The organism is Pseudoduganella rhizocola (assembly GCF_045984285.3).
In the GTDB taxonomy this organism is placed as follows: domain Bacteria; phylum Pseudomonadota; class Gammaproteobacteria; order Burkholderiales; family Burkholderiaceae_D; genus Rugamonas.
This window is the reverse complement of record NZ_JBJQIK030000002.1, coordinates 1-55,371: the sequence shown is the minus strand read 5'-3', so window position 1 is coordinate 55,371 and position 55,371 is coordinate 1. Positions and strand designations below refer to the sequence as shown.

Here is a 55,371-nt window from a genome sequence, read left to right as displayed (position 1 = left end):
CAGCTGATTGACGTTCTTCTCCAGCTCCTTCACGCGGGCTGCGGCTTCCGCTGCCTGCTGGTCGCTGGCGATCTTGTCTTCCACGCTGGCGGTCTTGCCCGCCTTGCCGGAAGTCTCTCCGGCCTTGGACAGCTTGAGCTGGTCCTTCGCTTCGTTGACCGCGTTCGGCTTCTCCTGCACTTTCGCGGTGATCTTGCCTGCCGCGCTCTGCGCCGGTTCGGCTGCCTTGGCCGGCGTGCTGGCCTCCACCTGGCCGGCCAGCTTGGCGCGGTAGGCATTGAAGTCGGCAGCATGCGCCACCACCACGCCGCGCGCTTCGCCGCGGCTGGCGCCGCCGCGCACGTCCTCGGCGGTCGGCACGGTCAGGATGGTGCCGGACTTCAGGCGGTTCATGTTATTGCCGGAGAAGGCTTCGGGATTGGCGCGGTACAGCGCCACCAGCATCATGTCCAGCGACACGTCCGCCGGCTTGTATTCGGATGCGATCCGGCTCAGCGTATCGCCGGACTTCACGCGGTATTCGCTGTCGGCGGCTGCGTTCTCGCGCGGCGCCGGTGCGGGACGCTGCTCAGGCTCAGGGCGCGGCTTGCGGGCAGGCGGGGCTGGCGGCGCGGAAGGCGCGGGCGCTGCCGCAGCCGGTGCAGGGGCTGGCGCCGCGCGCACCGGAGCGCCGGCCTGCGCCACATTGCGGCCCACGTCCACCGGCGCGGCCACTTGCGGCGCCTGGGTGGCGCGCATGTCCGCCGGGTCGAGCAGGAAGGTGTACTCACGTACCAGGCGGCCATTGGCCCAGCTCAGTTCCAGCAGCATGTCGACGAAGGGCTCGTTGATCGGCGCGGAGGAGGAAACGCTGATGACCTGGCGGCCGTTGCGCTGTTCGACGGTAAAGCGCAGTCCCAGCAGGGCGGGATTGAAGTCGATGTTGGCGGCGCGGAAGGCTTCGGCCGGCGCCAGCTTCGCCTGCAGGTCGGTAGCCTCTTCCGGCGTGACGGCGGTCAGTTCGATCTCGGCGCGCAGCGGCTGGCCCAGCGAGGACAGCACAGTGAGCTTGCCAAGGCCGGCAGCGTTTGCTGAGGTGAGCACCGCGCTGAGGACCGCGCCGGTGAGTGTTTTCAAAGCGAACGAAACGGCCCTGGAGCGTTTTTGTACTGGCATAGTTGGTGTTATGTGAGTTATTCAGGGGAGTAAGGACGGTCTCCCAGACGTCTCAACATAACATCATGCCCTGAGGCATGCAAGCCTTCGGCCTCCTCCGGGAGCCCGTTCTGGCGTTAAAGATACAAAAAAGGCTGATTTCTCAACGAAATCAGCCCTTTAAAGCCGGAACCGCAAGTAATTGATTACTTGTCCAGCACGATCCGCAGCATGCGGCGCAGCGGCTCGGCGGCGCCCCACAGCAGCTGGTCGCCCACCGTGAAGGCGGAGATGTAATCGCCGCCCATTTCCAGCTTGCGCACGCGGCCGACCGGGATGGTCAGGCTGCCGGTGACGGCGGCCGGGGTCAGGTCCTTAACGGAGGCTTCGCGCGTGTTCGGCACGAACTTCACCCACTGGTTGTCCTTGGCGATGATGTCGTTGATCTCGTCCAGCGGCACATCCTTTTTCAGCTTGATGGTCAGCGCCTGCGAGTGGCAGCGCATGGCGCCGATGCGCACGCACAGGCCATCGACAGGAATTGGCTTGCTGCCGAAGTCCAGGCCGCGGCCCAGGATCTTGTTGGTCTCGGCGCCGCCCTTCCACTCCTCCTTGGACTGGCCGTTGCCCAGGTCCTTGTCGATCCATGGAATCAGGTTGCCGGCCAGCGGCACGCCGAACTGCTTGGTCTCTTCAGCCGTCAGGCCGTGCTGGGTGGACAGCACCTGGCGGTCGATCTCCAGGATCGCGGAGGCCGGGTTATCCAGCAGCGACTTCACGGAGCTGTTGATGGTGCCGAACTGGGTCAGCAGCTCGCGCATATGCTGGGCGCCGCCGCCGGATGCCGCCTGGTAGGTCATGGAGGTCATCCACTCCACCAGGTCCTGCTTGAACAGGCCGCCCAGGCCCATCAGCATGCAGGACACGGTGCAGTTACCGCCGATGAAGTTCTTCACGCCCCTGGACATGGCGTCCTTGATGACGTTCAGGTTCACCGGATCCAGCACGATGACGGCGTCTTTTTCCATACGCAGCGTGGAGGCCGCGTCGATCCAGTAGCCGTTCCAGCCAGCCGCGCGCAGCTTCGGGAACACGGCGCCGGTGTAGTCGCCGCCCTGGCAGGAGATGATGATCTCGCAGCGCTTCAGTTCATCGATATCGTTCGCGTCTTTCAGCGTGGTTTCGTTCTTCGCCATGGACGGCGCTGCGCCGCCCGTGTTCGAGGTGGAGAAGAACACCGGTTCGATGTGGGCGAAGTCGCCCTCTTCCTGCATGCGCTGCATCAGGACCGAACCGACCATGCCGCGCCAACCTACCAGACCTACGAGTTTCATTTTAATTTCCTTAAAGTGTTATGCGAGGGCCGCGACAACCGCGTCGCCCATTTGTTCCGTACCGACCTTGTTCGTGCCTTCTTCGTAAATATCCGGCGTGCGCAGGCCCTGCGCCAGCACCTTCTTCACGGCGGCTTCGATGCGGTCGGCCTGTTCGGCCTTGTTCAGCGAGTAGCGCAGCATCATCGCGGCCGACAGGATGGTGGCCAGCGGATTCGCCACGCCCTTGCCTGCGATATCCGGCGCCGAGCCGTGCGAGGGCTCGTACAGGCCCTTGTTGTCCGCGTCCAGCGATGCCGATGGCAGCATGCCGATGGAGCCGGTCAGCATCGCGGCCGCGTCGGACAGGATGTCGCCGAACATATTGCCGGTCACGATGACGTCGAACTTCTTCGGCGCGCGCACCAGCTGCATCGCCGCGTTGTCCACGTACATATGGTCCAGCGCCACGTCGGGATATTCCTTGTGCACATCGGTCACGATGTCCTTCCAGAACTGGAAGGTTTCGAGCACATTGGCCTTGTCCACGCTGGTCAGGCGCTTGCCGCGTTTCTGCGCCGCCTGGAAGGCCACGTGCGCGATGCGGCGGATTTCGCCTTCCGCATAGCGCATGGTGTCGAAGCCTTCGCGCTGGCCCTTGAAGGGGCCGTCAGGGCACTCGCGCACGCCGCGCGGCTGGCCGAAGTAGATGTCGCCGGTCAGTTCGCGCACGATCAGGATGTCGAGGCCCGACACCACTTCCGGCTTCAGCGTCGAAGCGCCGGCCAGTTCGGGGTAGAGGATGGCCGGACGCAGGTTGCCGAACAGGCCCAGGTTCTTGCGCAGGCCGAGAATGGCCTGCTCCGGACGCAGGGCGCGTTCCAGCGTGTCGTACTTCCAGTCGCCCACGGCGCCGAACAACACGGCGTCGGCGGCTTTCGCCAGCGCCAGCGTGCCTTCCGGCAGCGGGTGGCCGTGCGCTTCGTAGCCTGCGCCGCCGACCGGCGCGGTTTCCATCTCAAACTGTTCGCCCAGCGCGTTCAGCACTTTCACGGCCTGGGTAACGATCTCGGGGCCGATGCCGTCGCCCGGCAGGATTGCGATTTTCATGTTTTTTCTCTGAGCTTAAATGACGTTGGCCAGCCAGGGCTGGTTCGCCAGATGACGCTCTTCGAAGGCGCGGATGCTGTCTGCGTGGCGCAGGGTCAGGCCGATATCGTCGAGTCCATTCATCAGGCAGTATTTGCGGAAGGCGTCGATCTCGAAGGGATAGGAGACGCTGCCAGTGCTCGTGCTAATGCGCTGGTTTTCAAGGTCCACCACCAGGCGGTAACCGGGGAAGGCCTTGACTTCATTGAACAGATGATCGATCTGCGCTTCAGTCAACACAACGGGCAGCAGCCCGTTCTTGAAGCAGTTATTGAAAAAGATGTCGGCGAAGCTGGGCGCCAGGATGGCGCGGAAGCCATACTGCTCCAGCGCCCACGGCGCGTGTTCGCGCGAGGAGCCGCAGCCGAAATTCTTGCGGGTCAGCAGGATGCTGGCGCCCTGGTAGCGCGGCTGGTTCAGCACGAAGTCCGGGTTCAGCGGACGCTTGCTGTTGTCCATGCCGGGCTCGCCGTGGTCGGTGTAGCGCCACTCGTCGAACAGGTTGGGACCGAAGCCGGTGCGGCGGATCGACTTCAGGAACTGCTTCGGAATGATGGCATCGGTATCGACATTGGCGCGGTCGAGCGGTGCAACGAGTCCGTCAAGAACGGTAAATTTTTCCATGATACTCAGCGGGTTGGTGCGACGGCGGGACCGTCGCGGCCCGCCGTACTGCGGTGTTATTTTTTGCCGGCGCCTTCCACTACCTGGCCGACCTTCTGCACATCTTTTCCGATGCCGGAAATGGTGTTGCAACCAGTTAGAACGATGGTAGTGAGTGCGATAGCGATAATGGTTTTCATGTTTGGACTCTTGAACTGGTTGTTATAGGTCAGCGCAGGGCGCGCACATCGACAAAATGGCCGGCGATACCGGCGGCGGCCGCCATGGCAGGCGATACCAGGTGGGTACGCCCGCCCTGGCCCTGACGGCCTTCAAAATTACGGTTGGAAGTGGAGGCGCAGCGCTCGCCCGGCTCGAGGCGGTCGGCGTTCATCGCGAGGCACATCGAGCAGCCCGGCTCGCGCCATTCGAAGCCTGCGGCCTTGAAGATGGTGTCCAGCCCCTCGCGCTCGGCCTGCTCTTTCACCAGGCCGGAACCCGGCACCACCAGCGCCAGCTTCACGTTCGAGGCCCGCTGCTTGCCGCGCACCACGGCGGCTGCCGCGCGCAGGTCTTCGATGCGCGAGTTGGTGCAGGAGCCGATAAAGACTTTATCGATGCGGATGTCCGAGATCGCGGTATTCGGCGTAAGGCCCATGTAGACCAGGGCTTTTTCCATGGCGTCGCGCTTGACCGGGTCCTTTTCCTGGTCGGGATCCGGCACGCGCGCGTCGATCGCCGTTACCTGCTCCGGCGAGGTGCCCCAGGTGACTTGCGGACGGATCTCGGCGGCGTTCAGCGTCACCACCATGTCGAACTTCGCACCCGGATCGGAATGCAGGGTGCGCCAGTAGGCCACGGCGTGGTCCCAGTGCGGGCCGGCGGGCGAGAAGGGACGGCCTTTCACATAATTGATCGTGGTGTCGTCCACCGCCACCATGCCGGCGCGAGCGCCCGCTTCGATGGCCATATTGCAGACGGTCATGCGGCCTTCCATCGACAGCGCGCGGATGGTGGAGCCGCCGAATTCGATGGCGTAGCCGGTGCCGCCCGCCGTGCCGATCTTGCCGATCACGGCCAGCACGATGTCCTTGGCGGTAACGCCGGCCGGCAGCGCGCCATCCACCTGCACCAGCATGGATTTCGATTTCTTGGCCAGCAGCGTCTGCGTCGCCAGCACATGTTCCACTTCGGAAGTGCCGATGCCGTGCGCCAGGCAGCCGAAGGCGCCGTGGGTGGAGGTATGCGAGTCGCCGCACACCACCGTCATGCCGGGCAGGGTCGCGCCCTGCTCCGGGCCGATGACGTGCACGATGCCCTGGCGCTTGTCGTTCATATTGAAATACGTGACGCCGTATTCCTTGGTGTTGGCGTCCAGCGTTTCCACCTGCAGGCGCGAGATCGGGTCTTCGATGCCGTGCGTGCGGTCGGTAGTCGGAACATTGTGGTCGGCCACGGCCAGGGTGGCGGACAGGCGCCATGGCTGGCGGTTCGCCGCGCGCAGGCCGTCGAAAGCCTGCGGGCTGGTCACTTCGTGGACGAGGTGGCGGTCGATATACAGGATGGCGGTGCCGTCTTCCTCGGTACGCACCACATGGGATTCCCAGAGTTTGTCGTAAAGCGTCTTCATGATTGCTGCTTACTGCCTGTGTGAGAGAGTTCCATTTTGATTATGCCACAGTTTGTGCGCTGCAAAACAAGCCCGGATTCCGCCTCGTGAGCCGATACGCCTTGATGCCCAGCGCGCCGTGAGGCGCCCTTGTTAATAAAAAAGCCTGCTGACTTTTGAGGTCGCAGGCTTTTGGTACTTCGTGGATCTTGGCTTTTTCTTATGCCGCCATCCGTACATTGCTCCTGCAACCGTCCATCAGGAAGGATAGGCCGACAACTAGCACCAGCTCACCTTCCGCGGAACGCGCAGTGCCGGTAATGCCTTCGACCGCAATCGCGGTCATCGGTTTAATCACCAGGTCGGCGGTGCCGTCAACGGCTTCCACGGCCAGGATGTATGGCTGCGGTGCGTTGATGACGATGCCCACGCGCTCGGAGCACAGCTCGTAACCCAGCGCACCGGCCAGCGTGCGCACCGGCAGCGGACGGCCCTGGTCTTTCAGCACCGGGGCGCCGCCTACTTCCATGAAGGTTTCCGGCAGTTCCACCACGCGCTGCACCACGGCCATCGGCAGCGCCAGCAGCGCGCCCGAGGTCGAGACCAGCATGGTCGGCACGATCGACAGCTCGATCGGCAGGCGGATCGCAAACTTGGTGCCCTTGCCCAGCGCGGATTCGATATGGATCGCGCCGCGGTTCTTTTCCACGGCGGTCTTCACCACGTCCATGCCCACGCCGCGGCCCGACACCGAGGAAGCCACTTCCTTGGTCGAGAAGCCCGGCAGGAACACCAGCTGGTAGGATTCGTCGTCGCTCAGGTTGGCGCTTGGCGAGATCAGGCCCTTCTCTGCAGCCTTGCGGCGCAGGCCGGCCGGGTCCATGCCCTTGCCGTCGTCCTGCAGCACGATCATGACGCTGTTCGCTTCCTGCCATGCCTTCAGCGAGATATAGGCCTTGGCCGGCTTGCCTGCCGCCACGCGCACGTCCGGCGATTCCACGCCGTGGTCCAGCGCGTTGCGCAGCATGTGCACCAGCGGGTCGTACAGGCTGTCCACCACCACGCGGTCCACTTCGGTTTCCGCGCCTTCGATGGTCAGCTCGACTTCCTTGCCCAGGTCTTTCGCCAGTTCGCGCACCAGGCGCGGGAACTTCTGGAACAGGCGGCCCACCGGCTGCATGCGGGTCGCCAGCGTGGCGCGCTGCAGTTCGGTGGAATAGCGCGAGGCGCGTTCCAGCGTTTCGGTCAGGGCCGACATCAGCGTGGCGGCCTGGCCTTCGAACTTGAACTGCTGCAGGCGTTCCAGCAGCACGGCGGCCTGGTTGGCGGCCTGCACCGATTCGCCGGCCACTTCCAGCAGCGCGTCCAGCTTGACCGCGTCGATACGGATCGATTCTTCCTTGGCCGGAGCGGTGGTCGGCGCGCGTTCCTCGCGGCGTTCCACGCCATCCCATTTCCGGCCGCCAGCCTCGGCGGCAGGCGCGGCGGGGGCCGCTTCAGCAGCAGCGGGCGCTTCGCTGGCAGCTGGACGGGTGTAGCTACCCGGCGGCATCACCGCCTCGTACATGCCTTCCCAGTCCAGCCCTTCGCCCGATGGCGCGGCGGCAGCAGCCGGCGCAGCGGCGGCGGGCGCCGCAGCGGCAGGCGCCGGGGCGGCCGCCGGTTTCGCCGCCGGCTTGGCGCTGGTGGCCTTGCCTTCGATGGCATCCTTCAGGATCGCTTCCAGATCCTTGGGCATGGCCGGCAGGCTTTCCGGCGCGGCGCCGTTATTCAGTTCCGCCAGCTGGTCGGCCACGAAGCCCGAAGCCTGCAGCGCCGCCTCGATGGAGAGCGGCGTGACCGGCGCGGCGCCGGTGCGCAGCGCGTCGAACAGGTTTTCAGTCAGGTGGCAGGCTGTCACCAGCGCCCCCAGGTTCATGAAGCCCGCCCCGCCCTTGATCGTGTGGAAGGAGCGGAACACCGCATTCAGCGTTTCTTTGTTGTCTGGGTCGCGTTCGAGGCGCAGCAGGTGCTCCTCGACGTTGACTGCCAGGTCCATCGCCTCAACGACGAACTCCTTGAGCATATCGTCCATCAGAACCCCAGATCGGCAAGAAGATCGTCAACACTATCCTGGTTCAGTGCAACATTCGGCGTCGAAGGACCAGACATCAGCGACACCTCTTTCTGCGCAATCTTCTCGCGCACATCAGCCGGCGCGTTGTCGCGCAGCAGCTGGGCCAGTTCGTTTTCCACCGTCTTCGTGATCACCACCACTTTCTTGATCAGCTGGCCGGTAATGTCCTGGAAGTCCTGCGCCATCATGATTTCCAGCAGGCGCGCTTTTTCCGCCTCGGTGGCTTCGGAGACGGCCTGGGCGAAGGCGCGCGAGTCGCCTGCCAGGACCTTGAACTCTTCAATACTCAGCTTGCCCTCGAACAGGGCCGCCCAGCGGTCTTCCATTTCCTTGGATTTCTTGGACAGCACATCCTGGGCCGGCATGCCGTCGTCCAGGGTGTTCAGCACCTTGTTGGCGGCCTGCTCAGTCAGCGAGGCCACATATTCGAGGCGGTCCTGCGCGTCCACAATCTGGGTCGACGCTTCGGTCAGGGCCTTGTCGTAGCCCAGTTCGCGCAGGGAGTCGTGCAGCAGGCGCACGATGCCGCCCAGGCGTTCGAACATGCTGCCGTCGTGCGGCTCGCCGTCGGCGGCTGCAGGCGCAGGCGCGGCGGCGGCGGCGGCCGGAGCGGCGACGGCATCGGCCGGACGTGCGGACGAGATTTCGTCGAACAGGCTTTCCAGATCATCTTCTGCTGCGGCGGCTGCCGGAGCGGGGGCCGGGGCCGGAGCCGGGGCGCTGGCGCGCTGCGCGGACACTTCCTCGAATAATGCGTCGAAATCATCTGCGGCGTCGGTCATAATCCCTGCTTCTCCATAATCAAAAAATTGCTGCCGTCCTTGCCCCAGCCGCGCTTGCGATGACGCTGGGCAATATTAACGCACTTCCGCGAGTGTAGCAGGGGCCAGCCCCCTTGTTCAATCGCCGCAACGCCAAAGGGAATGCAAAGTGCCAGCCCGTGCCCAAAAGTGACAGGGAGTGTTGTATTTGAGTGCCCCCGGTGTTATAGACAAATCCACATTTCGCAGCCCCTTTGCGCCTGCTGCGGGTGTTTATTGATCGATATCAAGTCTTTCCAAGCTGGCAAGGCTTGCAAATGCGGCTACAATGAAAGCGGGCACCTGACTCTTTTAGACTTAAAGGAGGCTGTCATGTACCGTAAGATCCTCGTTACCACCGATGGTTCCGCCGTATCCCGTATGACGGCCTGCGCCGGCGTGGCTTTCGCCCAGCAGATGGGCGCCGAAGTGCTGGCCCTGTTCGTTGCGCCGGAATACCAGTACCCCATTTATGTGGAGATCATTCCGCCCAGCTACCCCAGCGAGGAGGAATACCGCGCCGCGATGGCGCGCGCCGGGGCCGAGCATACCCAGTCCATCGTCGATTCCTGCGCGAAGAAGGGCGTGCGCTGCGAGGCGATGACGGCCTTCTCGGAAAGCGCCGCCACGAAAATTGTGGAAGTGGCGCAAAGCCATGGCTGCGACCTCATTTTCATCGGCTCGCACGGGCGCAGCGGTTTCGGCCAGCTGCTGCTGGGCAGCGTAACCAATAAGGTACTGTCGCATACCCGGATTCCCGTTCTGGTGCACCGCTTGCTTAAAGAACCGCTGCCTGATTAGACAGGTAAACGATTTTCCTCGGTGCTGTGCCGCAAAACAGGCATCACCCAGCTATCTTTTGAATAATAGTTGGTGCAATAATGTAATCCACAGTTACTGATCACCGGGCCCATAAGAATGATAAGAATTGTTATTGCCGATGACCATACGATCATGCGCGAAGGGCTCAAGCGCATTCTCGACGGTGCGCAGGACATCGACATCGTCGGCGAAGCGACCGATGGCTTCGAAGTCTTGCGCCATGTGCGCCAGGGCGGCTTCGACCTGCTGCTGCTCGACCTCTCGATGCCCGGCCGCAGCGGGGTGGACCTGATCCGCCAGATCCGCGGCGAAGCGCCCAAGCTGGCCGTGCTCATCCTCACCATGCACGAGGAAGAACAATACGCCGTGCGCGCCATACGCGCCGGAGCCCAGGGCTATCTCACCAAGGAATCGGCCGGCACCCAGCTGGTGGGCGCGATCCGCAAAGTGGCGTCCGGACGCCCTTACATCAGCACCGAGGTGGCCGAACAACTGGCCCTCAACATCATGACGCCCAACGAGAGCCTGCTGCACAAGCAGCTGTCGGACCGCGAGTTCGAAGTGTTCTCGCTGCTGGTGTCGGGCAAGACCATCACCGAAATCGCCAACGGCCTGCACCTGAGCGTGAAAACGGTGAGCACGCACAAGACGCGCATCATGCAGAAAATGGGCATGAGCTCGCTCTCTGAAATGGTTCAATACGCAGTCGCGCACAAGCTGCTATCGCCGTTCAAAACTTAGCCCGCAAGGAGCTTTGCGTCGGACTATTCCTACAAATGCCCGCGGGCTCCTACGGGCATATTCAGCGCATACCGATATCATTCCTACCCCCTAGTTGGCATACTGAAACCATCCCAAGCACGTTGCCTCCAGGCTAGATCGATATACCGGCGGCATCGGCATAAGAAACCCAAACCGGATGACCTGAACAGGAGAACAGCATGCCCCCCATGCATACCAGCGACCTGCGTGCCGTCAGCCCTTCGACCGTGATGGAGGCCGGCCGCCAGCGCCAAGGCCGGCTCTGGTCCAACCTGAAAGAAGTCTGCGACCTGCTTCGCATTCCCGCCTGCAATATCCACACCGACGAGCTGCTGTTCCAGCACGTGCAATTCAAAACAGGCCAGCGCATCCACACCATCGGCCAGGCCTTCGACACCCTGTACATCGTCAATTCGGGCTTCCTGAAAACGGTGCTGATCGACGAATTCGGCAACGAGCAGGTGCTGAGCTTCCCGATGAAGGGCGACATGCTGGGCGTGGACGGCATCCACACCCGCCACTACGCTTCCGAGGCGGTGGCCCTGTCCGATTGCGACCTGATCCTGCTGCCCTTCAAGAAGCTGACGGCGCTGGGCCGCGTGCACCTGGAGCTGGAAAACATGATGTACGGCGTGATGAGCCGCGAGCTGGTGCGCGAGCAGGCCATGATCGGCATGCTGGGCGCCCTCAGCGCCGAGGCGCGCGTGGCGCGCTTCCTGATCTCGCTGGCGGACCGCTTCGCGCAAATGGGTTATTCGAGCAAGCTGTTCAACCTGCGCATGACGCGCCACGAAATCGGCAGCTATCTCGGCCTCACGCTGGAAACGGTGAGCCGCACCCTGTCGGCCTTCAACGAGATCGGCCTGATCACCGTGGACCAGCGCACCATCGGCATCAAGGACCCGGAGGCGCTGAAGACCCTGCGCCGCCTGCCGCCCTCGCGCTCGCGCGGCAAAGGGGCCGCGGCCCTGCCGCGCAAGGAAGCCGAAGCCCTGGCCGCTCCCGTGCAGCTGGTGGCGGCAGTGTAAAGATTTACCCCGGCTTTACCCAGCTTGGCCCGCTTCGGCGGGCCTTTTTTATTTTCTCGTCTGCGCAGAAATCGCTTGCGTTTCCGGCACGCCTGCCCAATAATTCAAATGCGAATGATTCTTATTTAGAGGAATACCTTATGACCACCACGACCGCTCCGACCCCCGCTGCCGCGGCGCTGGCGACACCGGCCAGCCCGGCCGCTCCAGCGGCTGCCGCGCCCGTGCGCCGTTTCACCACCGCCAGCCTCATGCAGGACCAGCGGGAAGTCGAAATCGAGCACGGCGGCCGTATCTACCGCCTGCGCATCACCCAGCTGAACAAGCTGATCCTGACCGCCTGATCCCCGTTTCATTCCCCAAGCCAGCCATCCGCTTCCCCGCGGTAGCCAGCGACCACTCCCCAGGAGAGTCCCTATGGCTATCGAGCACACCGATCCGATTTTTGCCGCCCCTGTCCAGCACGGCCACCAGCCCGAGCTGATGCTGAGCGCCGTCCTGCACCTGATGTCGCACTACACCGCCAGCGCCGACCGTGGCGCCTGCGTCAAGCTGGCCTCGGTCATCGAGCGCCACCTGAAGGCCCTGGCCAGCCTGCCCGATCTGGCGCCGGTGCTGAGCGCCACCTGCCAGCAACTGTCCGAACAGTGGGCCGCCGTGGTGGAGCGTTCGCTGCCGCCGCCGAAGGACGATAGCGGCTTTTTGAGCCGCATCATGACCCGCAACCGCCCTGCCCCGCAGGCCGCGTAAAGCCCCGGGGCTATCCATCATGTGCGATCGACACGACACGCCCGCGAATGCGGGCGATGGCGGCACTTCGCGCCGCCGCCGCATCTGGGAACTGGGCCATACCTGCCACTGCCCCCTGATCGGTGTGGGCCTGCCGCTGGCCAGCCTGCGCAAGCTGGTGGGCAAGGTAACCGGCGGCACCGTGGTGGCCGACGACTATGAAGTCCATGTGGGCGTGGTCAGCGAATGCGGCGCCCGCAACCGGCTGTCGGAAGCGGTGCAGAAGGAGCTGGAGCGCCGCTACGCCACCGTGCTGCTGCGCTTCCGCGCTGCCCGCAGCACGGAGCAGCTGGAGGCGCTGTGGCGTGCCGCTGTCGCCGGCGGCGACGTGTCCGGCGCCTTCTGGGCCGGCCTCACGCATGCCCGCTGCACGCCGCAGCTGGAAGAGAAAATGTGCCGCGACCTGCACATGATCCAGCACCAGGCGGGCGCCTGTGCACGGGCCGACATCAAACATTTCAATGCGGTGGTCGAAGAAAAGGCGCAGCTGGAGCAGGAACTGGCGCGCCTGCAGCAGCGCAGCGCGGCCATGCAGCTGGAACGCACGGCGGAACAGGAGCGCCATGCCACGCAGGCCATGCAGCTGCGCGCCCAGCTGGTCGGGCGCGACAGCATGATCGATTCGCTGCGCCAGGAACTGGAACAGCTGCGCAACTCGATACCGGGTCTGGCGAACCGCCAACGGCTGCAGCAGCAGGCGGCACTGAGCGCGGAACGCGAGCAGCAGGCGCGCCAGCAGATGCAGGAGCTCAAACGCGAGCTGGCGGAGGCGCATGCGGCCCGCGCGGCTGCCGGGGAAGCGGCACGCGTTACGGCGCAGGCGGCGCACGGCGGCGGCGACCCGGCGCATATTGCGCGCGCTTCGGCACTGGCCGCCCTGGACGAAGAACTACCGCCGGAAGGCGCACCGCTGCTGCCGCAGCTGGCCGAACGCAGCGTGCTCTGTGTGGGCGGGCGCAACGGCAGCGTGGCCAGCTACCGCATGCTGGTGGAACGCAGCGGCGCCCAGTTTGCGCACCACGACGGCGGGCTGGAAGACAATGTGGGCAAGCTGGAATCCAGCTTGGCGGCGGCCGATCTCGTGATCTGCCAGACCGGCTGTATAAGCCACAGCGCCTATTGGCGCGTGAAGGACTTCTGCAAGCGCACCGGCAAACGCTGCGTGTTCGTGGAAAACCCCAGCATCTCCAGCCTGCAACGCGGGCTGGAAGAACTGGCGCCCTGAGCCGCAAGGGCCGCGGCGTGTTTCAGTACACGTCGCGCCGGTAGCGCCCCTCTTCCGCCAGCGCATTCAGCGCAGCATCACCCAGCACTTCACGCAGCGCCGCATCCACTCCTGCCGCCATGCCATCCAGGCTGCCGCAGACGTAGATGGCCGCGCCATCGGCAAGCCATGCGCGCAGGGGTGCCGCGTTCAGCGGCAGCAGGTCCTGCACATAGCGCGCCGTTGCGCCTGCGTCGCGCGACCAGGCAAAATCGCTGCGTTCCAGCAGGCCGGCATTGCGCCAGGACTGCAGCTCATCGCCGTAGTGAGCGTCGTGCGCGGCATTGCGTTCGCCGAACAGCAGCCAGTTGCGGCCCAGGCCTGCGCGCACGCGCGCCTTCAGGTGGCCGCGCAGGCCCGCCATGCCGCTGCCATTGCCGATCAGGACCAGCGGACGGGCCGCATTCTCTTCGAGGCGGAAACGGCGGTGCTGGCGCAGGCGCAGCGGCACAATGGTGCCCAGCGCGGCCTGGTGCAGCCAGCCGGATGCCGCGCCGTGCGAGCCGTCCGCATGCGTGTGCAGGCGCACCAGCAGGTGCACGCGGCCATCGGCCGGAATGGAAGCGATGGAATAGTCGCGCGCATGTTCGGGATCCGACGGCGGCGCAAGCTGCGCCAGGTCGCCGGACTGCCAGTCCGGCAGCGCGGCGTCGGCCGGTTCCAGTTCCAGGTGCGCGAGCGGCGCACCGGCGCTGCCCGGATTGACGATGCGGCGCGCGGCCAGGCGCCAGCCGGCGAAGGCCGGGGCGCCCCAGTCCGGCGCATCGCTGGTGCCGGCCAGGTGGCTCAGCTGCTGGCGCCAGTGGCTGATCGATACGGCGCTGCTGCGGTCCACCTCGATGCGCCCGAACAGCGGCTGCGCGCCCTGTGCCGCCAGCCAGCCGTCCAGCGCACGGCCGAAGCCGCAGAAGTGGCTGTAGCTGCTGTCGCCCAGCGCCAGCACGGCGTAGTGCAGGTTCGGCAGCGCCAGTTCGCGCGTCATCAGCCGGCTGGCGAAACCGGCTCCCGCATCGGGCGCATCGCCTTCGCCATAGGTGCTCACGATGAACAGTGCGCGTTCAGCGCCCAGCAGGGCCGCGGCATCGACAGCGGATAATTCGATGGTGCGCACGGCGATGCCGGCAAGGCGCAGCGCGGCCGCAGTCTGCTGCGCGAGTTCTTCGGCATTGCCGGTCTGGCTGGCGTAGGCCACCAGCCAGCCGCCCCGCTCCGCTTCGGCACGCGCGGCAGCGCGTTTGCGCCGTTGGCGCAGGTAAGGCAGCAGGCACACCAGGCCGTAGCCTGCAAAGCAGGCGGCCGTCAGCGCCAGCCGCGTTGTATCGTTGGTCAGGATCATTCTTGTTCCAGCATGCCGCGGAAGCGGCTGCTCATATACTCGCGCAGGCCTTCGCCTTCGCGCACCACGAAGTGCGCGGCAAGGCCCTTGCGTTCAGCCAGCAGCAGGCCTTCGCGCACACCCAGTACAGTGAGCGCGGTAGACCAGGCATCGGCTGCCATGCATTCTTCGTGGATCACTGTTACCGATGCGACGCCGTTAGCCACCGGCATGCCATTGCGCGGATCGATCGTGTGGGCGACGCGCCGCCCTTCGTGCGTGAAGTAGCGCCGATAGTCGCCCGAGGTGGCAACCGCCAGGCCATGCAATGCGGCGACGATTTCCTCTGCGCCGGAGCCCTCCACCTGCTCCAGCGCTACCCACCATGGCAGGCCGTCCTGCTTGACGCCGGCGCCGCGCAGTTCGCCGCCTACTTCCACCAGGTAGTCGCGCACGCCCTGCCCTTCGAGGTAGCGCGCGAGGCAATCCACGCCATAGCCTTTGGCCACGGCGGAGAGGTCGAGCTGCATGCCGCCGGGCTGGAAAGCGCGGCGGCGCGGCGGATCCAGTTCGAGGCTGGTGCGCGCATGCTGGGCCGCCAGCGACTGCGCTTCCTGGCGCGAGGGCGGCACGAAATCCGGCTGGCCGAAACGCCCGCCCGGACCGAAGCCCCACAGGTTCACCAGCACGCCCGCCGTGGGATCGCAGGCGCGGCCCGTCACGTTCGCCACCGCGGCGGCGAAGGACAGCACCTTGAAGAATTCTTCTGGAAGCACCTGCCAGGTACCGGCAGGCGCGCGGTTGAAGCGGCCCAGGTCGGAACCTGCCTCCCAATGGCTCATCTGCGCCACCACACGGTCAAGCTCCGCTTGCAGGCCGGCCTGGAAATCCGCGCTGGATCCGCCCGCCACCAGCCGTACGGACCAGCTGGTGCCCATGCTCTCGCCGCGGAATTCGCGCAGCACGCCGCCGGCAGGCGGCGGGTCTTGCGAGATCTGCAGCGGCAGCAGTACCCGGCGCGTGGCGGCTGGCGGCATCGTTACCTTTACTGCGGCAGCACTTCAACCGTGGCCGCGTACGTCACGCGGCGCGGCGGCATCTGCGGCGCCTGGCCAGGCGCCGGCTGCGCGGGACGTGCCACTGCGGGCCAGCTGGAACTCACCAGGTACATGCCGGCGGCCGGAATGGTGAAGGTGATTTCGCCTTTCGTATCGGTAGCATGGCGGATTTCGCCCAGCGTGCCGCGATAGCGCACGCCGCCCGGAATCAGGCTGAAGGCCTGGTTCGCGGCCGGTTTGCCGTCCAGCAGGAAGCGCCAGGTGGCCTGCTCGCCGGCACGCATATCGTTCGGGTGCGTCACCGGCACCAGCTCCAGGCCCTTGCCGGTCGGCTTGAACACGGCGTCGTCGGTCTTGTTGGCGCTGACGAAGGATTCCAGGCGGCTGCTGGTGCGCGTCACTTTCAGCTCCTCCGCGTTGGCGGGAACGTCAGTGGCGAACTTCTCTTCGGTGCCGCGGAAGCGCTTCACTTCGCCGTTCGCCTTCCAGCTGGCCATCACGCTTTCCTGCACCAGCTGCACCTTGTAGGTGCCCGGCTTGTCCATCCTGATATCGAAGGTGCTGCGCAGGCGGCCGGTCTGGGCGTTCTGCAGCGGCACGGCGGAACCGTCCGGACCGATCGCGGTCAAGGCATCCAGCTTCAGCGGCTGGTGGTCGATGTCGAACAGGTCTTCCGAAATGGCGGCATCGAAAGTCACCCATGGCTCCTTGCTCTCCACCATGGTGGACGACGGCAGCAGCCACGGCTTGTGCGCCTGCGCGCCGAAGGCGGCGCCGGCCAGTGCCAGCGCGATGAGGGTCTTGGTCAGTTTCATGCGCGGCTCCTTACGGTTTCAGTTGAACGACGACGTTGCCCAGTTCTTCCTTGCCCTTCACCGGCACTTCCTGCGCCGATTTCGGCGGCCACGCGAACGGCACTTTCACCACTTCGCGGCCGCCCGCCTCGCGCGAGGCTTCCACCAGCAGCGTGTACTGGCCGGCCGGCAGCTTGGCCAGCGCATCCTTCGCGCCGGGGAAGGTCAGCGTGTGTTCGCCCGGCGCGCGGGTGGCGCCGCTCACGCCGTCTACCGGCATCGTCATGTCGCGGCCCGCCTTGCGCCACCACTGGCGCATGTCCTTCAGCCACTTGGTGCCCGCGTTGTCGCGCTTCTTGGTGTCGTACAGCACGGCCAGGTTGGCGACGACCTTCTGCTCGCCGTTTTCCACCCACGCCGCGATATACGGGCGGTGGTATTCGGCGACGTTCAGTTGCGGGATATCGACTTTGAGGGCCAGGTCGGCCGCCATCGCGGTAGTGCTGAGCAGGGGAAGGCTGAGCGCGACGGTGTAGCGTGGTTTCATGGTGTGCCTGTGGTTGAGGATTAGTGAATAAACAGCAGAGCAATGACAAAGGGAATCAGCACGCCCAGGCCAACCATGGGCCAGGTGAAGGGACGGTTAGCGGCGTGGAACTTCAGGATCAGCAGGCCGGTGATGCAGAACACGAGGCAGGCCGCGGCGAAAATATCGATGAACCAGTTCCAGGCCGCGCCGGTATTGCGGCCCTTGTGGACGTCGTTCAGCCAGGAGATCCAGCCGCGGTCCGTATTCTCGAATTCGGCGGCGCCGTCTTCCAGGCCGATGCGCACCCAGGCATCGCCGCCCGCTTTCGGCATCGGCAGGTAGACCTCGTCCGCCGCCCATTCGGCGCTGCGGCCGCCGGCCTTGAGCTTCCAGGTGTCCTTCAGCCATTGCTCGGCATTTGCCGGCAGCGGCGCCTTGTCGCCGTCGTGTTCTTCGGCGAACGCCTTCAGTTCCTTCAGCAGCGGCGCCGGCGCCGTGGCCTGCTGGCGCACCACGGTGGGCGTGGCCTCGATCTGGGCGGCATGGTTGAGGGTGATGCCCGTGATGCTGAACAGGAACATGCCGAGCAGGCAGAGTGCGGAACTGATCCAGTGCCACTGGTGCAGGTTCTTCAGCCACACCGCCTTAGTCGCGGCTTTTGCTTGGGTTGGGGAGGGACCGCTCAATTTCTGCTTTCGAATAGACATGCCTGGACCAGCACACCGCTGGCAACTCGCAAATGATAATGATTATCATTAACGGCGTCAACGAAGCTTTCGTATCGTAATGTAAAGCTTGCAAATGCAATTGAGAACGATTATCATTTCGCGAATCTTAAACATCTGCCAGCCAGTTCTCCACTTCGTGAACCAGCCAGCCTTTCACGAACCACTGGAGAAATCACTTTGTCCCCTATCCGTAGCCGCAAGCACGCGCTTGCTACCCAGCCTCTGCTGAACCAGTCCCTGTTTGCTCTCGCTGCCATCGGCCTGCCGCTCGCGGCATCCGCCCAAGTGGCCGAGAAGACCATGTCCGAAGTGAAAGTGGAGGCCAGCGCCGACGTGCCGTACAAGGCGGACAAAGTTTCCTCCCCTAAACTGACCCAGCCGCTGGTCGATACGCCGCAAACCATTTCCATGATCAAGAAAGAAGTGATCCAGGAACAGGGCGCGAGCTCCGTCATCGAAGCTCTGCGCAACACACCGGGCATCACCATGCAGCTGGGCGAAAACGGCAACACCAGCGCCGGCGACACCTTCCAGATGCGCGGCTTCTCGACCCAGTCCTCGGTGTTCATCGACGGCATCCGCGACCTGGGCGCCGTGACCCGCGACACCTTCAATATCGAGCAGATCGAAATCTCGAAAGGCCCGGCCGGCGCCGATATCGGCCGCGGCGCCGCCTCCGGCTACATCAACCTGGTGAGCAAACTGCCGAACCGCGAGAACGCAACCAGCGCCACCGTCAGCTACAACAGCGGCGAAACCAAGCGCGTAACGGGCGACCTGAACCGCACCATCGGCGACAACGCCGCCTTCCGCATCAATGTGATGGCGCAGAACGGCGGCCAGATGGGCCGCAAGGTCATCGACAACGAAAGCAAGGGCATCGCGCCGTCGATCGCTTTCGGCCTGGGCACGCCAACCCGCGTCTACCTGTTCTCGCAGCACGTGCGCCAGGACAACACCCCGGACGGCGGCATCCCGAGCGTGGGCGTGCCGGGCTTCTACAACGCCAGCGCCGCGCTGCGCACCGCGCCGCGCGTAGACCGCGAGAACTTCTACGGCCTGGCCAGCGACTATGAAAAGGTCGATGCCGACATGGGCACCGTGAAGATCGAGCATGAGCTGGGTCCAAAAACCACGCTGACCAACACCACCCGCTACGGCAAGTCCAAGATGGACCGCATCCTGACCGGCATCAACACGCTGACGGCAGCGGGCGCGCAAAACACCTGGACCGTGAGCCGCTCGCGCCAGAGCTTGCTGCAGGAAAATGAAATCCTGGGCAACACCACCAATGTGGTGACGGAAGTGCAGGCAGGCGGCGTGAAGCACACCATCTCGACCGGCCTGGAAGTGCTGTCGGAAGAACAGTTCACGCCGACCCGTGGCGGCCTGGGCACCGTCGCTGCCGCCAACCTGTACGCACCGAACCCGAACGACACGCTGACCGCCTTCGCGCCAGTGCTGACCGGCGTCTATACGCAAGGCAAGACCCGCACCGCTGCAGCCTACTTCTTCGATACCATCGAACTGAGCCCGCAGTGGCAAGTGAACGGTGGCGTGCGCTATGAGCACTACAACACCACCACCAATTCGGTCAGCGCCTCGACCGCCACCAGCCACCCAACGCTGCCGGTCGGCACCCTGGTGCCGGGCCGCGTTGAAGCGTCGGACGAACTGGCCAGCTTCAAGGCCGGCGTGCTGTACAAGCCGGTCAGCACCGCCAGCATCTATGCCGCCTTCTCGAATTCGCAGACGCCGCCGGGCAGCGCGAACTTCTCGCTGAGCGCCACCGCGGGCAATATCAACAATCCGAACATGGATCCGCAGAAAACCACCAATATCGAGATCGGCACCAAGTGGGACATCCTGCGCGAGAAACTGTCGCTGACCGCTGCCCTGTACCGCACCGACAACAAGAACGAGATCTCGCTGCTGGACACCGCGTCCAACACCTACTCGCAGCTGGGCAAGCGCCGCGTGGAAGGGATTGAGCTCGGCGCAGTGGGCCAGATCACCGACAAGTGGAACATCACGGCCGGCATAGCCACCATGGACGCGACGATCAAGGAAGGCACCACGGGCAACAACGCGGCCGGCGCCGCCACCCGCTGGTCGCCTGACCTGAGCGCCACGCTGTGGACCACCTACAAGTTCAACGACGCCCTCACCGTGGGCGGCGGCGCACGCTATATGTCCAAGCAGAAGCGCGTGATCGACCCGAGCGTGGACGTGTCGTTGCAGAACGTGCCGTCGATTCCTTCCTACGCCGTGGCCGATGCCATGCTGAGCTACCGTGTGAACAAGAACGTGAGCCTGCAGCTGAACGTGTACAACCTGTTCGGCAAGTTCTACATCAATACGCTGAACAACAGCGGCGCCCGCCTGGGTCTCGGTGTTGAACGTTCCGCCCAGCTGAGCGCGAACATCCTGTTCTAAGGTTCGTTCGCGTACAGAGTGCCGTGCCGCTTCTGCTTACCCTGTCCTTTGTTCTGGACAAACAAGGAGAAACAGCATGGCACTCTTCACTAAAGACGAGCTCGACGACCTGCGCGAGAAGGTCAAGGATGTGAAATTCGGCATGTTCACCACCGCTGACGCTTCGCGCAGCATGAGCAGCCGCCCCCTCACCAACCAGCAGCTCGATGATGAAGGCAATATGTGGTTCTTCATCTCCGACGAGCAGGCTTTCACGCGCGAGCTGGTCGACAATCCCTCCGTCAACATCACCTTCACCGACGTCGATGACCACCTGTATGTGTCGGTCTCCGGCCGCGCCGAAATGCTGCGCGACCGGCAGAAGGCGCAGGAGCTGTGGAATCCGATGGTGAAGGCCTGGTTCCCCGACGGTGTGGACGACCCGCACCTGGCACTGCTGAAGGTGCATGCGCAGTCGGCGGAATATTGGGATACCGGCAACAGCAAGATGGTGACGCTGTTTGCGATGGCCAAAGCCGCCATCACCGGCCAGCCGCCGAAGCATGTCGGCGAGCACAAGACGATGGGTGTTCAATAAGGATGGGCATTCAATAATGCGAAACCCCGGCTCATGGCCGGGGTTTTGTTTTTCAGACGCCGGAACTGGCTTCCGGGCCCGGTGCACCGCCTTCGGTGCCGGGAGGTTCCTCTCCTTGCCGGGAACCTTTTTCAACCGCGCTCTGCCGGTTGCCGGGAATTGGCTTGTCCGCGCGCCGCACTTCCGTTTCCGGGAGATCGGCATTGCCGATGCCGGGGTGATCGGTATCGACCAGTACGAAATTCTGCTCGCTGTTTTTCTTCTTACGGGATTTGTCCGATGGAGTCGTCATGCTGTTCTCCTCGCCGCATTCCGTGTCGAGCGCTCAGCCCTGTCGATTGTCGTTGCGGACTTCGGCCTGGTCCTGCTGGCTGTCCTGCTTATTGCCGCGCGAGGCGCTCTGGCGGTTGCCGTTCTTGTGGCTCATGGCGCCGGCACGGCGGGCTTCCTCGGAAGTGAATTCGTGTGCGGTGCCTTTGGCGTGGGCGGCGCGGCCGCCCTGCGATGCAATCTCGCGCTGGCGCTGCGGATCCATCGATGCAAAGCCACGGTTGCGCGTGGAGCTTTGTTTGTTGCCTTGCGATTCGCCTTGTCGGCTACCTCGGTTGTCCTGATTCGATGATGCCATGGTGGTTTCTCCTGAAGTGGGTCATAAGGGATAGGTGTTATGGCGGGAGGTGTACTTTGGGGGGATCCCGCAGCCCGATCGCTCTCACCGACCAGCGACGATCTTGTTTGTAACGATCGGGCTTCAGGAGTCCTCATAGTAGGGCAAGCACCGTAGAGGCAATATAGGACACGCGCAGGTATCAATGTAGGATATCGCCTACCGAATTTCAATTGGGAAAATTAATTCCTCTGCAGTCACAAAAATTCTCTCGCCGGGCAGCGGCGCGATGGGGTGGCCGCCGGTAAAAGCGCCGAACGATGGCAGGATCGCGCGCCGTGCGCCGAACACAAAACAGGGCAGGCGCAGCGACTCCCATCCCGAACGCAAGCGATAAACCGGATGCACATGCCCCGCCAGCACAAAGCCCGGCGCCTGCAGGTCGGGGTGATGGCAGAAGCTGAAAGGCGCGATGGTGAAAGGCTCGTCCACCATGTCGATGCGCAGTTGTTCGGAGGGATCGCCGGCATGGCGGTCGTGGTTGCCGCGCACCAGCGTCAGCCGCAGCTGCGGGTGGCGCGCGCGCCAGGCCAGCATGGCGCGCAGCGTGGAGGATGCGTGGGCGGCTTTCGCATGCAGGAAGTCGCCGAGGAACAAGATGTGCTGCACCCCGTAAGCATCGATCAGCGCGTCGAGCCTGGCGAGATTTTCCGTCGTGGTGCCACGCGGCACGGGAATGCCCAGCGCGCGGAAGGACGCGGCCTTGCCGAAGTGGATATCGGCAACCAGCAGCATCTTCTCGCGCGGCCAGAACAGTGCCTTCTGCGGCAGCAGCAGCACGCGCTCGCCCGCCACTTCGATATCGAGCGCACTCATGGTCCCGCCGCTTTCTCCAGCTCGCGCAGCACGCGGGCCACGCGGTCGGACAGTTTTTCCGTCGTCAGCTTTTCGCGGAAGCGCTCCACCATCAGCGCGAAGCCGAAAGGCGTAGCGCGCCCCGTTTCATGATAGCTGACGCGGCGCGACTGAAGTTCCGTGAGCGTGGCACGCAGGCGATTCAGCTCCAGTTCCTGCTCCAGCACTTCGCGCTGGGCCTGCGTCAGCAGCAGGTTGCCCGCATCGTGCTTGCGGAAGACTTCAAAGAACAGCGAAGACGATGCCTGCAACTGGCGGTTGCTTTTCGGTTGGCCGGGGTAGCCCTGGAAAATCAGCCCGGCAATGCGTGCAATCTCGCGGAAGCGCCGCTGCGACAGCTCGGTCGCGTTCAGGCTGGCCAGCACGTCTTCCAGCAGGTGTTCGGTGGAGAACAGGCCGACGTCCCTGCCCTCCAGCGCGCTGAACACATCGGGCCAGTCGACGTTCTCCGGCGCCAGCAGTTCGAAGCCATAGTCGTTCACCGCTATCGAAAAGGTGGTGGGCCGGGCACGGCCAACGCGGTAGGCGAACAGCGAGGCAAGGCCGATGTGCACGGCGCGGCCGGCGAAGGGATAGAGGAACAGGTGGTGGCCTTCGCGGCTGTGCAGGCTTTCCACCACCGTGCTGACGGGCGTGGGCAGCGCGGACCAGCGCTGCTGCACTTCCAGCAGCGGGCGGATGGCGCGCATCTCCGGGCCTTTGTAGATGCCTTCGGTGGCAAGGCGCATCTGCTCCAGCGCCGCGTGGGCGAGTTCCGATGACAAGGGCATCTTGCCGCCCTGCCAGCGCGGCACCGCGCCCCTGGCGCCTGTGGCGCGCCGCACATAGGCCGTCATCTCATGCACGCGCACGAATTCCAGAATCCGGCCGCCGAACAGGAAGTGGTCGCCCTTGTTGAGGCGCGAGATAAAGCCCTCCTCGACCGTGCCAAGGCGGCCGCCGCTCATATACTTCACCTGGATCATGGCCTCCGACACGATGGTGCCGATGCCCATGCGGTGGCGGCGGCCGATGGCGGCATCCGGCACACGGTACACGCCCTCCTCGTCCGGCAGCACACGCCGGTATTCGGGATAGACGGTGAGGCTCTGGCCGCCGCGCGCCACGAAGTCCAGCGCCCATTGCCATTCATCTTCCGTCAGGTTGCGGTAAGACCAGGCGGTGCGCACTTCGGCCAGCAGCGCTTCGGAACGGAAGCCGCCCCCCAGCGCCATGGTGACGAGGTGCTGCACCAGCACGTCCAGCGGCTTCTCGGCCACCGGTCGCGCTTCAATGTCGCGGTCCTTCACGGCCTGGATGGCGCCGGCCGCCTCCAGCAGTTCCAGCGTGTGCGTGGGCACCAGCGTTACGCGCGATACGCGGCCCGGCGCGTGGCCGGAACGGCCCGCACGCTGCAGCAGGCGGGCAATGCCCTTCGCGCTGCCGATCTGCAGCACGCGCTCCACGGGCAGGAAATCGACGCCGAGGTCGAGGCTCGATGTGCAGACCACGGCTTTCAGCTGGCCCTTCTTCAGCCCCAGCTCCACCCAGTCGCGCACTTCCTTGTCCAGCGAGCCGTGATGCAGGGCGATGATGCCGGCCCAGTCGGGCCGCGCATCCAGCAGGTGCTGGTACCACAGCTCCGCCTGCGAGCGCGTGTTGCAGAACACCAGCGTGGTCGCATGCTGCTCGATCTCCTCGATCACCGGCTGCAGCATCTGGATGCCGAGATGGCCGGCCCATGGAAAGCGCGAGGGGTTGTCCGGGATCAGCGTATCCACCAGCAGCGACTTGCGGATGGCGCCCTCCACGATCACGCCGCCGGCTTCCGCACCGAGCAGCACATGCTTCGCGCGTTCCAGATTGCCCAGGGTGGCGGACAGTCCCCACACCACCAGCGCGGGATTCCATTGCCGCAGCCGCGCCAGCGCCAGCTGCGTCTGCACGCCGCGCTTGTTCCCCATCAGCTCATGCCATTCGTCGATGATGACCATGTCGAGCATATCGAACTGCCCGCGCGCGTCGGCCTTGCTCAGCATGAGGGTGAGGCTTTCCGGCGTCGTGATCAGCGTGTCCGGCAGGTGCCGCGCCTGCCGGGCGCGGGCTGCGGACGAGGTGTCGCCGGTGCGGGCATCGATGGTCCAGCCGGGCATCAGCTCCGACGCGGATTCCTGCAGCGCGCGCAGCGTATCGGCAGCCAGGGCGCGCATCGGCGTAATCCAGAGCACCCGCAGGCCTGCCTTGCGGCGGCCTTTCTGCGCGCGCATGGAGCGCAGCAGGGCGGCGAACCAGACGGCAAAGGTCTTGCCCGAGCCGGTGGTGGCGTGCAGCAGGCCCGATTCGCCCGCCATGGCGGCCTTCCACACGGCGCGCTGAAAGGGAAACACTTTCCAGCCACGGCGGGCGAACCAGTCGTCAACCTGCTGCGCGGCAGCGGCCTTGCTCATGAACCTGCCTGGGCCAGCAGCCCTTTCAGGATATCGAGCGTGTCCGCATCCTCCACCGTCTTGTCGTCGCGCTTGCGCAGGATGCGCGGGAAGCGCACGGCAATGCCGGATTTGTGGCGCGGCGACAGCGCAATGCCTTCGAAGCCGATCTCGAACACCATGGTCGGCCGCACGCTGCGCACCGGCCCGAATTTTTCTATCGTGGTGCGGCGGATGGCGTTATCGACCTGCGCGATCTCCGCATCCGTCAGGCCGGAATAGGCTTTTGCAAAGGGCACCAGCTTGCGCTCGCCCTCGCCGTCGCTGTCCCAGACCGCGAAGGTGTAGTCGGTGTACAGCGAGGCGCGGCGGCCGTGGCCCGCCTGGGCGTAGATCAGCACTGCATCCACGCTGTAGGGATCGATCTTCCACTTCCACCAGGTGCCCACGTCCTTGGTGCGGCCCACGCCATACTGCGCCGGCTTCGCCTTCAGCATCATGCCTTCCACGCCCCGCATGCGCGATTCTTCGCGGATCTCCGCCAGCTGTTCCCAGCTTTCGGCATGCACCAGCGGGGAGATGCGCAGCTGCGGCACGCTCACTTCCGCCACCAGCTGTTCCAGCAGGGTGCGGCGCTCGCATTGCGGCAGCTGGCGCAGATCCACGCCGTCGCGTTCCAGCAGGTCGTAGGCCACCAGGGCGGCAGGCAATTCGGCCAGCAGCTTTGCCGACAGGGTTTTGCGCCCGATGCGTTTCTGCAGGTCGGCGAACGGCGACGGCGCGTCGCCCGCTTGCCAGATCAGGATTTCACCATCCACCACCGTGCCGTCGGGCAGGCGGATGGCCGCAAGTTCGGGGAAGCGTTCGGTAATCAGGTCTTCGCCGCGCGACCACAGCCAGTTGCCGCCGTTGCGGCACACCAGTTGCGCGCGCATGCCGTCGTATTTCCACTCCACCTGCCAGTCCGTGAGCTCGCCCAGCGTTTCCGGCGCCGCCTGCAGCTGGTGCGCGAGGAAAAAGGGATAGGGCTGGCCGCCGCGCATCGCATGCTCCTGGTCCGATTGCGCGGCGATCAGCTGCAGGAAGCCTTTCGCGGTGGGGCTCACGCTGCCGTCGGTCCAGCCCATCAGGCGCTGCGCAATCAGCTTGCTGTCCACGGCGGCGATGGCGCTCAGCGCACGTGTTACCAGCAGCTTCGAGACGCCGACACGGAAGCCGCCGCCGATCAACTTGACCAGCAGGAAGCGCTCGCGCGTTTCGAGCTGGTCCCAGTAGCTGAACAGGGCTTCGCGGATCACTTCAGGCTGCGCGCCGCGCAGCGGCGCAATCCGCTGCTCCACCCATTCTGCGAGGCCGATGTCGCTGCGATGTTTCGGTTCAGGCAAGATGTGGGCGATGGTTTCGGCCAGGTCGCCCACGGCGTCATAGCACTCGTCGAACAGCCAGTCGTCCAGGCCTGCATATTCGGTCGCATACTGGCGCAACAGCTTGACGGGCACTGCCTGGCGCGGCTTGCCGCCCGCAAGGAAATACACGGCCCACGCCGCATTCTCCGGCGCGGCGCTGCTGAAATAGGTCTTCAGCGCATCGAGCTTGCGGTTGGTGGCGGTGGTTTCGTCCAGTTCGGCGAACAGGCGGGCGAATTCACGCATTGCCGCCCTCCCCGCCTGCATCGGCCTTGCCTGCCGCGCGGGCAGCATCCGCCGCTTCGGTGACGGCCCAGCGCGCCGCTATCGGATCCGGCTCCGCCGTCACGCCTTCGGCAGCGGCGCCCGCAGCAGCGGCATCCTGCGCTTCGTCGTCGCCGTATTCGGTTTCGAAACCTTTGGCATCGAGGCCGTTCTGGCACAGCCAGCGCACCATGGTGGGAATCGAGCCGTGCGTGACGATGACCTGCTGCGCGCCGGTGGCCTTGATGGCCTGCATCAGGCCAGGCCAGTCTGCGTGGTCGGACAGTACGAAGCCACGGTCCACACCGCGGCGCCGGCGCGCGCCGCGCAGCAGCATCCAGCCGCTGGCGAAGGCGTCGCTGAAATCGCCGAAGCGGCGCACCCATGGCGAGCCCGCCGCCGATGGCGGTGCAATCACGATGGAGCGGCGGATATCGGCCTTGTCGACTTCCGTCACCAGCTGCGTCATCGGCAGCGGCACGCCCGCTTCGCGGTAGACGCGGTTCAGCGGCTCCACCGATCCGTGCGCGAGGATGGGGCCTATCGATGGATCGAGCCCGCTCAGGATGCGCTGCGCCTTGCCGAAGGAGTAGCACAGCATCAGGCTGGCGCGGCCTTCGGCTGCGTTCTTGCGCCACCAGGCATTCATATCGTCGAAGACCTGCTGCTGCGGCTCCCAGCGGTAGATCGGCAGGCCGAAAGTGGACTCGGTGATGAAGGTGTGGCAGCGTACCGGCTCGAAAGGAGTGCAGGTGGCATCCGCCTCCACCTTGTAGTCGCCGGATGCGACCCAGATCTCACCGCCGCATTCCATGCGGATCTGCGCGGAACCCAGCACATGGCCGGCCGGATGCAGCGAGATGCGCACGCCGTTGTGGACTATCTGCTCGCCGTATTCGAGTCCCTGCACGGTGATGTCGCCCAGCCGTGATTTGAGGATGCCGACGCCGGGCGCCGCCGCCAGGTAGTGGCCATGGCCGTAGCGGGCATGATCACCGTGGCCGTGGGTGATGATGGCGCGCTCCACCGGGCGCCAGGGATCGATGTAGAAATCCCCCGGCACGCAGTACAGGCCTTCTCGGCGGACAACAACCATATCGGACATTGGCGGGCTCTCAGCAAGGTTTGCCACCATTGTAGCCAAGCCGCCGGGCTGCCTCTGTCCGCCAGCGCACTCAGGCCGGCTGCACGAATTCCGCCATAAAGGTTTTCGTGATGTGCTCAGGGAACTCGATGGTGATCTGGTCTCCCGCCACGGAGAGCACGGTGCCGATGTCGAACCTGGGCACCTTGACCTTGCTGCCGACCGCGAAGCCTGCAGGCTCCGGTTCCGCAGCGGGCAGCGGCGGCAGCACGATATCGGCCGCCACATCTTCCGCCAGCACCGGCGGCGACAGGCAGTTGTCGCAGCATCCGCAGTGCTCCATGTCGACCGAGTCGTTGCCAAAGTAATCGAGCAGCACCTTCCAGCGGCAATAGCCGCTTTGCGCATAGGCCACCATCTGCTCCAGCGCTTCCTTGTCGCGCTCCTGCTTTTGCTCGTAGATGGCGGAGAGTTGGTCGAAATGCTTCGCCTTCGCCTCCTGCGCTGTCACCAGGTAATCCAGCTTGCGGTTCTGCCGCAGCAGCTTGCCGTCCTTGAGCAGCTTGAGGCAGACCTTGAGCTTACTGTCCGGCATATCGTCCAGCTGCGCCTTCAGGTCGGCATAGCGGAAGGGTGCGATGCCGGCAGCCGCTTCGTAGACCGCGCGCAGCTCCTCCGCCCCGGGATAGTGCTTCACGAGGAAGAACTGCTGCACGCGTTTGTCGTCCTGGAAGTAGAGCAGCGTGCATTCAGCGTCCCCGCCATCGCGGCCTGCGCGGCCCGACTCCTGGTAGTAGGCTTCGAGGTTGGCCGGCACCTGCAGGTGGATGACGAAGCGCGTATCCGGCTTGTCGATGCCCATGCCGAAAGCATTGGTGGCGACCATCACGCGGCGCTCGCCGTTCATGAAGAGGTCCTGGTTCTCCTTGCGCTCCTTCGCACCGAGCTTGCCGTGATACAGGGCCACGCTCTCCCCGGCTTCTTCCAGCAGGGCATGCAGTTCTTCGGCCGCCTTCACCGTCGCCGTGTAGATGATGCCCACGCCCTGCGTCTCGCGCACCAGGCGCAGCGCCTGCTCCGTTTTCTCCTGCGGATTCGTGACCTGCTGCACGCGGTAGTGCAGGTTGGGCCGGTAGATGCCGGTGTTGATCACCTTGATGCGCGGGGCGCCCAGCTGGCGTGCGATATCCTCGACCACGTCCTCGGTGGCGGTGGCCGTCAGCGCCAGCACGGGCGGCTTGCCCAGCGCGGCGATGGCGGCGCCGATTTCCAGGTAGGCCGGGCGGAAGTCGTGGCCCCACTGCGAAATGCAGTGGGCCTCGTCCACCACCAGCAGCGAGATCTCGGTGGCCTTGAGCACATCGAGGAATTCCGCGGTTGCCAGCCGTTCGGGCGTGCAGAACACGATGCGGCTGTGGCTGGAGCGGATGCTGCCGAGCGCCTCCAGCTCCTCCTCGCGCGACAGGCTGCTGTTGAGCTGGGCCGCGCCGATGCCGATTTCCTCCAGACTCTCCAGCTGGTCTTTCATCAGCGATATCAGCGGCGATACCACGACCGTGGCGCCCGGCAGGAGGGAAGCGGGTATCTGGTAGCACAGGGACTTGCCGCTGCCGGTCGGCATGATGGCCAGTGTGTCGCGGCCTTCGAGCACGCTGTCGATCACGGCCTGCTGGCCGGCGCGCAGCTTGTCCACCCCGAACACATTGCGCAGAAGGCTGCGGATCAGGCGCGCCCGCGCAGCGCCGCTGCGCTGCACGCCACGCTGCTCGCGCGTATTGAGTTTCCTTGTCACCATGGCCGTTCGTTCCGAGTCATCACTGCTCCACTGTAGGCGTGGCTAGCCGGTGATGCCATAGGACGGGACCTACTCAGCCCGTAGGAGCTCAGGAAAGCGCGCTGTCCAGCGCGGCCTGCAGCTCCAGCAGGTCGTAGGGCTTGCGCAGCAGGCGCGCCTTGAATTCCAGGCTGTCCAGCGCTTCCTTGCCGTAGCCGGTGGAGAAGATGATACGCACCGGTTTCACTTTCAGTGCCTTGCGCGCGAGTTCGATGCCCGACATGCCGGGCAGGCTGACATCGGTGAACAGGATATCGAAGTCCTGCGACTGCATCAGCTCCCATGCCGCTTCGCCGTCCGACACGCCGCTGACGGTATGCCCCAGCATGCCAACCAGTTCGCACACCATCTGCTGCGAGTCCAGGTTATCCTCCACCACCAGCACCCGCAGCGAGGTATTCTGTTCGATGGACGGCATGGGCGGAAGCAGGCCGTTGGCCCCCGCGCTGCGCCGCTGGCGGGCCTGCATGGCCTGCTGGCGGTTATTCAGCACATGGCGCAGCTTGCGCGCCAGTTCTTCGCGCCGATAGGGCTTGCTCAGCAGTTCCAGGCCCGGGTCGAGGCGTCCTCCGTGCACGATGCCGCCCTGCGGGTATCCGGAGGTGAACAGCACCACCAGGTCCGGCACCATCTGCTGCGCGATACGCGCCAGTTCGGGGCTGCGCAGGGAACCGGGCATCACCACGTCGGTGAACAGCAGGTCGGGCTTCGCGCCGCCTTCAATCATGCGCAGCGCCTTCTCCCCGTTTTCCGCCGACAGCACCGTGTAGCCCAGTGCGGACAGCATGTCGAGCACCACCTGACGCACGCCGTCGTCGTCTTCCACCACCAGGATGGTTTCATCGCCGCCGCGGATCGGCCCCGTTTCCGGCGCCTGCTCCGCGGCTTCGGCCTGCATGGAGCGCGGCAGGTAGATCTTGACGCTGGTGCCCTGCCCCACTTCGCTGTAGATCTTGATATGGCCCCGGCTCTGCTTGACGAAGCCGTAGGCCATCGACAGGCCGAGGCCCGTGCCCTCGCCTTCCGGCTTGGTGGTGAAGAAGGGTTCGAAGGCGCGCTGCAGCACTTCCTGCGGCATGCCGCAGCCGGTGTCGGTGACGGACAGCATGACGTACTGGCCGGAGGGCACGTCGATCAGGTTATTGACGTAGTACTCATCCAGCACTGCGTTACCGAGTTCGATGGTGAGGCGCCCTTCGCCCTTCATCGCGTCGCGCGCATTGATGGCCAGGTTCAGGATCACGTTTTCGATCTGGCCCGGGTCGACCAGCGTGTTCCACAGGCCGCTGCCGATCACCGTGATGAGTTCCACCGCTTCGCCCAGCGCGCGGCGCAGCAGCTCGTCCATATTGCCCACCAGGCGGCCCAGGTCGGACACCACCGGCTGTAAGGGCTGGCGGCGCGCGAAGGCCAGCAGCTGCGAGGACAGCTTGGCGCCGCGCTCCACGGCGCCAATCGCCATGTCGAGCCGCCTGCGCGCCGTTTCATCGCCGTTCAGGTGCTGGTTCAGCAGGTGCAGGTTGCCGGAAATGATCTGCAGCACATTGTTGAAGTCATGCGCCACTCCGCCCGTGAGCTGGCCCACGGCTTCCATTTTCTGCGACTGGCGCAGCGCTTCCTCGGCCTTGTCGCGCTCCGCGATCTCGCGGCCCACGCGCTGCTCCAGCGTGTCGTTCAGGTCGCGCAGCGCCACCTCGATGCGGCGCCGTTCCGTGATGTCGGTCTTCACCGCGATCAGGGCCACCGGATGGCCCATTTCATCATCGAGGCGGCTCATGCTGCCCGATATCCAGACCCAGGAACCGTCCGGTTTCTGGTAGCGTTTTTCCAGCGTGAAGGGCTGGCCGGAAGCTTTCAGCCGCTCCACCAGCGCCGTGTTTTCCGCCTTGTCGTCCGGGTGGATCAGGTCGTCCATATGGAGGCTGAGCAGCTGCTGCTGGCTGCGGCCCAGCATCGAGCACAGCGCGCCGTTCACCCGCTGGAAGCGCCCGTCCAGGCTGAGCTCCGACAGCCCCACCGAGGCCTGGCCGAAAATGGCGGCAAGCCGGTCCTGGCTGGTGCGCAGCGCCTGTTCGATCTGCTTGCGCTCGGTAACGTCGAAGGACACGCCGACATAGCGCCGCTGCGCAGGCGTGGCGCCTTCCACCACTTCGCCCTGCCGCGCCACCCAGCGCACCTGCCCGTTGTCCGGGCGCAGGATGCGGTACTCGGTGTATTCGAGGGGATTCAGGCCGTCTTTCAGGCGCGCCGGGCCGAGACGGCCGCGGTCGCGCTGGTCGATCATTGAAATCAGCAGGTCGGCCGTCACTTCAACGTGTTCGTCCAGGCCCCAGATCTGGCGGTAGGTCTGCGACACCACCATCTTGCCGGTGGACGGGAACCACTCGAAGCTGCCGATGCCGCCCGCCTGCTGCGCCATGCGCAGCCGCTCCTCGGTGATGATCAGGTCCGTCACGTCCGAGCCCTCGACGAAAACGCCGCTCACCGTGCCGTCGTCGGCGCGCAGCGGCTGGTAGACGAAGTCGAGATAGCGCGGATGGACGCTGCCGTCCGCATCCACCAGGTCCACCTTCATCTGCTTGCCGACAAAGGGCTTGCCGCTGCTGTAGACCTGGTCCAGCAGTTCGACGAAGCCCTGCTCCCGCACCTCGGGCAAGGCCTCCGCCACCGTGCGGCCGATCAGGTCGCGCTGGCGCACCAGCCGCATATAGGGGTCGTTGGCCAGTTCGAATACATGCTGCGGGCCGCGCAGCACCGCCATGAAGCCCGGCGCCTGTTCGAACAGCTGCCGCAGCAGCCTGGTTTCCTCCTGCAGCCGCGTATTCTGCTGGTCCAGCGCGCGTTCGTGATGCAGGCGCTTCGTCACATCGACCACGGTGCACAGTACGCCGCCCACATCCCCGCAGCTGTCGTAGACCGGCGTGTAGAACAGGTCGAACCACACGTCCTCCGGCGTGCCGTTGCGCAGCAGGCGCATGTGCATGCCCAGGTGCTGCCGCACTTCGCCGCGGAAGCCGCTTTCCAGGATGTCGCGGTTCCAGTCCCAGATCTCGGGCCAGATGCCCGGCACCGTGCCGCCGAGTGCCTCGGGATGGCGCTTGCCCGCAATCTCGGCATAGCCGTCGTTGTAAATCATGACGTGGTCTGCTCCCCACATCAGCACCATGGCGATGGGCGAATTGAGGACGATATCGACCGAGGTGCGCAGCGCGGGTGTCCAGCTGCCGATGGCGCCGAGGCTGGTGCGCGACCAGTCCAGCGCGCGCACCAGATCACCGGCCGCCCCCCCGCCGTGGGGCATATAGCAATCGCTTGCGTCGCGAAGCGGAAGGTCGACTGCGGTCATGCGGCCCGGGCCTCCACTGCGCGCCGTGGCAGCAGGACGCTGAACACGGTGGTGTCCAGCGCTTCATCCGAGGCTACGTCCACCTGGCCGCCGTGGGCCTTGACGAACATGCTGGCCGTATACAGGCCAAGGCCCAGGCCCTGCCCGGATTTGCGCGCTTCGCTGCCATGCTGGAAGGGTTCGAACAGCCCTGCCAGCTGCGCCTGCGGGATCACGCCGCGGTTGCTCACGCCGAGCACGATATGGTCCGGCGCACTGCCATCGATCCGGAGCATGACCGCGTGGTCCGGCGCGCCGTGCTGCAAGGCGTTGGACAGCAGGTTGGAGAGCACCTGCGACAGGATGCCCGCATCCACATGGGCCACGGTATTGCCCTCGGCCTCCACGGCCACGCGCTGAGGCTTGTCGCCGCCATGGAATTCATCGGCGATGGCGCGGCAGATCGCTTCCAGGTCCTGGTCGGCAAGGCGCAGCTGCAGTTCGCCACTGCGGATGCGCGCCAGGTCCAGCAGCTGGTCCACCATCTGCGCCATGCGCCGCGCGCTGCTCTGGATGCGCTGCGCCGTCACCGCCACTTTCGGGTGGTCCGTCATCATCGGCAGCAGCATGGCGCCATTCATCACCACCGACAGCGGCGTGCGCAGGTCATGCCCCAGCACGGCGGTAAACATCTCGTTCAGGCGCAGGGCGCGCTTCAGCTCTTCCAGCTGCTGCGACATCTGCTTCTTCTGCTGGTAGAGCTCAACGAAGACATTGACCTTGCTGACCAGCGCCTTGGCGTCCAATGGCTTGTAGAGAAAATCGACGGCGCCCGCCTCGTAGCCGCGGAAGCTGTAGCTCGCTTCGCGCGCGGCGGCGGTCAGGAAGATCAGGGGAATGGTGCGGGTGCGCTCGCTGCCGCGTATCAGCTCGGCCAGCTCGAAGCCGTCCATATTCGGCATCTGCACATCGATCAGGGCCAGCGCCACCTCATGCTCCAGCAGCAGTTCCAGCGCCTCCGCGCCGGACGAAGCCTTGAGCAGCGCGACGCCGGGCCGGGCCAGCAAGGCCTCCACGGCGATCAGGTTCTGCTGAATGTCATCGACGACGAGAATATTGATAGGGGCAGTCACGGCAGGCTTCGAAGGAGGCATTTCTTAAGGCAACAATATGCTATCAGCTTTTGCCAGAACGACAGCATGTGTTTCAATCGTGCGCGTTAGCAATAAAACAAGTTCACGCGAGCGGTCAAATCCCGGTAAACTTCGCGCTTTCCGCTTTTCCTGCGCAGGACGATCATGACCTTCACCATCAGCGACACCAGCTACTCCACCGACACTCCCGAAGCCAAGCAGGCCATGTACGCCGACCTGCGCTCGCAGCTGCAAGGCCTGGTGCACGGCGAAAGCGACTGGATCGCCAACACCGCCAATTTCAGCTCGCTGGTATTCAATACGATGCCGGGCCTGAACTGGGCGGGCTTCTATTTCCTGAAAACGGAAGACGAGCTGGTGCTCGGCCCCTTCCAGGGCAAACCGGCCTGCATCCGCATCAAACGCGGCCGCGGCGTTTGCGGTTCGACCGTGGAGAAAGGCGCGCCCATCGTGGTGGCGGACGTGCATGCCTTCCCTGGCCATATCGCCTGCGACGTGAATTCGCGTTCCGAGCTGGTGGTGCCGGTATTCGGCAAGGATGGCGCCATCATCGGCGTGTTCGATCTCGACAGCCCGCTGCCGAACCGCTTCGACGAAACGGACTCCGAAGGCATCCAGTCCCTCGTGCGCATCCTGGAACAGACGCTCGCCTGATCCTCCTCAGCACCTGCCACGCCTCAGCTGGACATCGCCGCGCGCGGTGCTAAGTTGAAGCTTGGAGGTGCGCCATGACACTCGCTGACATATCCGAAGCAGTCCCCCGCTATGAGGACGATTTCGTCCTCTGGGCTGAAACGCAGGCCGCCTTGCTGCGACGGCGGCAATTTAACGCTCTGGACATTGCCAATCTCACCGAGGAGATCGCGAGCATGGTCAGACACGAACGGCGTGCCCTGAAGCACCGCCTGGAAATCTTGCTCGCTCACCTGCTGAAATGCGAGCACCAGCCAGAACGCCATACGCGCAGCTGGGACAGCACAATCATCGAGCAGCGTGAACGGATCGCTGACATCCTCACAGACAGCCCTAGCCTGCGCACGCATTTGAGCGAAGTGCTTCCAAGAGCTTATCAGCATGCCGCAAACATGGCTGCGGCCCAGACCGGCATTCCGCGGGGCAATTTCGCCAAAGATTGCCCATATTCACTTGCAGAAATTCTGGAACCGACGTGAGCGCGCATAATGCCTCTGCCCTGCATTAGCCAGCTGGTATTCGCAGGGAGCGGTGAGAAATAGCCATGCTGCTCAACAGAGCCCGAGCTTGCGCCGCACACTACCGGAGGTGGTGGTCTATGCCTACCCGCATGCGGTGATCGAAGCAGCGGACCAGTTTCCGGCCGAATGTCCATGGACGGTGGAAGAGATCCTGGGCGAGGCCTAGACCAGCAGCGCCGTGCTCATGGACTTGGCGTCTTCCGCCGCATCGTCCAGGCAGGCCAGGATTTCGGGGTGTTCGTCGAGGTAGCGGGCCAGCGTGCCGGTCTGGGTGAGGTAGGCGTCTTCGCGGCGCGGCAGCGGGCATTCAACGGGGCTGAGGTAGCGCGCCAGCAGCAGCGTATCGCGCAGGCCCACGGGCGGAATGCTGACGGCGGCGCCGCGCAGCGACACCACGGCATTGGCCACCGGCTCCGGCACCTTCAGCTTCTTCATCAGCTCGCGCGCAATGATCTCCTGCGCTGCGCCCATCCACTCCTCCGGATCTTCCAGCAGGCCGGGCATGGCGTCGGCCCGCCCCAGCAAGTAGAAGCCGCCCACCTCGTGCATGATGCCCGCGAACAGCGCGGTATCGGCATCCACCCGCGTAATGCGGCTGCCGATGAGGTAAGCAAGGGAGGCCACATGGGCCGAATAGCGCCACAGCTGCTCCGCCTGAGCGCGCAGGCCTGCATCGCTGATGCGTGCACCAAACTGGCGCACGACCATTGCTGCCGCCAGGGTATAAAGATTGCGGTAGCCAAGACGCATGACGGCGCCCCGCACACTGGTGACAAGTGCCGCCCCGTTGGAACGGAACACCGCCGAATTGGCCAGCGCCACTGCGCGGGCCGCCAGGATAGGCTCGGCCAGCACCTTGCGGATCACATCTTCATCATGACAATCCGGGTCGGCAAGGCAGAGCTGCAGCGCAAGCGCTGCATTCACACTGGTGGGGAACACCAGTTCCCCACGCTGTGCCTCGGCGACGACGGCCGCAAAGTCTCGAAGTTTTTCCATAACAACATAATACTAGTTCGCCTGCCATTTTCCGGCGCGCACGAATGGGTTCTACACAATTCCGACAAAAATTGTCGGCATCCGCCCGGCGAACGGGACGCCGAAGCGTCCCATTATGCTGTTACAGGGCTTCCAGCGCCTTGTTGAAGGTGGCGCTTGGACGCATCACGGCGCTGGTCTTGGCCGGATCAGGGTAGTAGTAGCCGCCGATATCCATCGGGGCGCCCTGCACCTTGATCAGCTCTTCGACGATCTTCGACTCGTTCTCCGCCAGCGACTTGGCCAGCGGCGTGAAGTGCGCCTTCAGTTCCGCGTCTTCGGTCTGGGCCGCCAGCGCCTGGGCCCAGTACAGGGCAAGGTAGAAGTGGCTGCCGCGGTTGTCCAGCTCACCGGTGCGGGCCGACGGCGACTTGTTATTGTCCAGCAGCTTGCCGGTGGCTTCGTCCAGGGTCTTGGCCAGCAGCTTCGCCTTGGCGTTGCCGGACTTGATGCCCAGGTCTTCCAGCGACACCGCCAGCGCCAGGAACTCGCCCAGCGAATCCCAGCGCAGGTGGTTTTCTTCCACCAGCTGCTTCACGTGCTTCGGCGCGGAACCGCCGGCGCCCGTTTCGTACATGCCGCCACCGGCCATCAGCGGCACGATGGACAGCATCTTGGCGCTGGTGCCCAGTTCCAGAATCGGGAACAGGTCGGTCAGGTAGTCGCGCAGGATGTTGCCGGTCACCGAGATGGTGTCCAGGCCGCGCGACACGCGCTCCAGGGTGTAGCGCATTGCGCGCACCTGGGACATGATCTGGATATCCAGGCCGCTGGTATCGTGGTCCTTCAGGTAGGTCTGCACCTTCTTGATCACTTCCGCTTCGTGCGGACGGTATGGGTCCAGCCAGAACACGGCAGGCATGCCGGAGTTGCGGGCACGGGTAACGGCCAGCTTGACCCAGTCGCGGATCGGCGCGTCCTTCACCTGGCACATGCGCCAGATATCGCCCTCTTCCACGTTCTGCGTCAGCAGCACTTCGCCGGTGGCGAGGTCGGTGATGTTGGCCACGCCGGCTTCCGGCACTTCAAAGGTCTTGTCGTGCGAGCCGTATTCCTCGGCCTGCTGGGCCATCAGGCCCACGTTCGGCACGGTGCCCATGGTGCGCGGGTCGAAGTTGCCATGCCATTTGCAGAAGTTGATCATCTCCTGGTAGATACGGGCGAAGGTCGATTCCGGCATCACGGCCTTCACGTCCTTCGGACGGCCGTCGGCGCCCCACATCTTGCCGCCGATACGGATCATGGCCGGCATCGATGCGTCCACGATGATGTCGTTGGGCGAGTGGAAATTGGTGATGCCCTTGGCCGAATCCACCATCGCCAGTTCCGGACGGTGTTCGTGGCAGGCGTGCAGGTCCTTCATGATCTCGTCGCGCTGCGAAGCAGGCAGCTTCTCGATCTTCTCGTACAGGTTGGCCATGCCGTTGTTCACGTTCACGCCCAGCTCATCGAAGGTCTTGCCGTGCTTCTCGAAGGCGTCCTTGTAGAACACGCGCACGCAGTGGCCGAACACGATCGGGTGCGACACCTTCATCATGGTCGCCTTCACGTGCAGCGAGAACATCACGCCGGTCTTGTGCGCGTCGTCGATCTGCTGTTCGTAGAACTCCAGCAGGGCCTTTTTGCTCATGAACATGCTGTCGATGATCTCGCCGGCCTGCAGTGCGACCTTCGGCTTCAGCACTACGGTCTTGCCGGACTTGGTGATCAGCTCCATCTTCACTTCGCGGGCCTTGTCCAGGGTCATGGACTTTTCGCCGTGGTAGAAGTCGCCGTGGTGCATGTGCGAGACGTGGGTGCGGGAGGCCGGGCTCCATTCGCCCATCGAGTGCGGGTTCTTGCGTGCGTATTCCTTCACGGCCTTCGGCGCGCGGCGGTCCGAGTTACCTTCGCGCAGGACCGGGTTCACGGCGCTGCCGATGCACTTGCCGTAGCGGGCCTTCAGTGCCTTTTCTTCTTCGGTTTTCGCGTCTTCCGGATAGTCCGGCAGCTTGTAGCCGCGGCTTTGCAGCTCGCGTACGCAGGCGATCAGCTGTGCCACGGAGGCGGAAATGTTCGGCAGCTTGATGATATTGGTGTCCGGCTTCTGGGTCAGCGCGCCCAGCTCGGCCAGGTTGTTCGGGACTTTCTGGTCGTCGCTCAGGTACTCCGGGAATTCGCCGAGCACGCGGGCGGCGACGGAAATGTCGCTCGACACCACTTCAACGCCGGCCGGGGCCGTGAATTTTTCAACAATCGGCAGCAGCGAATAGGTCGCCAGCAGCGGTGCTTCGTCGGTCAGCGTGTAGATAATCTTGTCTGCCATGGTCATTCCAATCTGTGCAGCTTGTGGCCGCGAGTTAACTAGGTCAAAGATGTAAAGTGTACAGCATGTGCAGCATTGAGCTCAATCAAGCCTCTGCCGGCGCCCGGCGCAAACTGCTTAAGTTACAATGGAAATCACCGCATTTATGCTGAAATATTGATTGCGAGGTCAATATGAGCCGGAAATCAGCCCAAACCCTCCACAAGCTTCGCTTTGTGACCGGGTGCGCATTGATTGGCTCGGTGCTGACCGGCGCTTTCCTCGCTTGGGTGCCTGTGCCGTTCGACTTGAGGGTTGTTGGCGCAGGTATTGGCGCTCTCGCAGGCGCGTTCACCCTGTTTCACGCCGCCTGAACCGCCGTGCTGCCCGATATCGCCATTGACGGCAATTGGGTGGATATCGGCTCCGTTCTTACCGGTGGCCTGTACATGCTTTACCGCCACTTCACTTCACCGATGACCGACAGACGGTTTCTCAGCAAGCAAACTGGCATGTACTTTGCCAACGGTTCTGCGCTATTCCCTTTGATCCTCATGGTGTGCTCAGTCGCATCCTCGTCCATTGTCAGGAGTTTGCTGGACGCCAGCAGAATAAGCCTTGCTGTTGCAGGATGCTTCGCATTGTTCGCTATCCTTGAGAAGTAAGCCTCCATCACAGACTTACCCCACCCGGAAATGGTAAAGTGTTGGCCTGCCCGGCGGCGCGCTGGCGGCTCTTTATCGTTGCACAATCGAAGAACAGAATGAATATCGTTTCAAATCAAGAAGTTAACCTCGGAAAAGACAGCAAAGTCACGCCCATGATGCAGCAGTACCTGCGCATCAAGAGCGAGCATCCGACGATGCTGGTGTTCTACCGTATGGGCGACTTCTATGAATTGTTCTACGACGACGCGGAGAAGGCTTCGCGCATCCTGGGCATTACGCTGACGGCACGCGGCAGCAACAATGGCGTGCCGATCAAGATGGCCGGCGTGCCCTTCCACTCGCTGGACGGCTACCTGGCCAAGCTGGTCAAACTGGGCGAATCCTGCGCGATCTGTGAACAGATCGGCGACCCGGCACTGAGCAAGGGCCCGGTGGAGCGCAAGGTGGTGCGCATCGTCACCCCGGGCACGCTGACCGATGCCGACCTGCTGCCGGAGAAATCGGAACGTCCCCTGCTGGCGATGTACCTGATGAACCAGCGCAAGCACACAACGGCCGGCCTGGCCTGGCTGTCGCTGGCCAGCGGCGCGTTGCGCCTGATGGAGTTCTCGGGCGACCAGCGTTCGGTGCAGACGCGCCTGATGCAGGAGCTGGAGCGCATTGCGCCGGCCGAAATCCTGCGCCCCGATGCGGGCGAGCTGTTTGAAGAGATCACCATCTGCCACGTGAACAACGTGCCGGAGTGGCATTTCGATGTGGTGCATGGCCATAAGTCGCTGCTGGACCAGCTGGCGGTGGCCACGCTGACCGGCTTTGGCGCCGATGGCCTTGGCCCGGCATTCGGCGCCGCAGGCGCCCTGCTGCGCTATGCGCATTCCACGCAAGGCCGCGGCCTGCAGCACGTGCGCAGCCTCACCTGCGAAACGGAATCCGAATTCATCGGCCTCGATTCGGCCACGCGCCGCAACCTGGAGCTGACGGAGACCATCCGCGGCCAGGAATCGCCGACGCTGTTCTCGCTGCTTGACCACTGCCGCACGCCGATGGGTTCGCGCCTGCTGCGCTACTGGCTGCACCATGCGCGGCGCGACCAGAAGGTGGCGCGCGCGCGGCATGACGCCATCTCGGCGCTGATGCAGAACGATACCACCGGATCGCTGGCCTATCACCTGGGCCATGTGCCGGATATCGAGCGCATTACCACCCGCGTGGCGCTGCTGACGGCGCGTCCGCGCGACCTGGCCAGCCTGCGCGATGGCCTGCAGCAGCTGCCCAAGCTGCAGCATGCGCTGGCGCGCAGCCTGCAGCACGATAATGCGGGCAGCCTGCTGCACAACATCCATGATGCGCTGGCCACGCCGGATTCCTGCGTGGACCTGCTGGTGCGCGCCGTGATGCCGGAACCGGCGAACATGGTGCGCGATGGCGGCGTGATTGCGCGCGGCTTCGATGCGGAGCTGGACGAATTGCGCGGCCTTTCGGAGAACGCAGGCCAGTACCTGGTCGATCTCGAAACGCGCGAACGTGCGCGCACCGGCATCGCCAACCTGCGCGTTGAATACAACAAGGTGCATGGCTTCTATATCGAAGTCACCAACGGCCAGGCAGACAAGGTGCCTGACGATTACCGCCGCCGCCAGACGCTGAAGAACTGCGAGCGCTATATCACGCCGGAGCTGAAGGCTTTCGAGGACAAGGCGCTGTCGGCGCAGGACAAGGCGCTGGCGCGCGAAAAGGAGCTGTACGAGCAGTTGCTGGCCGACCTGGCGCCGCATATCGGCACGCTGCAGTCGATCGCGCAAGCCGTGTCGCAGCTGGACACCCTGACCGCGCTGGCCGAACACGCGCTGCGCCACAACTGGTGCGCGCCGCAGCTGGTGGCCGAGCCCTGCATCGATATCACGGAAGGCCGCCACCCGGTGGTGGAAGGCCAGATCGAGCGCTTCATCGCCAACGACTGCAAGCTGCAGAACGAACGCCGCCTGCTGCTGATCACTGGCCCGAACATGGGCGGTAAGTCGACCTTCATGCGCCAGGTTGCGCTGATCACGCTGCTGGCCTATATCGGCAGCTATGTGCCGGCCACCAGCGCCACCATCGGCCCGATCGACCGCATCTTCACCCGCATCGGCGCCACCGACGACCTGGCCGGCGGCCGCTCCACCTTCATGGTGGAGATGACGGAGGCCGCCACCATCCTGAACGGCGCCACCGAGCACTCGCTGGTGCTGATGGACGAAATCGGGCGCGGCACCTCCACCTTCGACGGCCTGGCGCTGGCGTGGGCGATTGCGCGCCACCTGATCGATACGAGCCGCAGCTTCACGCTGTTCGCCACCCACTACTTCGAACTGACGCAGCTGCCGGAGAGCCATCCGACGGCGGCCAATGTGCACCTGTCGGCGGTGGAGCACAAGGACAGCATCGTGTTCCTGCACGCCGTGCAGGCCGGTCCCGCCTCGCAGAGCTACGGCCTGCAGGTGGCGCAGCTGGCCGGCGTGCCGCAGGGCGTGATCAAGGCCGCGCGCAAGCACCTGGCGCGGCTGGAATCGCAGGCGCTGGACGCCACGCCGCAGCTGGACCTGTTCGCCGCACCGCGCGCCGACGACGAGGAGATCGAAGCGCCGGCCGCGCAGGCGGAAGAGAATCCGGCGTTGGCAGCGCTGCTGGCGGCGATGGACGACATCGATCCCGATGCGCTCACGCCGCGCGAAGCGCTGGAACGCCTGTATCAGCTCAAGCGCCTGGCGCAGCCTGCCCTGGGATGACGAAGCGGCTGGCGTCTTATGTGCTGCTGTGCGCCCTGCTGGGCGCTGTGCCGCTGCACGCGGCGCCGGCGCAGAAACCCTTTCACTTCAGCGTGATCGGGCACACCTTCCCTTCCGAACAGGGCGATGCGGACCTGAAGCGCGCCATCGCCAAAGCCAACGAATCGAAACCCGCCTTCGTGCTCGCGAGCGGCATCAAGTCGGCCGCCGAGCCTTGCAGCGATAAACTCTATACGCAGCGGCGCAACGTGCTGAACACCTCGGACCGCCCGCTGATCCTGCTGCTGGCGGGCAGCGACTGGACCGGCTGCCGCAATTCGGCGGGCCGCTCGAATGCCATCGAACGCCTGAACCGCATCCGCGAAATTTACTTTGAAGGCGCCGATTCGCTGGGCGAGCGCAAGCTGGAACTGAGCCGCCAGTCGAACATCGCGAAGTTCCGCAGCTATGCGGAGAATGCGCACTGGGAGCAAGGCGGCGTGCTGTTTGCCACGGTCAACCTGCCGTCGAACAACAACCACTTCCTGGCCGAAGCGGGGCGCAACAGCGAGTATGAGGACCGCTTCGTCGCCAACCGCTCCTGGCTGCAGCGGCTGTTTGCGCTGGCCAAGCGGCGCAAGCTGGAGGGCGTGGTGCTGTTTTCCGATGGCGATGTGGGCGCGCACCGTGAGCAGGGTTTCTCGCTGCTGCCCAGCTTCTCCAGCAAGCAGGACGGCTTCAGCGACACGCGCCGCATCATCCGCACGCTGGCGGAAAAATATCCGGGCAAGGTGCTGCTGGTCGATACCAGCAAGGAGCGGCCGGCGGACGACGTAAAACCCGGCACGCTCAGCTGGCGCGACAACCTCGGCCACGTGAGCCTTACCGGCGAGTGGTCCGAAATCGAAGTCGAACCCGGCACCAGACACCTGTTCTCCCTCCACGGCCCAGAAAAGTAAAAGGCAGCCCTCGGGCTGCCTGGTCGTCATTTCCGCGCAGGCGGAAACCCATGGATTCCCGCCTGCGCAAGAATGACGCGTTAGTGGATCGGGTGCGTGCGGAAGTGGTCGCCTTCTTCGCCTTCGTCGTCCTCGTCACCGTGGTGGTGGCCGTGGGCGCCGTGCACGTGCTCGTGGGCGATTTCTTCTTCGGTGGCGGGACGCACGTCCGTTACCTTCAGTTCGAAGCGCAGCGCCATGCCGGCCAGCGGGTGGTTGCCGTCCAGTACAACCTTGTCGTCGGCGATGTCGGTCACGGTGAAGATCATGGCTTCTTCGTCGCCATCGTCGCCGTCCGGCATGCCTTCGAATTGCATGCCGACTTCCAGCGGCTCAGGCAGGCGGTTGCGCGGCTCGACCTTGACCAGGCTGGCGTCGTAATCGCCAAAGGCATCTTCCGGTTCAATCTGCAGCGTGGTGGCGTAGCCGGTTTCCTTGCCGTCGAGCTCTTCCTCGATCTTCGGCAGCGTGTTTTCGTAACCGCCGTGCAGGTAGACCATGGGCTGGCTGCCATCTTCGATCAGATTGTTCTGGGCGTCGGACAGCTTGTACTGCACGGTCACGACTGTATTCTTGGCGATCTTCATAAGGCTTCCTTTCAATTTGGCTAGCCGCGATTATACCCCCTGCGCGGCGGGACCATCGCCGCCCTCATTGTTATAATGGGGCATGAAAAAACTACCACTTCTGGGCGATATGTCGCCTGCGCAATTCCTGCGCGACTATTGGCACAAGAAACCGCTGCTGATCCGCCAGGCCATCCCCGGCTTCAAGCCACTGCTCCCCTTCGACAAACTGGCCGAACTGGCCACCAGGGACTATGTGGAATCGCGCCTGGTTACGCTGACCGATGGCGAATGGGATATGCAGCACGGCCCGCTCACCGGCCTGCCGCCGCGCAGCCAGCGCGCATGGAGCATGCTGGTGCAGGGCATCAACCTGCACGACGATGCGGCCGACCAGCTGCTGCGCCAGTTCCGCTTCGTGCCCGATGCCCGCCTCGACGACCTGATGGTGAGTTTCGCCACCGATGGCGGCGGCGTGGGCCCGCACTTCGATTCCTATGATGTGTTCCTGCTGCAAGCCGAGGGCCAGCGCCGCTGGCGCATCAGCGCGCAGAAGGACCTGAGCCTGGTGGAAGGCCTGCCGCTGAAGATCCTCAGCAAGTTCAAGGCGGAGCAGGAGTTCATCCTGGAGCCGGGCGATATGCTTTACCTGCCGCCGCATTACGCGCACGACGGCGTGGCCATCGGCGATTGCCAGACCTATTCGATCGGTTTCCGTTCGCCGTCCTACCAGGAACTGGGCGAGAACTTCCTGCAGTTCATGGCGGACTCGATCGACCTGCCCGGCCGCTACGCCGATCCGGACCTGGAGCACAGCAAGAAACCGGCCGAGATTCCGAAACACATGCTGTCCACCATCGCCGATGAGCTGAACAAGATGCGCTTCACCGAAGAGGACATTACGATCTTCCTCGGCGAATACCTGTCGGAACCGAAGTTCAATGTGTTCTTCAATGGCCCGGAGCAGCCGCTGACGGCCGGCGCCTTCACCAAGGCTGCCGTGAAGAAGGGCGTGAAGCTGTCGCGCAAGACGCAGATGCTTTACCGCGGCAAGAACGTCTTCATCAATGGCGAGTCCTTCGCCGTGGGCAAGGCCGACAAGGCCACGCTGGAGGCGCTGGCCAATGAGCGCGCGCTGGGCGGCGCCGAAGTGGCCGAGGCCTCCGAAGATGTGATGGAAGCGCTGTTCGCGTGGTACACGGACGGCTGGCTGGAACTGGCTGCCTGAGGCCGCGCCATGGACCGCCAGCTGTTCGACAGCCGCAGCGGCTTTGAAGCAAAGCTGGCGCTCTGCCTCGGCCGGGCCCGGCTTACCTTGCAGATGTTCGATCCGGACTTTGCCTGGTGGCAATTGGGAAGTTCGGCGACGGAAGCGGTGCTGCGCGAGTTCCTGCGCGGCGGCGGCCGCCTGCTGCTGGCCGCGCACAGCAAGGAATTCCTGCAGAAGGATGCGCCCCGTTTCGTGAAGCTGCTGGCCGACTTCGGACCGCAGATGGAGTGCCGCGTCACCCAGCGCCAGCTGCGCCACCTGAGCGATTCCTTCTGCATCGCCGACGGCCGCGACATCGTGCGGCGTTTCCATTCCGACCACTTCCGCGGCGAGGCCTGTTTTGACGATCCCGAGTCAACCAAAATCAGCGCCGAACGTTTTGATGGTATGTGGCTGGAAACTTTGCCTGGACTGCAAGCGAACACCACTGGATTGTGACAAAAAAATATGTACAATGCGCGTGTTCGCCCGGTAGGCTGATGTTGCCGGGAGATACCGGGAGTTCGCGCTGGAAGAAAAATATTGCGGGAACGCAAAATAGTTATGAAACTGGCTCGTTTTGCTATTGCGACGCACCAAAAATGGCTATAATATCCCGTTAGGAAGTTTCCGATGACTGAGGCACCATTCGGTACGAAAGCATACGAGACGCCCTAATGAGCGATAATTACCGGTAATTATTCATCGCAACATTGTTATTAATTTTTGTGAATTAATTAAGGAAAACAAATGAAAAAATCCCTGCTGATCGCCTCCCTGCTGGCTGTTGCTCTGGCTGCTTGCTCGAAAAAAGAAGAAACCCCAGCTGCTCCAGTAGCTACCCCAGAAGCTGCTGCTCCTGCTGCTGCTCCAGCCGCTGACGCTGCTGCTCCTGCTGCTGCTCCAGCCGCTGACGCTGCTGCTGCTGCTGCTTCCGACGCTGCTGCTGCTGCTTCCGCTGCTGCATCCGCTGCTTCCGCTGCTGCTGACGCCGCTTCCGCTGCTAAGTAATTCAGCGCGCAGGGAAAAAGACCGGCCTTCGGGCCGGTTTTTTTTCGCCTGTACATTCCGCGGCAGATGGGAGAGACGGGAAGCGCGCATGAAAAAACCGGCCCGAAGGCCGGTTTTTCGTCGGAGCGTGGGCTCTCTTACTTGAGCTGTTCCTGCAGCAGCTGCAGGATCTTCTCGCCCACCGGCGTTGCATCCGGCTTGCCCTGGTTGTCCTGCACCGTAACCTGGCTGCTCTTGCCATCGTCGGCCGACTTGACGTGGATGCGGTAGCGCTGGGCTTCCTTGTCCTTGTCCGAATTCCAGCTGAAGATGCGCGAGAACCAGCCCTTCACTTCGGCCGTATCCGGCACGTAGCGCACGAAGTAGATGCCCTGCACGCGGTCGCGGTCTTCCACGGTGAAGCCGGCGCGGTCCAGCGCCAGGCCTACGCGGCGCCAGGAGCGGTCGTAGCCTTCGTCGGTCTCCACATAGCGGCCGGCGCCCTCGCCCTTCAGGAAGGCGTGCAGCGGCTGCACGGCGGCGTTGTCCACGGCCAGGCGCGATTCGGTCGGCTCGGTGCCGCCCAGCTTGGTCATCAGCTTGGCCAGGAAGATCGCTTCCAGGTTCGGATCGGTCGGACGCATGGTCCACTGCGCGATTTCCTTCTGCGGGCCGGTCAGCACTTCTTCCGCGCCGCGGTGGCTGATGAAGATCTCGGTCGAACCGTCAGGCTGGCGCTCCAGGCGGGTGCGGTATTTGTCGCGCAGGCCGCTCGAGTAAGCCGAATCGAAAACCTTGCCGATGGTGCGGCGGATGATGTCCTGCGGGATGTTCGCGCGGTTCTCGTTCCATTCGGTTTCCATCACGCCGGCGGTGGCATTGTCCACGGCCAGCACAAAGCCCGACTCTTCCCAGAAGGACTTGAGCTGCGGCCACAGCACTTCCGGCGGCTGCTTGACGATCAGCCAGCGCTGGTCGCCCGAACGCACCACGCTCACCTTGGCGTTGCCGATGCTTGCCACTTCGTTCGCGGCAGCGGCCGGACCGGCCTGCACGCCGCCCATGGCCGCGCGCTGCGCCGCATAGCCGGACGCGGTGGCCACGCCAATGCCGGAATCGGGCAGCGCATAGCGCGAATCCTTCGACAGCTGGGTCAGGTCGGGCGGCACGTCCAGCGTGGCTGCCTTCTTGGCCGATTTGTAGTCCACCGAATTCTTGCCGACCACGGATTCGATCATGCCGCAGCCGGACAGGCTGAGAACCAGGGCGAGCGCCAGGCCGCTTTGCGGGGCGAGAGAAGCGTTCTTGCGAATAGTCATGTGCTTAAAAAGTAGAAGCTACGGAGCTTAGTTCAACACACCCGCTTCGCGCAGGGCGGCGCGAACGGTCTCGTGGTATTCCGCTGCCAGCGGCACCAGCGGCAGGCGGATGCCGGCCGGCATCTTGCCCATCTCTGCCAGCGCCCATTTGACCGGAACCGGGTTCGGCTCCACAAACAGTTTCTGGTGCAGAGGGAATACCTTGTTATTGATGGCGATGGCGGTTTTCAGGTCGCCGGCCATGGCGGCCTTGCACAGCTCGGCCATGGCGCGCGGCGCCACATTGGCCGTGACCGAAATATTGCCCTTGCCGCCGGCCAGCATCAGGGCCATGGCGGTCGGGTCGTCGCCGGAATAGACGGCGAAATCGGCCGGCGCCAGGCGCAGCAGGTCGATGCCGCGGCCGATATTGCCGGTGGCGTCTTTCACGCCCACGATGTTCTTGATGGCCGCCAGGCGCAGGATGGTCTCGTTCGACATGTCGGCCACGGTACGGCCCGGCACGTTGTACAGGATAACCGGCAGGTCCACCGCTTCGGCGATGGCCTTGAAGTGCTGGTACATGCCTTCCTGGGTAGGACGGTTGTAGTAAGGCACCACCTGCAGGGTGGCATCGGCGCCGGCTTCCTTGGCAAAGCGGGTCAGCACGATGGCTTCCGCCGTGGAGTTGCCGCCGCTGCCGGCGATCACGGGAATGCGGCCCGCCACGCGGTCCACGGTCGCCTTGATCAGCGCGCAGTGCTCTTCGACGCTGACGGTGGCCGATTCGCCGGTGGTGCCGACGATCACAATGCCGTCCGTGCCTTCCGCGATGTGCCAGTCGATCAGCTGGTTCAGGCCCGCATAGTCCAGACTGCCGTCCGGGTGCATGGGGGTGACGATTGCAACAATACTGCCCTTAATCATAGGAACCAATAGCGTTAAGTATTATTCAAAACAAGGATTGTAGTCGATAGCCTGCGCCAGTGGTGCATTTCGGCCTGGAATCAACCCTCGAAGGCGGCGAGAAGCGCTGCTTCCCGGGGAAAATCGGCCCTGACGGCGCAAATTCGCTGCACCATCGCCGGTTTTGGGTGGTTAACGACCCCATCCTCATATGCGATGACACGCAAACCATGCTTATTTGCCAGTTCAAGCAGTTCGCCCGGCTGCAGCAGGAAAGCCGGGCGCGATGGCTTGCCGAAGGCGGCATTGCCGTCGGCGAAGGTCTCGTACAGCAGCATCCCATTCGCCGCCAGGCTGCCCACCATGGCGTCCAGCAGCGGCCGGTGCAGGTAGTTGGTGACGACGATGCCGGCAAACCGGCCCGCGCCGAAGGGCCAGGCGGCGCCCTCCTCTTCCAGGTCGATCTGGCTGGTCTGGATGCCGTCGCCGGCGGCCGCAGCCAGCGCTTCCGGGTCTGCATCCACGGCGACCACGGCATGGCCCAGCTTGACCATATGGCGCGCGTGGCGGCCGCTGCCGCAAGCCAGGTCCAGCACTTCGCCGCCGGGCACCAGCGCGGCAAAGCGTTCAATCCAGGGTGAAACCGTATCGCTCGTATGCATGGCCATCAACCGTAGTCCAGGCCCATGGCCTCGCGCACATCGCGCATGGTTTCCTGCGCCAGCTTGCGCGCCGTCTCATTGCCATCGGCAACGATGGCGCGCACCAGCGAGGGGTCGTCCAGATAAGGCTGGGCGCGCTCGTGCATAGGCTCCTGTTCGCGGATGATGGCGTCAATTACCGGCTGTTTGCACTCGATGCAGCCAATGCCCGCCGAGCGGCAGCCCTTTTGCACCCATTCCTGCGTGGGCTGGTCCGAATATACGACGTGGAACTGCCATACCGGGCAGCGCTCCGGCTCGCCCGCATCGGTGCGGCGCACGCGCGCCGGGTCGGTGGGCATGGTGCGGATCTTCTTGCTCAGCACATCCTTGTCCTCGCGCAGGGCGATGGCGTTGCCGTAGCTCTTGGACATCTTGCGGCCATCCAGTCCCGGCAGGCGCGAAGCGGCCGTCAGCTTGGCCTGCGGTTCCACCAGGATGATCTTGCGGCTGCCTTCCAGGTAGCCGAACAGGCGCTCGCGGTCGATCATGGACAGGCTCTGCGCGTCGTCCAGCATGGCCTTGGCCTGCTCCAGCGCCTCGTCCTTGCCTTCCTGCTGGTATTCGGTGCGCAGCTCGTTGTACAGCTTGGCGCGCTTGCTGCCCAGCTTCTTCACCGCCTCCTGCGCCTTCTGCTCGAAGCCGGGCTCCTTGCCGTACAAATGATTAAAACGGCGCGCAATTTCGCGCATCATCTCGATATGGGGCACCTGGTCTTCGCCCACCGGTACTTCGCTGGCACGGTAGATCAGCACATCGGCCGCCTGCAGCAGCGGGTAACCGAGGAAGCCGTAGGTGGCCAGGTCGCGGTGCGCCAGGTTCTCGATCTGATCCTTGTAGGTCGGCACCCGCTCCAGCCAGCCCAGCGGGGTGGACATGGACAGCAGCAGGTGCAGCTCGGCGTGCTCCGGCACCCGTGACTGGATGAACAGCGTGGCCTGGGTGGGATCCACGCCGGCCGCCAGCCAGTCCACCAGCATGTCCCAGGTACTTTTTTCGATGATGGCCGGATCGTCGTAATGCGTGGTCAGCGCATGCCAGTCGGCCACGAAGAACAGGCAAGGCTGTTCGGCCTGCATGCTGATCCAGTTCTTCAGGGCCCCGTGGTAGTGGCCCAGGTGCATGGTGCCGGTGGGACGCATGCCGGAGACAACGCGGTCTGGATACATGGCTTCAGTTCAGGAGAAGATTCAGCGGGAGCACCAGGAAGCCGATCAGCGACACGAACAGGTTCACCATGCCGCCAAGCAGCGAACTCAGGATGCCGGTGTACATCAGCACGATCAGGCCGATGAAGATATACGGCGTGTAGCGCTCGATGCTGGCATAGGGCCGCGCCAGCTCCATCGGCAGCAGCGCGGTGACGATGCGGCCGCCGTCCAGCGGCGGAATCGGCAGCAGGTTAAACACGCACATCACGGCATTCACATTGATGCCCGCGACCGCCATGCCGACCAGGAAGGGTTCGGTGACGCCGGCGCCGCGCAGCAGCACCAGCATGATGGCCCAGCCCAGCGCCATCGCGAAGTTGGCGGCCGGACCGGCGGCCGCCACGAAGCCCATCTGCTTCTTCGGATTGCGCAGGCGGCTGTAATCCACCGGCACCGGCTTGGCGTAGCCGAAGGGCATATGGATGGTGAGATAGAGCAGCAGCGGCAGGATCACGGTGCCGAAAGGGTCGATGTGCTTCATCGGATTCGGCGTCAGGCGGCCCTGCTGGGCGGCGGTGGTATCGCCGAAATAGCGGGCCACATAGCCGTGGGCCGCCTCGTGCAGCGAGATCGCAAACAGCACGGGAATCGCGTACACCGCGATCGTCTGAATGGCTTGGGAAATATCACTCATGGGCAAAATTTTACCAGACCGGGTTGCCCCGGCCGGATCGTGGGGGTTGGGGATGGCCGGCGTTACAGGCCCAGCAGTGCGGCATCGCCGCGGCCCTGGCGCACCAGCTCGGCGTCGTCGCCGCTCAGGTCCACCACGGTAGTCATTTCGAAACTGCAGGCGCCGCCGTCGATGATCAGGTCGATCTGCTTGCCGATGCGGTCGCGGATCGCTTCCGGATCGTTGAGCGGCTCATCGTCGCCCGGCAGGGTCAGGGTGGTGCCCAGCAGCGGCTGGTCCAGCTCGGCCAGCAGCATGTCGACGATGCAGTTTTCCGGCACGCGCAGGCCGATGGTCTTGCGCGAAGGATGGCTGAGGCGGCGCGGCACGCAGCGCGTGGCTTCCAGGATGAAGGTAAAGGGGCCCGGCGTGGCGTTCTTGAGCAGGCGGAACTGGCGGTTGTCCACGCGGGCGTAGACGGCCAGCTCGCTCAGGTCGCGGCACAGCAGGGTCAGGTGGTGCTTCTCGTCGATGCCGCGGATGCGCCGCAGGCGCTCCACGGCCGCTTTGTCATCCAGGTGGCACACCAGCGCATAGCAGGAGTCGGTCGGCACGGCGACGATGCCGCCGCCGTGGATGATCTGCGCCGCCTGCTTGATCAGGCGCGGCTGCGGATTGACCGGGTGGACCTGGAAGTATTGACTCATACCTTAGCGCAGTGCCTGCAGCGCGGCAATGCGCTGCTCGAACGGTGGGTGGGTGGAGAACAGCGCACCCCAGCCGCCGCCATTGGCGATGCCGGACGCGGCCATGTTCTGCGGCAGCGTGCCGGGCTCCACACCGCTGAGGCGGGCCAGCGCGTTCTGCATCGGCACCGTGCTGCCCAGCAGCTTGGCGGAACCGGCGTCGGCGCGGAATTCGCGCTGGCGCGAGAACCAGGCCACGATGATGGAAGCCAGCAGGCCAAACACGATTTCGCAGACGAACACCGTTACCATATAGCCGATGCCGGGGCCGCGGTCTTCGTTATTGCCCTTCAGGAGCACCTTATCGACGAAGAAACCGACCACGCGCGCCAGGAAGACCACGAAGGTGTTGACCACGCCCTGTATCAGGGTCATCGTCACCATGTCGCCATTGGCGATGTGCGCCACTTCGTGGCCCAGCACGGCTTCCACTTCCTCGCGGTTCATCGACTGCAGCAGGCCGGTGGACACGGCCACCAGGGCGGAATTCTTGAAGGCGCCGGTGGCGAAGGCGTTCGGTTCGCCCTCATACACGGCCACTTCCGGCATGCCGATGCCGGCGCGCTGCGCCAGTCCCTGCACGGTGCTCACCAGCCACTGCTCCGTGGAGTTCTGCGGCGCATCGATCACGCGCGCGCCGGTAGACCATTTGGCCATCGGCTTGGACATCAGCAGGGAGATGATGGCGCCGGTGAAGCCCACCACCAGCGAAAACGCCAGCAAGCTGCCCATTTGCAGCTGTCCGCCCGCGCCGGGACGGCCGATGCCGAGCAGGGACAGCACGATGGACAGCACCAACATCACGGCGAGGTTGGTGGCAATAAACAGGATGATACGTTTCATGGGTGAGGTCTCCGGGTATTAACCGACATGTAGATAGGGGTATCCGCCAAAATTACAAGAGTGCATCAGAACCAGTCGTGCCAGACCGGCTTCACACTGCCGGGCAGGGGCGGCAGCAGGCCGAAATCCACCCGCGCCTCACCCGGCGCGTGGAAATCGGTGCCGCGCGAAGCGAGGAAGCCATAGGCGTTCGCCAGTTTCGCGTATTCCGGGTACTGGTCCGGTGTGTGGCTGCCGGTGACCACCTCGATCGCCGTGCCGCCCAGCTGCTTGAACTCGTCGAACAGCACGCCTTCCTGCATGTCCGTGAACTTGTAGCGGCCCGGGTGGGCGATGACGGCGATGCCGCCTGCCCCCTTGATCCAGCCCACGGCATCCTGCAGCGTGGCCCAGCGGTGCTCCACATAGCCAGGCTGGCCCGGCGACAGGTATTTCTTGAAGACCTCGGGCACATCCTTGCAATAGCCCTTGTCGACCAGGAAGCGCGCGAAATGGGTGCGCGACATCAGGGCCGGGTTATCGACATATTCCAGTGCCCCTTCATAGGCGCCATGTATGCCGACCTTGGCCAGCTGGTTGCCGATTTCCTGGCCGCGCGCATCGCGGCCGGAGCGCGTGGCTTCCAGGCCCTTGACCAGCGCTTCGTTGTTTTCATCGATCTGCAGGCCGACGATGTGTACCGTTTCCCCGGCCCAGGTGATGGAAATTTCCACGCCTGCCACGAAGCGCATGCCCTGCTCTTGCGCCGCGGCACGGGCCGCGGCAGTGCCGCCGACTTCATCGTGGTCGGTCAGCGCCCACACCTCGACGCCGCCCTGGCGCGCGCACGCCGCTACCTCGGCGGGCGGCAGCACGCCGTCGGAAACATTGGAATGGCAGTGCAGATCGACTTTCAACATACAGAACTTGCATCCTTTGACGAAGCCTTCATTGTACGCCGAGAGCTTAGTCCCCGGCCAGGAAGTCCTCGACCATCCGCGCCAGCAGTTCCGGCTGGTCGTGGTGCAGCATGTGGCCGGCATCCGGCATCATTTTCGGCGTGACGTTCGCAATATGGCTGAGGCGGCGGTCCACCTCGTGGCGCGCCTCTTCTTTCGGGCCCATCCACAGCCACATATTGGTGTCGTCGGCCTCCACCCATAGCACGGGCGCCGTAATGGCCTTCCAGCAGGCCATGAAGTCGTCCACGTGGTAGAGCAGCGGGCTGGGCAGTTTATGCACAGGGTCGCCGAGGATCTCGAATTCACCGGCCGCGTTCGGCGCCGACCAGTGTTCGGCCAGGAAGGCGGCGCGCTCGTCGCTCAGGCGCGGATTGGTTTTCTGCAGGCGCGCGGCGACGGCGGCGCGGTCCGGATAGGCGCGCATTTCCGGCGGCGCCAGCAATTCATCCAGCCATTTGCGGTACTTGATGGGCGCCTGGTCCGGCGTGGCGGCTTTCAGGCCGAAACCTTCCAGGTTGATGAAACGGCGGATGCGTTCCGGCCGTGCACCCGCGTAAATACCCGCCACGTTGCCGCCCATGCTGTGTCCCAGCAGGTTGATGGCGCCTTCAGGCTGGTAGTGGCGCACGATGGCGTCCAGGTCCGCCACGTAGTCGGGGAACCAGTAAGTATCGGTGCCTGCGCGCTGGGTGAGGCCGAAGCCGCGCCAGTCCGGCGCGATCACGTGCCAGTCGCCCTGCAGGCAATCGACCACGAACTGGAAGGAGGCGCCCACATCCATCCAGCCATGCAGCATGAAGATCTTGGGCGCGCCCTCGCGGCCCCAGTGCCGCACATGGGTGCGCAGGCCGCGGATGGTGAGGAAGTCGGAACGGGAAGGTTTCATCATGGTCTGCCTTGAAATGCCGGAGTCCGGAGCCATATGCGCCGCTTAGCGCCGGGAAAACCAGATAATAGCACGACCGTTCCAATTTCTGGCTTGCGCCCCTCAGGGCGTAAAATACGGGCATTTCCCCCTCCAACACAAGGCCACCATGACCATCTATCAGCTGGGCGAACACGCGCCCGAGATCGACGCATCCGCATTCGTGGCCGACACGGCCACGCTGATCGGCAAGGTCACGCTGGAGCCCAACAGCTCGGTGTGGTTCGGCGCCACGATACGCGGCGATAACGAGCGCATCACCATCGGCGAAAACAGTAATGTGCAGGAAGGCACGGTGATGCACACCGATATGGGCTACCCCCTCACCATCGGCAAGGACGTGACCATCGGCCACCAGGCCATGCTGCATGGCTGCACGGTGGGCGACGGTTCGCTGATCGGCATCCAGGCCGTGATTTTGAATGGCGCGAAGATCGGCAAGGGCTGCCTGGTGGGCGCCGGCGCGCTGGTAACGGAGGGTAAGGAATTCCCGGACAACTCGCTGATCATCGGCTCGCCCGCCAAGGTGGCGCGCGAACTCTCGGCGGACGACGTGGCGCGGCTCAAGGCCAGCGCCGACAGCTACGTGAAACGCGGCCAGCTGTTCAAGTCGCAACTCAAAAAGATTGGATAAAAATGACCCAGGATACGCTGCAAAAATTCATCTTCGAAAATGCTGCCGTGCGCGGTGAGCTGGTCGATATTTCCGCCACCTGGCGCGAAGTGCAGGCCCGCCACAGCTACCCTGCTCCCGTCAAACGCCTGCTGGGCGAGATGGTGGCGGCCGCGGCGCTGCTGTCGGCGAACCTGAAATTCAACGGCTCCATCATCATGCAGATCCACGGCGACGGGCCGGTGCGCCTGCTGGTGGTGGAATGCGACTCCGACCTCAAGCTGCGCGCCACGGCCAAGCTGAATGACGAGGCGATCGCCGACGACGCCACCCTGACCACGCTGCTGAACCAGCATGGCAAGGGCCGCTTCATCATCACGCTCGACCCGGCCGAAAAAGTGCCGGGCCAGCAGCCGTATCAAGGCATTGTGCCGCTGGACGGCGAAGACGTGGCGACGGTGATCGAGCACTACATGCTGCGTTCCGAGCAGCTGGACACGCGCCTGTGGCTGGCCGCCGACGACAATGTATCGCGCGGCCTGCTGCTGCAAAAGCTGCCGCTGCACGGCGGCAAAGCGGAAGCCGCGCCGATCACGCATGAAGAAGCGCTGGAAACCTGGAACCGCGCCGTGGTGCTGGGCACCACGCTGAAGCGCGACGAGCTGCTGGAGACGACGATCGACGTACTGATGAAGCGTCTGTTCTGGGAAGAGACCATCCGCGTGTTCGACCCGGTGCATCCGGCCTTCCACTGCACCTGCACGCGCGAAAAAGTGGGCAATATGCTGAAGATGCTGGGCCAGGAAGAAGTGGAAGCCGCGCTCGAAGAACAGGGCCGCCTCGGCATCAACTGCGACTTCTGCGGCAAGCACTACGACTACGACGCCGTCGACTGCGCCCAGCTCTTCGCCAGCGACGCCCCGGCCGAAGCCCTGCTCCACGCCTCGGACACCAAGCAGTAATCTCCGGAAACCTGACACCTCGGTGCCTGACCCCATGG

General features: G+C 64.2%; 53 protein-coding genes (1 of these 53 only partly in view). 19 read left to right on the top strand and 34 right to left on the bottom strand.

All coding sequences use genetic code 11. The annotated features are described in order from the left end of the window. From ACJRPG_RS03820 to ACJRPG_RS03785, 8 genes are all read right to left on the bottom strand, one after another. A protein-coding gene (locus ACJRPG_RS03820; RefSeq protein ID WP_407998727.1) for a motility hub landmark protein FimV crosses the window boundary here: on the bottom strand, positions 1-1,116 show its start. Its footprint begins 1,650 nt before the window's first position; 1,116 of the gene's 2,766 nt are visible here — the first part of the coding sequence; its start codon is at positions 1,114-1,116; its stop codon lies off the left edge, out of view. 224 nt (positions 1,117-1,340) lie between these two features. After that, positions 1,341-2,468, bottom strand: a complete 1,128-nt coding sequence (asd, locus tag ACJRPG_RS03815) for an aspartate-semialdehyde dehydrogenase (RefSeq protein WP_407998726.1) — start codon at positions 2,466-2,468, stop codon at positions 1,341-1,343. 18 nt (positions 2,469-2,486) lie between these two features. After that, on the bottom strand, positions 2,487-3,557 hold the full coding sequence (gene leuB / locus ACJRPG_RS03810) for a 3-isopropylmalate dehydrogenase (RefSeq protein WP_407998725.1): 1,071 nt from the start codon (positions 3,555-3,557) through the stop codon (positions 2,487-2,489). 15 nt (positions 3,558-3,572) lie between these two features. Beyond that, positions 3,573-4,220: a 3-isopropylmalate dehydratase small subunit gene (gene leuD / locus ACJRPG_RS03805; protein ID WP_407998724.1), complete on the bottom strand. Its 648-nt coding sequence runs from the start codon at positions 4,218-4,220 to the stop codon at positions 3,573-3,575. A gap of 56 nt (positions 4,221-4,276) precedes the next feature. Further along, positions 4,277-4,399 (bottom strand): entericidin A/B family lipoprotein, encoded by a 123-nt coding sequence (locus ACJRPG_RS03800; RefSeq protein WP_407998723.1) that lies wholly within the window; start codon positions 4,397-4,399, stop codon positions 4,277-4,279. A 29-nt stretch (positions 4,400-4,428) separates the two neighbouring features. Continuing rightward, positions 4,429-5,832, bottom strand: a complete 1,404-nt coding sequence (leuC, locus tag ACJRPG_RS03795) for a 3-isopropylmalate dehydratase large subunit (protein WP_407999369.1) — start codon at positions 5,830-5,832, stop codon at positions 4,429-4,431. 196 nt (positions 5,833-6,028) lie between these two features. Continuing rightward, positions 6,029-7,882: a chemotaxis protein CheA gene (locus ACJRPG_RS03790; protein ID WP_407998722.1), complete on the bottom strand. Its 1,854-nt coding sequence runs from the start codon at positions 7,880-7,882 to the stop codon at positions 6,029-6,031. Continuing rightward, a complete protein-coding gene (locus ACJRPG_RS03785) occupies positions 7,882-8,706 on the bottom strand; it encodes a protein phosphatase CheZ (protein WP_407998721.1) in 825 nt (274 codons plus the stop codon). Before ACJRPG_RS03785 ends, ACJRPG_RS03790 begins: the two co-directional genes overlap by 1 nt. A gap of 351 nt (positions 8,707-9,057) precedes the next feature. On the opposite strand from ACJRPG_RS03785, the gene ACJRPG_RS03780 reads away from it, so the two are divergent. From ACJRPG_RS03780 to ACJRPG_RS03755, 6 genes are all read left to right on the top strand, one after another. Further along, positions 9,058-9,525 carry a universal stress protein gene (locus ACJRPG_RS03780; RefSeq protein ID WP_407998720.1) on the top strand — a complete coding sequence of 156 codons (468 nt, stop codon included), beginning with the start codon at positions 9,058-9,060 and terminating at the stop codon, positions 9,523-9,525. Between the two features lie 117 nt (positions 9,526-9,642). Then, positions 9,643-10,287 (top strand): response regulator, encoded by a 645-nt coding sequence (locus tag ACJRPG_RS03775; protein WP_407998719.1) that lies wholly within the window; start codon positions 9,643-9,645, stop codon positions 10,285-10,287. 251 nt (positions 10,288-10,538) lie between these two features. After that, positions 10,539-11,336, top strand: a complete 798-nt coding sequence (locus ACJRPG_RS03770) for a Crp/Fnr family transcriptional regulator (protein ID WP_407999368.1) — start codon at positions 10,539-10,541, stop codon at positions 11,334-11,336. A gap of 140 nt (positions 11,337-11,476) precedes the next feature. Next, the gene (gene hemP / locus ACJRPG_RS03765; RefSeq protein ID WP_407998718.1) at positions 11,477-11,680 is read left to right on the top strand and encodes a hemin uptake protein HemP; all 204 of its coding nucleotides are present in this window, start codon (positions 11,477-11,479) and stop codon (positions 11,678-11,680) included. 73 nt (positions 11,681-11,753) lie between these two features. Then, the gene (locus tag ACJRPG_RS03760) at positions 11,754-12,086 is read left to right on the top strand and encodes a hypothetical protein (protein WP_407998717.1); all 333 of its coding nucleotides are present in this window, start codon (positions 11,754-11,756) and stop codon (positions 12,084-12,086) included. Between the two features lie 19 nt (positions 12,087-12,105). Then, positions 12,106-13,350 carry a DUF2325 domain-containing protein gene (locus ACJRPG_RS03755; protein ID WP_407998716.1) on the top strand — a complete coding sequence of 415 codons (1,245 nt, stop codon included), beginning with the start codon at positions 12,106-12,108 and terminating at the stop codon, positions 13,348-13,350. A gap of 22 nt (positions 13,351-13,372) precedes the next feature. Here the strand turns inward: ACJRPG_RS03755 and ACJRPG_RS03750 are convergent, their stop codons facing one another. From ACJRPG_RS03750 to ACJRPG_RS03730, 5 genes are read right to left on the bottom strand one after another with little or no spacing between them, the layout of a single operon-like run. Then, on the bottom strand, positions 13,373-14,725 hold the full coding sequence (locus ACJRPG_RS03750) for a sulfite reductase subunit alpha (RefSeq protein ID WP_407998715.1): 1,353 nt from the start codon (positions 14,723-14,725) through the stop codon (positions 13,373-13,375). Then, positions 14,722-15,741 carry an FAD:protein FMN transferase gene (locus ACJRPG_RS03745; protein WP_407998714.1) on the bottom strand — a complete coding sequence of 340 codons (1,020 nt, stop codon included), beginning with the start codon at positions 15,739-15,741 and terminating at the stop codon, positions 14,722-14,724. The genes ACJRPG_RS03750 and ACJRPG_RS03745 overlap by 4 nt, the downstream gene beginning before the upstream one ends. 8 nt (positions 15,742-15,749) lie before the next feature. After that, the gene (locus tag ACJRPG_RS03740; RefSeq protein WP_407998713.1) at positions 15,750-16,577 is read right to left on the bottom strand and encodes a DUF4198 domain-containing protein; all 828 of its coding nucleotides are present in this window, start codon (positions 16,575-16,577) and stop codon (positions 15,750-15,752) included. 10 nt (positions 16,578-16,587) lie between these two features. After that, positions 16,588-17,103, bottom strand: a complete 516-nt coding sequence (locus tag ACJRPG_RS03735) for a DUF2271 domain-containing protein (protein ID WP_407998712.1) — start codon at positions 17,101-17,103, stop codon at positions 16,588-16,590. 20 nt (positions 17,104-17,123) lie between these two features. After that, on the bottom strand, positions 17,124-17,792 hold the full coding sequence (locus ACJRPG_RS03730; protein ID WP_407998711.1) for a PepSY-associated TM helix domain-containing protein: 669 nt from the start codon (positions 17,790-17,792) through the stop codon (positions 17,124-17,126). 198 nt (positions 17,793-17,990) lie between these two features. Between ACJRPG_RS03730 and ACJRPG_RS03725 the strand changes: the two genes are divergently transcribed. Both ACJRPG_RS03725 and ACJRPG_RS03720 read left to right on the top strand, forming a co-directional pair. After that, a complete protein-coding gene (locus ACJRPG_RS03725; RefSeq protein ID WP_407998710.1) occupies positions 17,991-20,249 on the top strand; it encodes a catecholate siderophore receptor Fiu in 2,259 nt (752 codons plus the stop codon). 76 nt (positions 20,250-20,325) lie between these two features. Continuing rightward, positions 20,326-20,826 carry a pyridoxamine 5'-phosphate oxidase family protein gene (locus ACJRPG_RS03720; protein WP_407998709.1) on the top strand — a complete coding sequence of 167 codons (501 nt, stop codon included), beginning with the start codon at positions 20,326-20,328 and terminating at the stop codon, positions 20,824-20,826. Positions 20,827-20,878: 52 nt separating this feature from the next. Here the strand turns inward: ACJRPG_RS03720 and ACJRPG_RS03715 are convergent, their stop codons facing one another. The 9 genes from ACJRPG_RS03715 to ACJRPG_RS03675 form a co-directional block, all read right to left on the bottom strand. Next, on the bottom strand, positions 20,879-21,118 hold the full coding sequence (locus tag ACJRPG_RS03715; protein WP_407998708.1) for a hypothetical protein: 240 nt from the start codon (positions 21,116-21,118) through the stop codon (positions 20,879-20,881). Positions 21,119-21,151: 33 nt separating this feature from the next. Then, positions 21,152-21,454 (bottom strand): KGG domain-containing protein, encoded by a 303-nt coding sequence (locus tag ACJRPG_RS03710; protein ID WP_407998707.1) that lies wholly within the window; start codon positions 21,452-21,454, stop codon positions 21,152-21,154. Positions 21,455-21,652: 198 nt separating this feature from the next. Further along, positions 21,653-22,309, bottom strand: a complete 657-nt coding sequence (gene pdeM / locus ACJRPG_RS03705; RefSeq protein WP_407998706.1) for a ligase-associated DNA damage response endonuclease PdeM — start codon at positions 22,307-22,309, stop codon at positions 21,653-21,655. Further along, positions 22,306-24,774, bottom strand: a complete 2,469-nt coding sequence (locus ACJRPG_RS03700) for a ligase-associated DNA damage response DEXH box helicase (protein ID WP_407998705.1) — start codon at positions 24,772-24,774, stop codon at positions 22,306-22,308. The genes pdeM and ACJRPG_RS03700 overlap by 4 nt, the downstream gene beginning before the upstream one ends. Continuing rightward, positions 24,771-26,405: an ATP-dependent DNA ligase gene (locus ACJRPG_RS03695; protein WP_407998704.1), complete on the bottom strand. Its 1,635-nt coding sequence runs from the start codon at positions 26,403-26,405 to the stop codon at positions 24,771-24,773. The genes ACJRPG_RS03700 and ACJRPG_RS03695 overlap by 4 nt, the downstream gene beginning before the upstream one ends. Continuing rightward, positions 26,398-27,528: a ligase-associated DNA damage response exonuclease gene (locus ACJRPG_RS03690; RefSeq protein WP_407998703.1), complete on the bottom strand. Its 1,131-nt coding sequence runs from the start codon at positions 27,526-27,528 to the stop codon at positions 26,398-26,400. The genes ACJRPG_RS03695 and ACJRPG_RS03690 overlap by 8 nt, the downstream gene beginning before the upstream one ends. 70 nt (positions 27,529-27,598) lie before the next feature. Beyond that, a complete protein-coding gene (locus ACJRPG_RS03685; protein ID WP_407998702.1) occupies positions 27,599-29,302 on the bottom strand; it encodes a RecQ family ATP-dependent DNA helicase in 1,704 nt (567 codons plus the stop codon). An 88-nt stretch (positions 29,303-29,390) separates the two neighbouring features. Continuing rightward, complete coding sequence (locus tag ACJRPG_RS03680) at positions 29,391-32,642, bottom strand: hybrid sensor histidine kinase/response regulator (protein ID WP_407998701.1); 3,252 nt, start codon at positions 32,640-32,642, stop codon at positions 29,391-29,393. Between the two features lie 41 nt (positions 32,643-32,683). Further along, positions 32,684-33,799, bottom strand: coding sequence for a hybrid sensor histidine kinase/response regulator (locus ACJRPG_RS03675; RefSeq protein ID WP_407998700.1), 1,116 nt, complete (start codon positions 33,797-33,799; stop codon positions 32,684-32,686). Positions 33,800-33,964: 165 nt separating this feature from the next. Here ACJRPG_RS03675 and msrC point away from each other — a divergent pair, with 165 nt between their 5' ends. The 3 genes from msrC to ACJRPG_RS03660 all read left to right on the top strand — a co-directional run bounded on the left by msrC (position 33,965) and on the right by ACJRPG_RS03660 (position 35,200). Next, positions 33,965-34,474 (top strand): free L-methionine (R)-S-oxide reductase MsrC, encoded by a 510-nt coding sequence (gene msrC / locus ACJRPG_RS03670; RefSeq protein ID WP_407998699.1) that lies wholly within the window; start codon positions 33,965-33,967, stop codon positions 34,472-34,474. Positions 34,475-34,548: 74 nt separating this feature from the next. Continuing rightward, positions 34,549-34,992 (top strand): DUF29 domain-containing protein, encoded by a 444-nt coding sequence (locus ACJRPG_RS03665; RefSeq protein ID WP_407998698.1) that lies wholly within the window; start codon positions 34,549-34,551, stop codon positions 34,990-34,992. Between the two features lie 52 nt (positions 34,993-35,044). Next, complete coding sequence (locus tag ACJRPG_RS03660; protein ID WP_407998697.1) at positions 35,045-35,200, top strand: DUF29 family protein; 156 nt, start codon at positions 35,045-35,047, stop codon at positions 35,198-35,200. Here ACJRPG_RS03660 and ACJRPG_RS03655 read toward each other — a convergent pair. After that, positions 35,197-36,033: an HDOD domain-containing protein gene (locus ACJRPG_RS03655; RefSeq protein WP_407998696.1), complete on the bottom strand. Its 837-nt coding sequence runs from the start codon at positions 36,031-36,033 to the stop codon at positions 35,197-35,199. The two genes, ACJRPG_RS03660 and ACJRPG_RS03655, sit on opposite strands and share 4 nt — an antisense overlap. Before the next feature lie 121 nt (positions 36,034-36,154). After that, positions 36,155-38,383, bottom strand: coding sequence for an NADP-dependent isocitrate dehydrogenase (locus ACJRPG_RS03650; RefSeq protein WP_407998695.1), 2,229 nt, complete (start codon positions 38,381-38,383; stop codon positions 36,155-36,157). 353 nt (positions 38,384-38,736) lie between these two features. On the opposite strand from ACJRPG_RS03650, the gene ACJRPG_RS03645 reads away from it, so the two are divergent. The 3 genes from ACJRPG_RS03645 (at position 38,737) to ACJRPG_RS03635 (ending at position 42,730) form a co-directional block, all read left to right on the top strand. Next, positions 38,737-39,021 carry a hypothetical protein gene (locus tag ACJRPG_RS03645; RefSeq protein WP_407998694.1) on the top strand — a complete coding sequence of 95 codons (285 nt, stop codon included), beginning with the start codon at positions 38,737-38,739 and terminating at the stop codon, positions 39,019-39,021. A gap of 98 nt (positions 39,022-39,119) precedes the next feature. Then, entirely contained in the window at positions 39,120-41,792 is a 2,673-nt protein-coding gene (gene mutS, locus ACJRPG_RS03640; protein ID WP_407998693.1) for a DNA mismatch repair protein MutS, read from the top strand. After that, complete coding sequence (locus ACJRPG_RS03635) at positions 41,789-42,730, top strand: hypothetical protein (RefSeq protein WP_407998692.1); 942 nt, start codon at positions 41,789-41,791, stop codon at positions 42,728-42,730. The genes mutS and ACJRPG_RS03635 overlap by 4 nt, the downstream gene beginning before the upstream one ends. Positions 42,731-42,810: 80 nt before the next feature. On the opposite strand, the gene ACJRPG_RS03630 is transcribed toward ACJRPG_RS03635, so the two are convergent. Then, positions 42,811-43,356, bottom strand: a complete 546-nt coding sequence (locus ACJRPG_RS03630; RefSeq protein ID WP_407998691.1) for an FKBP-type peptidyl-prolyl cis-trans isomerase — start codon at positions 43,354-43,356, stop codon at positions 42,811-42,813. Positions 43,357-43,438: 82 nt separating this feature from the next. Here ACJRPG_RS03630 and ACJRPG_RS03625 point away from each other — a divergent pair, with 82 nt between their 5' ends. From ACJRPG_RS03625 to ACJRPG_RS03615, 3 genes are all read left to right on the top strand, one after another. After that, the gene (locus ACJRPG_RS03625) at positions 43,439-44,563 is read left to right on the top strand and encodes a JmjC domain-containing protein (protein WP_407998690.1); all 1,125 of its coding nucleotides are present in this window, start codon (positions 43,439-43,441) and stop codon (positions 44,561-44,563) included. A 9-nt stretch (positions 44,564-44,572) separates the two neighbouring features. Then, positions 44,573-45,043 (top strand): DUF7931 domain-containing protein, encoded by a 471-nt coding sequence (locus ACJRPG_RS03620; protein WP_407998689.1) that lies wholly within the window; start codon positions 44,573-44,575, stop codon positions 45,041-45,043. Positions 45,044-45,334: 291 nt separating this feature from the next. Then, positions 45,335-45,595, top strand: coding sequence for a hypothetical protein (locus ACJRPG_RS03615; RefSeq protein WP_407998688.1), 261 nt, complete (start codon positions 45,335-45,337; stop codon positions 45,593-45,595). 137 nt (positions 45,596-45,732) lie between these two features. Here the strand turns inward: ACJRPG_RS03615 and bamC are convergent, their stop codons facing one another. The 9 genes from bamC to ACJRPG_RS03570 all read right to left on the bottom strand — a co-directional run bounded on the left by bamC (position 45,733) and on the right by ACJRPG_RS03570 (position 53,719). Further along, positions 45,733-46,893 (bottom strand): NlpB/DapX family lipoprotein, encoded by a 1,161-nt coding sequence (gene bamC / locus ACJRPG_RS03610; RefSeq protein WP_407998687.1) that lies wholly within the window; start codon positions 46,891-46,893, stop codon positions 45,733-45,735. Between the two features lie 27 nt (positions 46,894-46,920). Then, positions 46,921-47,799 (bottom strand): 4-hydroxy-tetrahydrodipicolinate synthase, encoded by an 879-nt coding sequence (dapA, locus tag ACJRPG_RS03605; RefSeq protein ID WP_407998686.1) that lies wholly within the window; start codon positions 47,797-47,799, stop codon positions 46,921-46,923. An 80-nt stretch (positions 47,800-47,879) separates the two neighbouring features. After that, positions 47,880-48,446, bottom strand: coding sequence for a class I SAM-dependent methyltransferase (locus ACJRPG_RS03600; RefSeq protein WP_407998685.1), 567 nt, complete (start codon positions 48,444-48,446; stop codon positions 47,880-47,882). After that, on the bottom strand, positions 48,446-49,648 hold the full coding sequence (locus ACJRPG_RS03595; protein ID WP_407998684.1) for a tryptophan--tRNA ligase: 1,203 nt from the start codon (positions 49,646-49,648) through the stop codon (positions 48,446-48,448). The genes ACJRPG_RS03600 and ACJRPG_RS03595 overlap by 1 nt, the downstream gene beginning before the upstream one ends. 4 nt (positions 49,649-49,652) lie before the next feature. Next, positions 49,653-50,324 (bottom strand): site-2 protease family protein, encoded by a 672-nt coding sequence (locus tag ACJRPG_RS03590; protein WP_407998683.1) that lies wholly within the window; start codon positions 50,322-50,324, stop codon positions 49,653-49,655. 62 nt (positions 50,325-50,386) lie between these two features. Beyond that, positions 50,387-51,010, bottom strand: coding sequence for an L-threonylcarbamoyladenylate synthase (locus tag ACJRPG_RS03585; RefSeq protein ID WP_407998682.1), 624 nt, complete (start codon positions 51,008-51,010; stop codon positions 50,387-50,389). A gap of 3 nt (positions 51,011-51,013) precedes the next feature. Further along, complete coding sequence (gene htpX, locus ACJRPG_RS03580; RefSeq protein WP_407998681.1) at positions 51,014-51,892, bottom strand: protease HtpX; 879 nt, start codon at positions 51,890-51,892, stop codon at positions 51,014-51,016. 65 nt (positions 51,893-51,957) lie between these two features. Next, positions 51,958-52,791, bottom strand: a complete 834-nt coding sequence (locus ACJRPG_RS03575; RefSeq protein WP_407998680.1) for a 3',5'-nucleoside bisphosphate phosphatase — start codon at positions 52,789-52,791, stop codon at positions 51,958-51,960. 46 nt (positions 52,792-52,837) lie between these two features. Beyond that, a complete protein-coding gene (locus ACJRPG_RS03570) occupies positions 52,838-53,719 on the bottom strand; it encodes an alpha/beta fold hydrolase (RefSeq protein ID WP_407999367.1) in 882 nt (293 codons plus the stop codon). Between the two features lie 148 nt (positions 53,720-53,867). Between ACJRPG_RS03570 and ACJRPG_RS03565 the strand changes: the two genes are divergently transcribed. Both ACJRPG_RS03565 and hslO read left to right on the top strand, forming a co-directional pair. Continuing rightward, positions 53,868-54,392 carry a gamma carbonic anhydrase family protein gene (locus ACJRPG_RS03565; RefSeq protein ID WP_407998679.1) on the top strand — a complete coding sequence of 175 codons (525 nt, stop codon included), beginning with the start codon at positions 53,868-53,870 and terminating at the stop codon, positions 54,390-54,392. A 2-nt stretch (positions 54,393-54,394) separates the two neighbouring features. Beyond that, on the top strand, positions 54,395-55,333 hold the full coding sequence (gene hslO, locus ACJRPG_RS03560) for an Hsp33 family molecular chaperone HslO (protein WP_407998678.1): 939 nt from the start codon (positions 54,395-54,397) through the stop codon (positions 55,331-55,333). The last annotated feature ends 38 nt before the right edge of the window (positions 55,334-55,371 follow it).

What these genes read in the sequence shown, in the direction of transcription:
- asd (WP_407998726.1), bottom strand. Translation starts at nt 2,468, where the DNA reads ATGAAACTCGTAGGTCTGGTAGGTTGGCGCGGCATGGTCGGTTCGGTC.
- leuB (WP_407998725.1), bottom strand. Translation starts at nt 3,557, where the DNA reads ATGAAAATCGCAATCCTGCCGGGCGACGGCATCGGCCCCGAGATCGTT.
- leuD (WP_407998724.1), bottom strand. Translation starts at nt 4,220, where the DNA reads ATGGAAAAATTTACCGTTCTTGACGGACTCGTTGCACCGCTCGACCGC.
- ACJRPG_RS03800 (WP_407998723.1), bottom strand. Translation starts at nt 4,399, where the DNA reads ATGAAAACCATTATCGCTATCGCACTCACTACCATCGTTCTAACTGGT.
- ACJRPG_RS03790 (WP_407998722.1), bottom strand. Translation starts at nt 7,882, where the DNA reads ATGGACGATATGCTCAAGGAGTTCGTCGTTGAGGCGATGGACCTGGCA.
- ACJRPG_RS03785 (WP_407998721.1), bottom strand. Translation starts at nt 8,706, where the DNA reads ATGACCGACGCCGCAGATGATTTCGACGCATTATTCGAGGAAGTGTCC.
- ACJRPG_RS03780 (WP_407998720.1), top strand. Translation starts at nt 9,058, where the DNA reads ATGTACCGTAAGATCCTCGTTACCACCGATGGTTCCGCCGTATCCCGT.
- ACJRPG_RS03775 (WP_407998719.1), top strand. Translation starts at nt 9,643, where the DNA reads ATGATAAGAATTGTTATTGCCGATGACCATACGATCATGCGCGAAGGG.
- ACJRPG_RS03770 (WP_407999368.1), top strand. Translation starts at nt 10,539, where the DNA reads ATGGAGGCCGGCCGCCAGCGCCAAGGCCGGCTCTGGTCCAACCTGAAA.
- hemP (WP_407998718.1), top strand. Translation starts at nt 11,477, where the DNA reads ATGACCACCACGACCGCTCCGACCCCCGCTGCCGCGGCGCTGGCGACA.
- ACJRPG_RS03760 (WP_407998717.1), top strand. Translation starts at nt 11,754, where the DNA reads ATGGCTATCGAGCACACCGATCCGATTTTTGCCGCCCCTGTCCAGCAC.
- ACJRPG_RS03755 (WP_407998716.1), top strand. Translation starts at nt 12,106, where the DNA reads ATGTGCGATCGACACGACACGCCCGCGAATGCGGGCGATGGCGGCACT.
- ACJRPG_RS03750 (WP_407998715.1), bottom strand. Translation starts at nt 14,725, where the DNA reads ATGATCCTGACCAACGATACAACGCGGCTGGCGCTGACGGCCGCCTGC.
- ACJRPG_RS03745 (WP_407998714.1), bottom strand. Translation starts at nt 15,741, where the DNA reads ATGCCGCCAGCCGCCACGCGCCGGGTACTGCTGCCGCTGCAGATCTCG.
- ACJRPG_RS03740 (WP_407998713.1), bottom strand. Translation starts at nt 16,577, where the DNA reads ATGAAACTGACCAAGACCCTCATCGCGCTGGCACTGGCCGGCGCCGCC.
- ACJRPG_RS03735 (WP_407998712.1), bottom strand. Translation starts at nt 17,103, where the DNA reads ATGAAACCACGCTACACCGTCGCGCTCAGCCTTCCCCTGCTCAGCACT.
- ACJRPG_RS03730 (WP_407998711.1), bottom strand. Translation starts at nt 17,792, where the DNA reads ATGTCTATTCGAAAGCAGAAATTGAGCGGTCCCTCCCCAACCCAAGCA.
- ACJRPG_RS03720 (WP_407998709.1), top strand. Translation starts at nt 20,326, where the DNA reads ATGGCACTCTTCACTAAAGACGAGCTCGACGACCTGCGCGAGAAGGTC.
- ACJRPG_RS03715 (WP_407998708.1), bottom strand. Translation starts at nt 21,118, where the DNA reads ATGACGACTCCATCGGACAAATCCCGTAAGAAGAAAAACAGCGAGCAG.
- ACJRPG_RS03710 (WP_407998707.1), bottom strand. Translation starts at nt 21,454, where the DNA reads ATGGCATCATCGAATCAGGACAACCGAGGTAGCCGACAAGGCGAATCG.
- pdeM (WP_407998706.1), bottom strand. Translation starts at nt 22,309, where the DNA reads ATGAGTGCGCTCGATATCGAAGTGGCGGGCGAGCGCGTGCTGCTGCTG.
- ACJRPG_RS03700 (WP_407998705.1), bottom strand. Translation starts at nt 24,774, where the DNA reads ATGAGCAAGGCCGCTGCCGCGCAGCAGGTTGACGACTGGTTCGCCCGC.
- ACJRPG_RS03695 (WP_407998704.1), bottom strand. Translation starts at nt 26,405, where the DNA reads ATGCGTGAATTCGCCCGCCTGTTCGCCGAACTGGACGAAACCACCGCC.
- ACJRPG_RS03690 (WP_407998703.1), bottom strand. Translation starts at nt 27,528, where the DNA reads ATGTCCGATATGGTTGTTGTCCGCCGAGAAGGCCTGTACTGCGTGCCG.
- ACJRPG_RS03685 (WP_407998702.1), bottom strand. Translation starts at nt 29,302, where the DNA reads ATGGTGACAAGGAAACTCAATACGCGCGAGCAGCGTGGCGTGCAGCGC.
- ACJRPG_RS03680 (WP_407998701.1), bottom strand. Translation starts at nt 32,642, where the DNA reads ATGCCCCACGGCGGGGGGGCGGCCGGTGATCTGGTGCGCGCGCTGGAC.
- msrC (WP_407998699.1), top strand. Translation starts at nt 33,965, where the DNA reads ATGACCTTCACCATCAGCGACACCAGCTACTCCACCGACACTCCCGAA.
- ACJRPG_RS03665 (WP_407998698.1), top strand. Translation starts at nt 34,549, where the DNA reads ATGACACTCGCTGACATATCCGAAGCAGTCCCCCGCTATGAGGACGAT.
- ACJRPG_RS03655 (WP_407998696.1), bottom strand. Translation starts at nt 36,033, where the DNA reads ATGGAAAAACTTCGAGACTTTGCGGCCGTCGTCGCCGAGGCACAGCGT.
- ACJRPG_RS03650 (WP_407998695.1), bottom strand. Translation starts at nt 38,383, where the DNA reads ATGACCATGGCAGACAAGATTATCTACACGCTGACCGACGAAGCACCG.
- mutS (WP_407998693.1), top strand. Translation starts at nt 39,120, where the DNA reads ATGAATATCGTTTCAAATCAAGAAGTTAACCTCGGAAAAGACAGCAAA.
- ACJRPG_RS03635 (WP_407998692.1), top strand. Translation starts at nt 41,789, where the DNA reads ATGACGAAGCGGCTGGCGTCTTATGTGCTGCTGTGCGCCCTGCTGGGC.
- ACJRPG_RS03630 (WP_407998691.1), bottom strand. Translation starts at nt 43,356, where the DNA reads ATGAAGATCGCCAAGAATACAGTCGTGACCGTGCAGTACAAGCTGTCC.
- ACJRPG_RS03625 (WP_407998690.1), top strand. Translation starts at nt 43,439, where the DNA reads ATGAAAAAACTACCACTTCTGGGCGATATGTCGCCTGCGCAATTCCTG.
- ACJRPG_RS03620 (WP_407998689.1), top strand. Translation starts at nt 44,573, where the DNA reads ATGGACCGCCAGCTGTTCGACAGCCGCAGCGGCTTTGAAGCAAAGCTG.
- ACJRPG_RS03615 (WP_407998688.1), top strand. Translation starts at nt 45,335, where the DNA reads ATGAAAAAATCCCTGCTGATCGCCTCCCTGCTGGCTGTTGCTCTGGCT.
- bamC (WP_407998687.1), bottom strand. Translation starts at nt 46,893, where the DNA reads ATGACTATTCGCAAGAACGCTTCTCTCGCCCCGCAAAGCGGCCTGGCG.
- dapA (WP_407998686.1), bottom strand. Translation starts at nt 47,799, where the DNA reads ATGATTAAGGGCAGTATTGTTGCAATCGTCACCCCCATGCACCCGGAC.
- ACJRPG_RS03600 (WP_407998685.1), bottom strand. Translation starts at nt 48,446, where the DNA reads ATGGCCATGCATACGAGCGATACGGTTTCACCCTGGATTGAACGCTTT.
- ACJRPG_RS03595 (WP_407998684.1), bottom strand. Translation starts at nt 49,648, where the DNA reads ATGTATCCAGACCGCGTTGTCTCCGGCATGCGTCCCACCGGCACCATG.
- ACJRPG_RS03590 (WP_407998683.1), bottom strand. Translation starts at nt 50,324, where the DNA reads ATGAGTGATATTTCCCAAGCCATTCAGACGATCGCGGTGTACGCGATT.
- ACJRPG_RS03585 (WP_407998682.1), bottom strand. Translation starts at nt 51,010, where the DNA reads ATGAGTCAATACTTCCAGGTCCACCCGGTCAATCCGCAGCCGCGCCTG.
- htpX (WP_407998681.1), bottom strand. Translation starts at nt 51,892, where the DNA reads ATGAAACGTATCATCCTGTTTATTGCCACCAACCTCGCCGTGATGTTG.
- ACJRPG_RS03575 (WP_407998680.1), bottom strand. Translation starts at nt 52,791, where the DNA reads ATGTTGAAAGTCGATCTGCACTGCCATTCCAATGTTTCCGACGGCGTG.
- ACJRPG_RS03570 (WP_407999367.1), bottom strand. Translation starts at nt 53,719, where the DNA reads ATGAAACCTTCCCGTTCCGACTTCCTCACCATCCGCGGCCTGCGCACC.
- ACJRPG_RS03565 (WP_407998679.1), top strand. Translation starts at nt 53,868, where the DNA reads ATGACCATCTATCAGCTGGGCGAACACGCGCCCGAGATCGACGCATCC.
- hslO (WP_407998678.1), top strand. Translation starts at nt 54,395, where the DNA reads ATGACCCAGGATACGCTGCAAAAATTCATCTTCGAAAATGCTGCCGTG.